The sequence below is a fragment of the Pseudarthrobacter sp. SORGH_AS 212 genome (genome assembly GCF_030818145.1).
In the GTDB taxonomy this organism is placed as follows: domain Bacteria; phylum Actinomycetota; class Actinomycetes; order Actinomycetales; family Micrococcaceae; genus Arthrobacter.
Genome location: NZ_JAUTAA010000001.1, coordinates 2747275 through 2803420, shown reverse-complemented (window position 1 = coordinate 2803420; position 56146 = coordinate 2747275). Strand labels below are relative to the sequence as shown.

The window sequence follows — 56146 nt, the reverse complement described above, 5'->3', positions numbered from 1 at the left end:
GGTAGTTCTCTCCCGGCCGCTGAACCGGTGGCGGGCCATCATCATCGTTGCCATGTACGCTGCCCTGGTTCTCCTGTTGACACTGCCCCCACTGCGGGACTTCTTCGATTTCGAGGTGCTGTCACTGGAACACCTCACGGCATCTGTGCTGGCCGGCCTCTCCGGGGCCCTCGCCGTCGAAGTCCTGTTCCGGCTCCACCGCAGGTCCCTCAATGCCGGGCCCCGCGCTCTAGTCTGAGTCATGGACCATCACACACAGACCTGGCACGACAAACACCTTGCGTCACTGACGCCGGGCCAGCGCGCCGCCGACGTCATGCGCAACGGGATGGGAAGCTGGCCATTCGTGGGCAGCTTCATCGGTTTCATGATGATCTGGGCTGCCATCAACACGTGGGCACTGGCGTCCAACGCATGGGACCCGTACCCCTACATACTCCTGAATCTGCTGCTCTCCATGCTGGCAGGGCTCCAGGGTGCAATTCTCCTCATCGCTGCCAAGAGGCAGGACGCCATCACGGCGGCCATGGCCCAACACGACTACGACACAAACCTCAGGGCCAAGGAGGAGATCGAACTGTTGATATCAGTCAACCGTGAGCAACTCGAAATCCTCCGCGAACTCAGGAAGGAACCCACCTAGCGGCCGGGCTGCGGGACCGGAACTCAAAACCGGGCACGCCTGGACTGTCACCCGGCCGGGCGGAGCGAGGTAATCATCCGGCGGATGTTCTGGTATTCCGTGGTGTCCATGTACTTTCGGGCCTGTTCCAGGTACGGAAGCGACTCGCTGCCGGGTGTGGTGTTGTTCTCCGGGTTATAGAACGCACCGAACATGGCGGCAGTGGGCGGCCAGGTGAAGAACTGGAAGATCGGGCAGGCCAGGTCGCCGTCGGGTGCGGCGGAGACGGTTATGCCGTAGGCCGCAGCCGGGGTGTTGTCCGGCCCGGGGGTGCCGGAATTGCCGCGTGTTTCGTATACGAAGCGCGGCACTGTTCCGGCCTGGGCCAGCGCAGGGAGCTGCTGGGATTCTAGTTCAGTGAACGGGTACTTCTCCGTGCAGGTGGAGCCGGTGGCCATGTTCGTCCGCAGCGTCGCCAGCGGCTTGCCGGCCTCGTTGGTGACCTCGGCAAAGGCCCAGCCGCCTTCCGGCAGCTCCCCTGCCGGATCCCGGACGCTCCAGCCCGCGGGGTGGTCGAACGCCAGCTGCCCGTCCGCCGTCGTAAACGTTGCCCAGGTCCCCTTGGTGCTGGTGGGAGTGGGCGCCGGGGTCGTCGTTGTACCTGTCCCAGCGGACGGGACGGACGGCTGCATCGACGGCGGGGAGGGAGCTGAGGTGGTGGACTGCGGCGGGCCGGCCTGCTGTCCGCAGCCCGCTACGGCCACCGCGGCCAGGACCAAAACGGGAAGCAACCCGCGGAACGCTTTCATGACACCCTCCCGGGCCTCGCAAGATAAGTCCTTCAATTGTGGGACTGCCGCCCGGTTTTGAACTGGCCGGCATCCGATTGGCGCCCAACCGTTGCGCCCGGTAACGGCGGGATCTACGTGGCGGTCCTGCACGGACTTAACGCACGAACGGCGGCCGCGCTCCTTCCGGAGCGGGCCGCCGTCGCACGTTTACTGGCTTAGATCGTGGCGGTGTCGATCACGAAGCGGTAGCGGACGTCCGAGGCCAGGACGCGCTCGTAGGCCTCATTGATCTTCTCGGCCGGGATGACCTCGATCTCTGCGCCGATGCCGTGCTCGGCGCAGAAGTTGAGCATCTCCTGGGTTTCGCGGATGCCGCCGATCATGGAGCCGGCGAAGGACCGGCGTCCGCCGATCAGGGCGAAGGCGTTGACCGGGAGCGGCTCGGCGGGAGCACCCACGTTGACCAGTGCGCCGTCGAGGGTCAGCAGCTGCAGGTAGGAGCTGATGTCGATCGAGGCGCTGACCGTGTTGATGATCAGGTCAAAGTGGCCGGCGAGTTCGGAGAACGTGTTCTCGTCGCTGGTGGCGTAGTACTTGTCGGCGCCCAGGCGGAGGCCGTCTTCCTGCTTCTTCAGGGACTGCGACAGGACCGTCACCTCAGCGCCCATGGCGTGGGCGATCTTGACGGCCATGTGGCCGAGGCCGCCGAGGCCGACGACGGCGACCTTCTTGCCGGGACCTGCGCCCCAGTGGTGCAGCGGTGAGTAGGTGGTGATTCCGGCGCAGAGCAGCGGGGCGGCGACGTCGAGGTCCAGGCCTTCGGGGATGGTCACCACGAAGTCCTCGGTGACGACGACGTGGGTGGAGTAACCGCCCTGGGTGATGGTGCCGTCGCGGTCAACAGCGCCGTAGGTGCCGACGTTGCCCTTGAGGCAGTACTGCTCCTCGCCCTTCTGGCAGTTCACGCACTCGCGGCAGGAGTTCACCATGCAGCCGACGCCGACGCGGTCGCCGACCTTGTGCTTGGTGACCTCGGAGCCAACCTCGGTGACGATGCCGGCGATTTCGTGGCCGGGGGCCAGCGGGTACTGCTGGGGGCCCCAGTCACCGCGCACGGTGTGGATGTCGGAGTGGCAGATGCCGGCGAACTTGATGTCGATCAGGACATCGTGGGGTCCCACTTCGCGGCGTTCGATGGTGGTTGCAACCAGGTCCTCGGTGGCGGACGGGGATGCGTATGCCTTGACGGTGGTCATGGTTCTCCTGTGCTTCTTGGGGGATCTCTAAAATGCTACCGGCGCTGTGGGCCTGGAATCTGCAAAACGGGCCTGCCTCGGTGGCCCTGTTGTACCTAGTACTGGCAGTCCTACCTTTGGCTGCGGATGGGATGTTCTCCATCACACCTGTTATTGGGGCCGGTAGCGAGGGCCCTGCTGTAACGGGTTATGGCAGACCCTCCTTAGGGCCCGGGCATTCGTCGTAACGTGTCGTGTATGGATAACCGAGCCGAGGTACGGCAGTTCCTTTCCACCCGCCGCGGGCGCATCACGCCCGAACAGGCAGGCATTGAACCTTACGGTGGGCGGCGGCGGGTGCCAGGGCTCCGCCGGGAGGAAGTGGCCAGGCTGGCCGGCGTCAGCGTGGACTACTACACGCGCCTGGAACGGGGGAACCTGACGGGGGTCTCGGACAGCGTGCTGGATGCCATCGCCGGTGCGCTGGAACTGGACCGTGCCGAGCACGACCACCTCTATGACCTTGCCCGCACCGCCAACACGTCGGGGCGCAAACGTGCCGCCACTGCTCCGGCGGCGGGGGTGCGCCCGGAGCTGCAGTACCTGCTGGACACGATCACCGGGGCTCCAGCGTTCATCGGCAACAACCGGCTGGACATCGTTGCTGCGAACACCCTCGGTTACGCCTTGTATTCGGACATGTACCGTGGACCGGCACGTCCCGCCAACCATTCACGGTTCATCTTCCTGGACCCCCGGGCTCACACCTTCTACACGGACTGGGAGCGTGCCGCGAACACCAATGTGGCCATCCTGCGGCGCGAGGCGGGGCGGAACCCGCACGACAAGGGCATTGCCGAACTCATCGGCGAGCTGTCCATGCGCAGCGACGAGTTCCGCACCCGGTGGGCTGCCCACAACGTCCGGCGCCACTACGCGGGGACCAAGTTTTTCCAGCACCCCGTGGTGGGCCTGCTGGAACTGAACTACCAGGTCCTGGGGCTGGAGGAAGACCCCGGGCATTCCCTGACGGTTTATCCGGCCACCCCCGGCAGCGCCTCGGACCAGGCCCTGAAGCTGCTCGCGTCCTGGGCGGTGACGGAGAACATCGTGGAACTGGCCCACGCGGGCGCCCGGAACTGACCCGGCATCAGGACCGGCGGTGCCCGCCGCAACGGGCCCCAACCTTGTAGGTGCTATCCCAATGGAACGGCGAGGATCCGGTCGTCGCCCTGCCGTGGGCTGCCCCGCCCGTCGGTGTTGTTGGTGACCAGCCACAGCTTGCCGTCCGGTGCCACCGTGACGTCGCGGAGCCGGCCGAACTCCCGTCCGAAGTGCTCGCCAGAGGTGGACGGATCCGAAACCGGAACGGACCGCAGCACCTGCCCGCGCAGGTTCGCGATGAACAGGGTCCCGCCGGTGTGGACCATCCCGCTGGGGCTGGCCGAACCTGGCTGCCACTGCTGCACCGGGTCCACGAAGCCGTCCCGGTCCGCGATGCCCTCCACCGTTGGCCAGCCGTAGTTCGCTCCGGCGGTGATGATGTTGAGCTCGTCCCACGTGTTCTGCCCGAACTCCGTGGCGAACATGGTTCCGTCATCAGCCCAGGCGATTCCCTGCGGGTTCCGGTGTCCGTAGCTGTAGACGAGGGATCCGGGGAAGGGGTTGCCGGCTGGAACGGTGCCCTCGGGCGTCATCCGCAGGATCTTTCCGGCCAGCGCGTCCCGGTCCTGGGCGTCATTCCGCCGCCCGGCATCCCCGGTGGTCACGTACAGCATGCCGTCGGGCCCGAAGGCGATCCGGCCGCCGTCGTGGTTGCCAGCCGCCGGGATCCCGTCCAGGAGGGTCCGCGGCTGCCCCAGGGACAACGAGCCACGCGTACCGGTGACCGGGAAGCGTTGAACACGGTTGCCGTCCTCCGCCGTCGAGTAGACGAAGAGGTCACCGCCGTTGCCCACGGCGAGGCCGAGCAGACCGGCTTCCCCGCGGGCGGCCACGCCGTCCACGGTGCCGATGGACCGCGCCGAGCCGTCCGCGGCAAGCTCCAGGATCCGGCCGCTGTTGCGTTCGCTGACCAGCGGAACGCCGTCGCGGAACACCACCGACCACGGAGCCTCCATGCCGGTGGCCACCGGCTGCGGGGTGCCCGCGATGGTGGCTGCCACGGTGGGCGATGGACTGTCCGCAGTGGAGGAGGCCGGAGAGGACGGTGCCGGTGCAGACGAAGTAGGGGAAGCCGGCGTTCCTGTTGCAGGCGGGGGCGACTGGTCCACCGTGCACCCTGCCACGGCCACCAGGGTGGCGGCGAGAGCTGCGGCAACCATGAACCGCACCGACAGGGCAGCGGACGGTGCACGCCGGACAGGTTGATGCGCTTTCACCACAGGCCGGCGTGTAGTCATAGGTAGATCATCGCCTGCCTTCAATCGATGCGCATCCCCGACGCCGCCCTACTAGGCTTGCCGTCATGGGGGATACACACGATAACGGTGGGACGCGGCTGGCTGTAACGGACGCGGGTGATGAACGCCAGCCCCGGGCGCTTTCGCCGGTGGCGAGGGCCTTCAAGGCTGCCTCACCCTGGATTTGGCGGCTGTGCGGCGGCGCCTTCCTGCTCTTTGCCCTTGTCATGGTGGTAACCATTTTCGGGGATTCCTGGGATGTCCGGACCGTCCGCTGCGACGTGGTGTCTGCCGCACCGAGCACCAGTTCCGGCGGAACCCGCGGCTCCGCTTCCACCGCAGGGGTTCAGCTGGAAACATCGGACTGCGGTCCGGTGCACTACTCCGACGGCGTGTCCTTCGAGAACCGTGACCAAATTGCCTCCTCAATCACGCCAGGCGAATACGACTTCGAAATGGGATGGTCTTCCCGCGTTTTGGGTGTGGAAATGAGGCAAATCATGCCCACGGCCCGCGGGTACCGGGTCTACAGCGACTGGATTGTTGACGGCGCGGCGTTCGGCTCGGAAGAGGATGCCAAGAATGCAGCCCTGGCCGCCCTCCGCGCCCTGGACGGGACGAATCCCGGAGCGCTCGTTGTGGAGTACGGCACCTCCCGGTTCGAAGCCGTTGGCTCTGCCACTGTGGGTTTCGTGTGCCACCGGAACAGCGACACCGGAAACGCGGACCGGTGGTCGGAGCTGCAGGACTTCGGGCCCGGTGCCGGGTCCGCCACGGGCACCGTCGAGGTGCCGGTGGCGAACGGAACAGCCTCCGTGGCGGCTCGCAACGTGCACACCCTGGACCGCACCGTGGCAGCGATGGAAGAGTTCTTCGCCGACCCCACGGCAACGCCGGCGGCGCCGGCATGGGTCACCGGAAACTTGGTCGAGAGGACGCGCTTGGCCCGCTAGCCTCACTAGCCCGCAGTTCCAGTCACATGACACCCCGTTGCGGTTCGTGGCGCAGGGTTGCCTGTTTTGACCGTGCAGCACCCGAATATGTAGCGCCGTTGCGTCCCGTTGAGCGTCCGCCGCAAAGTGCTGGCCAAGCCCCTGAGATGCGTGCTTAGGTAGTTTTCACGGTCCCGGCCAGGCCGATTTGCAGCACCCACCAGCTTCAACCCGCGCCAGCCCAACCCGGCCCCATCAAAGACAGGAGGACCTGATGTCTGATTCATCCAGCCGAATGCACGGCAGCACCACATGGGGTCCGCATTGTTGCTCCCGAATATCTCCGCCCCGCCGAATGGCAGCAACACGGCGCTAGCTTCGGCCGCAGCCCCACAGATTTCCTTGCAGCGGGGGCCGGCGCGTCGGGCCTGATTCGCCCGACGCCGGCACTCCCCTTTCACCCCTTTCCCGCCTTCCGGGCCACGAGCCTTAGCCTGCCCTGCCCGGATTCGCCCGCATTCCTTCCGAAAGGCACCCATGTCCTTCGCAGCATCCTCCCCACCCCCTTTCACCCGGCGCCGTGCGCTCGGGGCACTCCTGGCGATTCCCGCCGTCGGGCTCCTTACGGCCTGCGGCGGTTCCGCCACCGCCGGCGGCGAGCGGATCAGCCAGGAAGCCCTCGCCCCGCTGGCGTCATCGGTACCGCCCGGCACCACCATCACGGTGGGCGACCCCAGCATCCGCGTGGCATTGGAACTCTCCGGCCTGAACAAGGAACTGGCCGGCATCAACGTGGAGTTCGCCAACCTCTCCGGCGGGCCACAAACCACCGAAGCGTTCCGGGCCAATGCCCTGGACGTCGGCTCGGTGGCCGATATCCCGCCCATCCACGCCACCTGGACCGGCCTTGACGTGCGCATCATCGCCGCCGTCTACCGCCAGGACGCCGTGAACCACCCCATCTACGAACTCGGCGTCGCGCCCGGAGCCGGGATCACGAAGCTGGAGGACCTGCGCGGCAAGAAGGTGGCGTACAGCCCCGGCCAGGCACAGGGCGCCCTGGTTTTGCGCATCCTGGACAAGGCCGGCCTCACGCAGGAGGACGTGAAGCTCGTGGAACTGCCCAGCACCGGCGACGCCTACGCCTCCGCACTGTCCAGCAAGCAGGTGGACGCCGCACCACTGGGCGGGGTCCAGATCAAGCGCTACCTCGCCAAATACAAGGACGACGGCGCCAGCACCCTCCGCCACGGCCTGCGGGATGACCCCGGCCACCTCTACTCCCCCGCCGGCGTCCTGGCCGACCCCGCCAAGGCAGCCGCACTGGCCAAGTATGTGGAGGTGTGGGGCAAGGCCCAGCGCTGGGTGGAAGACCACCCGGAGGAATGGCTGGCCGGCTACTACGTCAAGGACCAGGGCCTGTCCCGCGAGGACGGCCAGTACCTGATCGAAGCCACCGGAAAACGGGACATCCCCACCTCGTGGACCGAGGCAATCGAACGCCACCAGCAGACCATCGACCTGCTGTCCCGCGAACAGAAGAAGCCGCAACTGAAGGCCACGGACCTCTACGACACCCGGTTCGAGGCCATCGGCGGCACGTCCTTCGCCGCGGCCGCCACGGCAGGTGCCGCGTGAGCGCCGTACTGGACCGTCCCGCCGTCGAACCCCATCTGGACCCGGACCTCGATAAGCGTGACGACGTCCGGCCCACCGGCAAGCGGCTGGGCCCGGGCAGGCGCCGCCGGCTCGCCTGGCTGCTCGGCCCCGGAGCGCTGCTGGCACTCTGGACCGTCACGTCCGCCACCGGCATCCTCGATCCGCGCATCCTCTCCGAACCCTGGACCGTGGTGGCCACCGCAGGGGAGCTGATCGCCGACGGCCGGTTCCAGGAGAACCTCGCCATCTCCGCCCAGCGCGCGGGCCTGGGACTGTTCTTCGGAATCGTTGTCGGCGCAACCCTGGCACTCCTGGCCGGGCTGAGCCGGATCGGCGAAGCACTGATCGATGGCCCCGTGCAGATCAAGCGCGCCATCCCCGGCCTGGCCCTGATCCCGCTGCTGATCCTGTGGTTCGGCATCGACGAGACCATGAAGGTCCTCACCATCACTTTGGGCGTGTTCGTCCCGATCTACCTGCAGACCCACGCCGGGCTGCGCGGCATCGACCTGCGCTACGTGGAACTGGCACAGACCGTTGGCCTGAGCCGGGCCGGCTTCATCCGCAAGGTGGTACTCCCCGGCGCCCTGCCCGGGTTCTTCCTGGGCCTGCGCTTCGCGGTCACCGGCGCGTGGGTGTCGCTGGTGGTGGTGGAACAGATCAACGCCACCAGCGGTATCGGCTACATGATGGAGCTCGCCCGCACCTACGGCCAAACCAACATCATCGTCCTCGGCCTGGCTGTCTACGGCATCCTTGGCCTGCTCTCCGACGGCATTGTCCGCTTCATCGAACGAAAGGCCCTCTCATGGCAGCGCACCCTGGCGGGCTGACCGCCGTCGCATCCCGTCCACTCACCAACCCCTCCGCGGACGCCGCCAAGGCCGCGGTGTCCGTGCGGGACGTGGTCCGCAGTTTCGGGCCCAAAGGCGTCCTGAACGGCGTGGACCTGGACATCGCACCCGGCGAATTCGTGGCACTCCTTGGACCCAGCGGCTGCGGCAAGAGCACCCTGCTCCGCGCCCTGGCAGGGCTGGACCACGACGTCCGCGGCAGCGGCGTCATCAGCGTCCCGGACCGCGTGTCAGTGGTGTTCCAGGACTCCCGGCTCCTGCCGTGGGACACCGTCCTGGGCAACGTCACCCTTGGTTTGCGGGAGCACGACGCCGAGAGCCGGGCGCGCAGGGCCCTCGCCGAGGTGGGGCTCGCGGGCCGCGAAAAAGCCTGGCCGCACGAGCTGTCCGGCGGTGAACAGCAGCGCGTCGCCCTGGCCCGATCCCTGGTCCGTGAGCCGCAGCTCCTGCTGGCAGACGAACCGTTCGGCGCCCTCGACGCGCTGACCCGGATCAGGATGCACGGCCTGCTCCAGGACCTCGTGGCCGCGCACCGGCCGGCGGTCCTGCTGGTCACCCACGACGTGGACGAGGCCATCGCCCTGGCGGACCGGATCGTGGTGCTGGACCACGGGCGCATCGCCACCGTGCGCACTGTTGCACCGGGGATCGCTTCGTCAGCCGATGCCGCCGGCCACGAAGCCCTCCGCCGCGACCTGCTCACCGCCCTGGGCGTCGAAGCCCCGCACGCCCCGGAACCCGTCCACCCCGCCCAGCCCGCCGCCGTCGGCCGCTAACCCAAAACTTTCCAAGGAGCCTTCCATGAGCAGCACGCCCACTGAACCGCAGCGCCACCTCCACCTCAACGCCTTCCTCATGAGCACCGGCCACCACGAGGCCTCTTGGCGGCTGCCGGAAAGCGACCCGCAGGCCAGCACCGACGTGGAGCACTACAAGAACCTCGCCCGCACCGCCGAACGCGGCCGGCTGGACTCGATCTTCTTCGCCGACTCCCCCGTCCTGTTCGGCGAGGTGGGCCGCCGCCCCGCGGGCAAGCTCGAGCCCACAGTGCTCCTCACCGCCATCGCCGGCGCCACGGAGCGGATCGGGCTGATCGCTACCGCCTCCACCACCTACAACGAGCCGTTCAACCTGGCCCGCCGCTTCGCTTCGGTGGACTGGGCCAGCGGCGGACGGGCCGGCTGGAACGTGGTGACCACGGCCGGGCCGGACGCTGCCCGCAACTTCGGCGTGGACGATCAGCCCGCCCACGCCGTCCGGTACGAGCGTGCCGGCGAGTTCATCGAGGTGGCGCAGAAGCTGTGGGACAGCTGGCAGGACGATGCCGTCCTGGCCGACAAGGATGAGGGCGTGTGGGGCGACGCGGACAGGATCCGCACCGTGGACCACGAGGGAAAACACTTCAAGGTCCGCGGACCGCTCAACGTGCCCCGCTCCCCGCAGGGCCATCCGCTGATCGTGCAGGCAGGCTCGTCTGAAGACGGCAAGGACCTCGCCGCGAAATACGCGGACGCTGTGTTCACCGCGCACCAGACCCTTGCCGACGCGCAGGAGTTCTACCGCGACCTCAAGGCCCGCACCGCCGCTGCCGGCCGCGACCCGGAAACCATCAAGATCCTCCCCGGGATCGTGCCCGTCATCGGCGCCACCGTGGAGGAAGCCCTGGAGCTGGAACGCGAACTGGACCGGCTGATCAAGCCCGAGTACGCCCGGATCCAGCTCGCCAAGACCCTGCGGGTGGAGCCGGAAGACCTGCCGCTGGACCGTCAACTGCCGGACAACCTGCCCAGCGAGGACGAAATCGAGGGCGCCAAGAGCCGCTACACGCTGATCGTGCAGCTGGCCCGCCGCGAGCAGCTCACCGTCCGGCAGCTGATTGGCCGGCTGGGCGGCGGCCGCGGGCACCGCACGTTCACGGGCACCCCGGCGCAGGTGGCGGACGCCATCCAGGAATGGTTCGACGGCGGCGCGGCGGACGGGTTCAACATCATGCCGCCGGTGCTCCCCTCCGGGCTGGAAACGTTCGTGGACCAGGTGGTGCCCATCCTGCAGGAGCGCGGGCTGTTCCGCACCGAATACACCGGACGGACACTCCGGGAGCACTACGGCCTTCGCCGCCCGGAGAACCAGTACGCCCATGCGGCCGCTCCGGAGCTCGCATCGATCGGCTCCGCGTTCTGATGGGCCGGCAGCTGAAACTCAACCTGTTCATCTATCCGGGCGGCCACCACGAGGCCGCGTGGCGGCACCCGAAGTCCCACACCGACCGGCTGCTGGACATCCGGTTCTACCAGGAGCTGGCGCAGCGGGCCGAGGCCGCCAAGCTGGATGCGGTGTTCTACGCGGACGGCCCGGCGCTGGAAAGCAATGTCCAGTTCGCCACCCGGTTCCGGATCGAACCGTTCACCTGGCTGTCCGCGATTGCGGTGGCCACGGAGCGGATCGGCCTGATCGGCACGGCCAGCACCACCTACCTGGAGCCGTACAACGCGGCCCGGCTGTTCGCCTCGCTGGACCACCTCAGCAACGGCCGCGCCGGCTGGAACATCGTGACCACCGGCGCGGAACGGGCGGCGCAGAACTTCGGACTGGATGAGCACCCGCCGCACGCTGAACGCTATGACCGGGCTGACGACTTTGTCCGCGTGGTGGGCAAGCTCTGGGACAGCTGGGAGGACGACGCAGTAGTGGCCGACGCCGGCACGGGAATTTTCGCCGACACGTCACGGATCCATCCGGTGGAGCATGAGGGCAGGTACTTCCGCGTGGCAGGACCCCTGAACACGCCGCGCTCCCCGCAGGGCCGCCCGGTCTACGTGCAGGCTGGTTCGTCCGAGGACGGCAAGGCCTTTGCCGCCGAACACGCGGAGGCGGTGTTCACGGCCCACCAGTCGCTGGACAGCGCGCAGGAGTTCTACGCGGACATCAAGGCCCGGGCGGCGGCGTTCGGCCGGGACCCCGGACAGCTCCTGGTGCTGCCCGGCATCAGCCCGTACCTGGGCTCCACCGAAGCCGAAGCGAAAGCGCTGAAGCAGGAGTTCGACGAGCTCACCCAGCCCGAATACGGGCTGGGGATCCTGCGGAAGCTGCTGGGCATCGACCTGGACGGGGTGCCGCTGGACGGGCCGTTCCCGCCGGAACTGCTGGCCACCGCGGGTAAGGCGGGCAGCCGCAGCCAGCTGGTGCTGGACATCATCTGCCGCGAAAACCTCACCGTCCGCCAGGTGCTGCACCGCTTCGCCGGCGCCCGCGGACACTACGTTTTTGCCGGGACTCCTGTTCAGGTGGCGGACGAGATCCAGCGCTGGTTCGAGGGAGGCGCCGCGGACGGGTTCAACATCATGCCGCCGTGGCTGCCCGGGGGCTTCGATGCGTTCGCTGACGAGGTGGTCCCCATCCTGCAGTCCCGCGGCCTGTTCCGCACCGAATACTCCGGACGGACGCTGCGTGAGCACTTCGGCCTGGCCCGCCCCGCAAGCCAGTACAGCCGGGGCCGGCACACCCCGGGCCAGCCCGGCGCCGTCCAGCGGAGCCAGCACGTTCCCGGCGAGCCGCTGCTGGGAGCAAACACCTGACCGGACACCGCAGCCCCGGTTCCCTGTGCCGCCGCCGCATCCGCTGGCCCCTCCTTTAGACTGGCCCCTTGACGGTATTGCCCCCGAGTGAAGGAGCCCCCATGAGTGGAGTAGTCGTTGTAGGCGTGGATGCCAGCGCATCTGCGCGGAAAGCTGCGGAAGTGGCACTGGACCTGGCCGAGTCGCTCGGAGCGTCGCTGCACGTGGTGACCGGGTTCGAGTCGGAGAGCGCCGAGACCTTCGGTTCGGGCTCCGACCAGGTGACTGTTTTCCGGGGTGACAGCGCCCAGCATGTTGCCGAATCCCTGGGCGCGTCCAGGCCTGGAGTGGAGGTCACCCACTTCGCTTCCCGCGGAAAGCCGGCGCGACTCGCTCATCAAGGAAGCCATCCGCCTGAATGCCCGGCTGATCGTGGTGGGCAACCGCAGGATGCGCGGCATCGGCCGGCTCCTGGGCAGCGTGGCCAACAGCGTGGCGCACAACGCCCCGTGCGATGTATACATCGCAAACACCTACGAGGACTGAGGCACTTCCCGCACAACGTGAAGCGGACGACGGCGGAAATTCCCGCCGTCGTCCGCTTTCGTTTTCCGGCCGGTCAGGCCAGGTACTCGTCGTCGGTGACGTGGTCGAGCCAGGTGACCACCTGCCCGTTCCCGTCGGCTTCCTGCATGGCCACATGCGCCATGAACCGGTCCGGGGTGGCTCCGTGCCAGTGCTCCTCGCCGGGCTCGATGTAGACGACGTCGCCGGGTCGGATTTCCTGGACCTCCCCACCGCGCCGGGCCACGAGGCCGATGCCATCCGTCACGTAGAGGGTCTGGCCCTTGGGATGGTGGTGCCAGGCGGTGCGTGCCCCGGGGGCGAACCGGACGTGGGCACAGCCGATGGCTGACTGGTGGTCGGGGTTACGGATGCCGTCGATCTGCACCGTTCCGGTGAACCATTCTGTCGGCCCGGCCCCGGTCTGGCCGCCGCTCTTGGTGAACTTCACTTTTTCCTCCTTGTATTCCGGATTAATCGAAAGTCTTGGACGGGTCAGCGGGCCCGTCCTCCTGCCCGCGAGGCCTGGAACGCCAATGCCGCCGCAACTGCAAGAACCGCTGCACTCACCAGGAACGTCCCGCGGTGGCCAGTGGCATCGAACAGCACCCCGCCCAGCATGGATCCGATGGCGATGGATGTCTGGACAACTGCGACCATCAGGCCACCGCCTGCCTCGGCGTCGTGCGGCATGGCCTTGGCAACCCAGCTCCACCAGCCCACGGGTGCGGCGGTGGCCAGGAGTCCCCACAGCCCCAGGAGGACCACGACGGCGGCGATCCAGCCGCCGGACGGAACAAGGGCTGCGGCAATGACTGCCATCAGCACCGGAATGGCAACCAGCGTCCTGTACAGGCCCGTACCCAGGAAGCGCCCAATCAGCATCGTGCCGGCGAAACCGGCCACACCGATCACCAGCAGCACCAGGGACACGGTGGCGACGCCGGCCAGGGTCACCGTTTCGAGGAACGGCCGCACGTAGGTAAACAGGATGAACTGACCCATGAAGAAGGCCCCGCAGGCTGCCATCCCCCAGGCGACAGGTCCGTTCCTGAGCGCCTGGAAGATTCCGAAAACGCGCACAGTTTTGAGGGGCCGCTCTTCAATCTTCATGGCGGGAAGGCTGATCCACTGCCAGGCCAGGGCGATCAGAGCCACCGGCACAAGGCAGAAGAACGCGCCGCGCCAGCCCATAAGGGTCCCAAGGTAGCTTCCCAGTGGGGCGGCCAGCACCGTGGCCAGGGCGTTGCCGCCGTTGAAAATGGCCAGGGCACGCGCCACCTGGTGGGCCGGCACCAGGCGCATCGCGGTAGCCGCCGACATGGACCAGAATCCACCGATCACAACGCCAATCAGCGCGCGGCCAACCATGAACAGCAGGTACCCGGGCGCAAGGGCCACCAAGGCTCCGGACACCGCCATCAACGCTGTCAGCCCAAGGAGCAGGGTTTTCCGGTTCATGGTGCCCGCCAGCGCAGACACGGACAGGCTGGTCAGTACGGCGAACAGGCCCGAGATGGCGATGCCCTGCCCCACCATGCCTTCCGAAACCTGGAGGTCGGCCGCCATCGGGGTGAGCAGGCTGACGGGCATGAATTCGGAGGCGATCAGCGCGAAGACGCACAGCGACATCGCATAGACGCCTCCCCAGCGCGCGCGGTGGTCTTCGCGGCGGTCTGCAGTGCCGGGCTTACTGGTATCGACAGGTGTTTCTAGGGCCATGGTTTCCATCAAACAGCCCCTGCGGAATCCTAGCGAGGGCCCTGCCTAAACGGGTTACGGCAGTGCCCCTCTGCACGGGAGGGTTCTGCCGCGGCAACGTCGCCTCGGTCTTCTCCCAGGCGTCCCCTCAACCGGGCAGGTTTGACCGTACCCGGAACGCCCGGCGTCGTCCGCCTTCTTCTTCCGGGGGTGCCGGCTTGTAGACCCAGGCCACCAGCACTACGGAGATGATCATCAGCAGGAACCAGGCCACGAGTTTCTCCAGTCCCACCGGGTGCCAGCCCGCCATTTGGCTGGGATAGAGCCACGCACCGGACCAGGTGGCGATGTTCTCGGCGATCCAGATGAACAGCGCCACCAGCAGGAACGAGACCACCAGCGGCATCTGGAACTGCCGCCGGAACACCCGGAAGTGCATCACGCAGCGGCCGAAGACCACCACGACGGCGGCGAGCAGCACCCAGCGCAGGTCCCAGATGTAGTGGTGGCTGAAGAAGTTGACGTAGATGGCCGCGGCCACGATTGCGGTGATCCACCTGCGTGGGTAGTTGGCGAACCGGAGGTCGAAGAGCCGGTAGACGCGGACCATGTAGGAACCCACGGCCGCGTACATGAAGCCGCTGAAGAGGGGCACGGCGCCGATCCGCAGCACGCCCTCGGCCTCGTAGGACCAGGAACCCACGTCCGTTTTGAACAGTTCCATGCAGGTCCCCACCAGGTGGAACAGCACGATGACCCGGAGTTCCTTCAGGGTTTCGAGTTTGAAGGCAACCATCAGGACCTGGATCACGACGGCGGCGAGGGTCAGGAAGTCGTTGCGGGCCAGCGCCGCGCTGTCCGGGTACCAGAGGCGGGCCGCCATGAGCACCGACAGGAGGGCCGCCCCGAAGATGCAGGCCCAGCCCTGTTTGAGGCCGAAAACCACGAACTCCGTGAGCCTGGCTTTGGCGCCGTTGGCCGGAGCGGTGGCGAGGAAGCGGCGGGCACTTTCATCGATCCGCTGCTCAACCGGGGTGGAACTACGCACTGACTCCCTGACGCTTGGCTGACCGGCTGTTCCTGCGGATGTCCTTGTCCAGCTCGCCCAGGAGGTAGTCCTTGAGCCCGTGCCGGATGCCCCGCGGGAGCCTTGGGTAGGTGAGTGACAGCATCCGCATGGTGCTGTTGAAGCGGCGCTCATGGCGGTCGTTCCACGGCAGGCCGAAGTCCTGGCGGATCCGGTCCGGCAGGAACCCTGCGGTGAGGAACCGGGCCGGCGGAATGATGGCCCGGTACCAGAGGGCGGTGTGCTTGGGGTAGAGCAGGCCGTGCGCCACCCGGATGCCGGCGGGTCCGGCCTGGAGGGTTGCCACCTGTTCGTCCCAGTAGCGGCCAAACGCGGCCCGGTCCTGCGGCCACATGCCCTCGGGAACCTGCAGGGCGGTGCCGAGCCGCGCATAGTCGCGGTACATCGCATCGGCCGTGCCGGCGTCGAGCGGGCCGTAGATCTTCTCGATGACGGTGCGGGCGGTGTCGTAGAGCGTGGCCACCACCCAGAGCTGGAGTTCGGGATCGTAGGCGCTGTAGCCGGGCGACTCCGCGGTGTCCGGGCGCCCGACCGGCACGTGGGCCCGGTTTACCCGGCGGCGGACTTCCTTTACCTGTTCGTCGGTGCCGTAGACGATGGCGTACACATAGGTGAGCGTGCCCTTGAGCCGGTTAACCGGGCGGCCCTCAAAGGTGCTGTGTTCCGCCACTCCGCGTCCCACGGCCGGGTTGGCGAGCTGCAGCAGCAGGGCACGGCCTGCCCCGGCGAGCATGATGCCCTCGCCGCCGAACTCAGCCATTTCCCGAACCATCCCAACAGGCTACCGGAGGTAAACAGCACTGTAAGCAGGGGTCGGTACCCGGAAATGCGAGTACCCACCACTCATGCGCTCCGGCCCCGCAGGCACGTACCGTCCGTTGAAAGTCCTGCCGCAGCATCGCGCAGGTATGCCGACAGCGGGAGGCGCATCATGGGCCGGCAGCGGGACGTGCGGGGTGGAGGACCGTGACGCAGGACGACGGCTACGCCCTGCCGCTGCTGGACAAGGCGGTGCTGGAACGGCTGCGCTCCGACCTGGACGACGACGAAGGCGTGTGGCAGGTCTTCATCCAGGATTTCATCGCCAACCTGCCGCACCGGATCCAGAAGGTACGCCTGACGTTCACCACCGGCGACGCCCCGGGTGCCCTGGATGCCATCCTGAGTTTGAAGACGTCCAGCCAGATGATCGGTGCGGAGCGGCTGGCCGGCCTGGCCCTGGAACTCGAGCGGGCGCTGCGCACCGCTGCCCGCGGCAACGGCTCGGCCACCGCACTCCCCCGGCTGGCGGCAGAGCACCTGCGGGGCATCAAGCAGTGCGCGGACCAGACCACCAACCTCCTGCGGGCACTGCTGGAGGACCGGCCCGGCGGTTACTGACGCCCGTCAGGGTGGCTGGCCAGAATCCCGTCGATCCGGTTCAGCAGGCCGGGCCAGCCGCTGCCCATTCCTTCGTAGGCGGTCCGGCCTTCCATGGGATGTTTCAAGCGGTGTTCAAGCCGGATGGCGTTGGTCATGGCGGGTCTCCTCGTCCGGGTTCTTACGAACGTGTTTAGCACGCCGGTACGACACCCGGCCCGCCCAAGCCGGCTGTTTAGCGGCCAGAACGCCGACTCAGCAGAAGGTTCCCGACGGCGGGATACGCCTTCTTCGCAGGCGCCTCGGCAGCGGGGACGGACATCAACGGAAAATGTGTCATAGTCCGCCCGGCATTCAATCGCAAAGCTACAGCAGTCCCAATGGTCCCGACCTCGTAGTGTGCTCAGGAACTAGGTTTACAAGATGTCACGTCTGCCCGTAAGCGTCGAGGACGAGGACCATCATGGACGTAACCACCATCGCGAGAAGCGGTATCCAGAACGCGATCCGTCGCTTGGCGAGCATCACGATCGTGGCTATTGCCGCTGCGAGTGGGATGAGGAAGATCAGAACGTAGGCAGTCGTTGCCGCCCATTGCGGTATCGAACGGCTTCCGTCCATCCACTCGGACGCGCCGAGGGCGACAATCAAGAACTGCGCGACGGCCACGAACGGCTGCCCAACCAAGATGATGATTGAAAAGACGCGATCGATGATCGAGGGCTGTCTGGCACTCCGTTCATCGACCTGTGCTTTTTCCACTATTCGTCCTAACGCATTCTCGAAGTAGCTTTGAGCGGGCCTAAAGTGCTGCTGATGCGGGTACCCTGCTCAGTCGTGGCACCCATTACAAGCACACCAAACTCGAACCCTGAATACCGCGTCCGCCTAAACAGACCGGCCTTCGGTTCAGCGTGCGCACCGGGCCCGACTGCCGATACGAAGACATCGCTGTTCTCGTCACCACTGGCGATGAAGGTCACCCGGCGGTCGAATATCTCCGACTCGAAGCGGGCTCGTAGCTCAATGACGAACTCGCCACCGGCTTCCACATCTAGATGCAGAACACCTAAGTCGCCAAAGGCAACTTCGCCAGCGGACTTCAGAGTCCCGTCAGCCTGACGGACCGATATCGTCGCGCGACCTTCCCGAACCTTGCCATCTTTCACCCATGAGACGTCATCACGCGGATAACATCCCAAGGTCACCTCGTCTGCCTTCACAACACCCACCCCTTTCCAAAGCTATAGGGCACAACTTACGACGATATTGGAGGGGACTGCCCCCGGTTGGGTTGACTCGTTCACCTAAGTCGCACGGTGACCGAAGCGTCCGGTAAAGGATCCCTAAGCGGGCAGGACATTGTTATGTCCGAAACCTCTTACGGTATTGCAACGAAGAACCAGTTTGGATATGTCGGATCTGATGGAGCACTTTTCCGCCCATAGGGCCCGGACGGTCGCCAAAACTTTCCCACGCAAGATTAGAGCAACTCAGCGTCTTGAAACCCTTTATCGGTGCTGACGCAACTCGTATCCCGTTGCACCCCGAAGCATCCTGATCGTCCAAGGTGGCTCACCGGCAGGCTTGATTGGAACTGCAAGGTATTCCATCTCGTAGGCAGACGAAAGCGATTTACGGAATACGCGAGTGAACACCTCATTACTCAGCGACTCATAGAGAGCGTGTTCGAATGCATCACTTTGACCAAGTTCGGTGGTGAGGAACTTCGCCATCTCATGGTTAGCACCAGACATGAACTTCTTGGTCATGGCCTTGCCCCAAACCGCCAGCCCCACAGTCACTAACACCAGCACAAGGGCAAAAGGGATGAAACTCTGTGTGGCAAGCAAGACTGCTTCGATGACCACGAACAACAGAAGGATCAACACTGTTGGTATGTGCGCGGCGTTGCGTTTCTTGAGGATCTCGTCAGGGAGAAGCAACGTGACGTAGGGGCGGTCCGTTTTATCCTTTGAAGCCGCATCATCCATACCTGGCTACCTTACCGGCCGACCTGGGCGCACAAGGTCACAGCACCCAATGCTTAGCTGCCTACTCCTGCCGCTGTTCGGGCGTACGAGGTGCTGCGGTTCGACTACGCCACCGACCGTCCGGGGGTTGATGCGGCTTTACATCTGCCGCGCCGGGTCGGCCGCGCGAGCCCCTACGCTCTTAAGCAGAAATAAGCCATCCCGAGTACGCCCCGGTAGCCCTCTTCATATGCAGCGCGCTGTGCCTCATATCGCTGGCGGACGTGCTCCGCGGCGGGATGGTGGTCATCATGTGCTTCCAGCCAACGGGTGAACCTGCCGCGATACCCGGCCTCGAAGACGTCCCACTCCTGAACGGTTGCCTGGTCGTCGTCCACCACCTCGAAGCCGGCGGCGCGGATCTGCTCGCGTAACGCATCTTGCGTGAGGTACTCGTCGTCACGTCCAGCCAGAGGGGCGGTGGCAGCCGGATGAGGTGTTGCTGACCAGATCGCCTCGCCGTAGATGAGTCGGCCGCCGGGAAGCACCAGTTCTCGAAGGGCACGCAGTGCTGCGGCGTAGTCGAGCGGCTGCGCGTCTTCTACCGGCGGCCCCCAAATCTGGCTCGCGCCGATGCAGATGACAGCATCTGCGGAGCGATCCTCGGCTTCCAGCCCAGGCACCGACTCAAACGTCACTCTGTCGAGCAGCCCACGGGTCAAGGCCTGTTGCCTGGCTCGGTCGATGGACGCGGAAGCAATGTCCACTCCGCGTCCCCGTGCCTGCGGTGCCGACCCCAAAACCCGAAGCAGCAGTTCACCCCATCCGCACCCCATGTCCAGAACCTCAGCCGGCGCCGGGTCGGACAGGAACGCCACAAGGTGTGCAGCCCGTTCCTCGGAGAGCGGCGTAAGCCAGGTCAGAGACTCGTAGAGGGGCGGCAATTCCAGCGAAGTACTGTCGGTCATCCCCAGATGTTCTCACGACACACAAAAGCGACGGCCTGTCCGTAAGCCGGCACAGCCAACGCTTTGAAACCGGCACCCCGGCTGCCACCGGCTGTCACCGGCTGGTCCGCAAACGCAGGCGGACGACGGCGGGAACCTCCCGCCGTCGTCCGCTGCTGTTTGATTTGGCCTACTTCAGCGCCCCCTCCCGCACTGCCGCCGGCGTGAACGCTGCACCCGCACCGGGGAATACTGGCACGTCGATCCGGGCGTGGGTGTGGATTTCGGTGACCGAGGCCTTGGTGTGCCGCGCGATCTCCTCCATGGTGGCCACCCACATGCCGTCCAAGCCCTTCACCCGCTCGATGAGCTGTTCCAGGGCCACGGCCTTGGAGGGCCGGCCGGAGATGAACGGGTGGTTGGTGAGGACGAAGCAGCTGCCCTGCGAGTGGTGGGCTTCAGCCTCGAGCGTCCACATTTCGAGGACCTTGGCGGGGCTTTCGATGACGCCGCTGCCGGTGACGCCCGGGTAGAAGGCGTACTGCTCCCAGTCGTCCAGCGTCCAGTCCACCGGGATCTCCACGATGTCCCGGGGATCATCGGCGGCGACGGCGAAGCGGTAGGGGGCGTCGCCGTCGAGCAGGCTCGAATCGTAAAGGAACCCGCGGTCCGCCAGCAGGCCCGGCGAATGCCAGTTCAGCTCCCACCACGGCGCCCGGTATCCCACCGGCCGGACCCCTGCCACCTTGGCCAGGGCTTCGAGGCCGCGGTCCATGTAGCTGGCCTCGGTAGCGGCGTCGATGCCCTGCATCGGCTCGTGCAGGTAGCCGTGGTGGCCCACCTCGTGCCCGCCGTCCACGATCTGCCGCACGATGTCCGGGTAGGACTCCGCCGTGAAACCGGGGATGAAGAACGTGGCCCGGACGTCCTGGCGCTCCAGGATCTTCAGCAGCCGCGGCACCGCCACCTTGGGCCCGTAGGACTGGTGGCTCATCAGCGACATCCGCCGCGTGCTGGTGGGATCGTGGGCGATGGTGCAGGACTCGGCGTCAACGTCGAACGTGAAGGACGCTGCGGCCTTGAAGCCTTCAGGCCAGGTGATGGGGTGCAGGAGGTCCGCGATGGCGGGCTGGTTCACGATGGATTCCTTTCGGCGGGCGCCGTGCGCCCGCCTGTACAGCTGGGGTGTTGAGTGGAAGTGCGGGTCAGATGACCGGGAGGACTGCGGCGCTGTCCGGGTTTCCAGCGACTGCGGTCTTGGCGTCGGAGCCGGAGCCCGTGACGTAGCGGAGGTGGACCCGCGGGCCGAGGACCGCGTAGACGCCGGCGCTGGTGAGTCCGCCGGCCAGCCAGGAGAGGTCCCAGCCGCCCAGGGCCACGGCGATGGGGCCCTGCATGGCGGGTACCAGTCCGTACATGAACATCCAGGTGGCGAAGATGCCGGCCAGGAGCGAGGTGACGCCGGCCCAGTTCACGCCGGGGAGGCGGCGGGTGCCGATGCCGTCGAAGAGCCGCTCGGTTCCGCCCGGCCAGCGCTTCTCCAGCCAGAAGTAGTGCACCAGCATGACGCCGCCCCAGGCAGCCACCCAGGCCACGAGGCCGATCAGCCAGGCGTCCAGCACCTCGGCGAAGTTCTCCTGGAAGATGAAGAAGACGACGGCGGCGAGGGAGAAGACGCCCACGAACAGGTTGAGCTTGCGGCGGCTGATGGAAATGTCCAGGGCCTGAGTAGCGACGGAGAAGGTGTAGATGTTCAGGATGTTGGTGGCGATGGGGCCGTGCAGCACCATCAGCAGGACCGGCAGCGCCATTACGCCGAAGTTTTGGACGATCAGCTTTCCGGGGTCAACTTCGCCGCTGTTCGTGGCAAGGCTGGCGCCGAGGATGCCCAGCCAGACCACCGGGATGAACTGGCCCAGGACCGAGGCCAGGTAGACCTTCTTCTTGGGGACCGAGGTGCTCACGAAGCGGGAGTAGTCAGCGGCGTAGGTGAACCAGGTGATGCCCCAGCCGATGCCGATGGCGGTCATCACGGCGCTCATGGCGGCGATGCGTTCGGAGCCCTCGAGGATGTTGCCTGCGGGGCCGGCGTAGCCCCAGTCGATCTTCATGCCGAACCAGGCGACGGCGGACATGACCGCGAGGATGATGATGGTGGGCGGTACCGTCCACTTTTCGAAGGCGGCGATGGCTTTGTAGCCGAACCAGGCGATGGCAACCTGGGCAGCCATGATGGTGGTTGCCACGCCGATCTTCCAGGCGTAGTTGTGGGCTTCCGGGTCCACCCAGCCGAGCGTTCCGAAGAGGGCCATCACCAGGTCCAGGATGATCCAGGTGTTGACGGCGCACCACCCGATCACCAGCAGCGCCTGGATGGCGGCGGGGAGGTAGTTTCCGCGCCGGCCGAAGGCTGCGCGGGCCAGGACCATGCCGGTGGCTCCGGTTTTCTGGCCCAGCAGGACGAAGCAGCCGAAAAGCAGCATGCCGATCAGGTTGCCAAGGACAAGGACGGTGACGGTGTCCGCGAAGCCGAGTCCCAGGTGGATTCCGAGTGCTCCGAGTACCCAGTTGATGGGTGCCAGGTTGGCGCCGGCCCAGATCCAGAACTGGCCGGACACCTTGCGGGTGCGGGCGGATTCGGGGATGGGCTGGAGCCAGGCTTCGTGGTCGACGGTGGAGTGGTCTGTGGTGTGGTCTGTGTGGCCGTTTGCGTCAGAACCAGCGCGCCTTTGCGCTGAAGTTGAAAGCTTTTCTTGCATGGGGGCCTCCGTGAGGTGGATTTCGTACTTCCAAGGCTATGTGGCCCCAATCACAGTAAACAAGATACGATGTGTCGAACAGATTCCACTTCTACGTTACGGACCGTCGTGTCAGTGTCTCTTGGTGAAATACTCGCCCATCCAGCCCTCGCCGCAGCCAATCCCGTGGTCCATCCGCTGGGCACGGACACGTCCGCGCAGCCGGTCCGCTGGGTGCACTCGAGTGAAGTTCTGGACATCGCGCCGCTGCTGCGCGGCGGTGAGCTGCTGCTGTGCGGCGGCATCACCTTGGCCACGGCCACTCCCGCCAGGCGCGGCGATTACGTCCGTGAACTGGCCCAGCGCGGCATTGCTGCCCTGGCCATCGAGACCGGCGGCGTGCTTCCCGAGGTACCCTCCGACATGCTGGAAACGGCGGCCGAGTACGGTCTTCCGGTGGTGGAGCTGCGCAAGGTGGTGCCGTTCGTGGGCATCATGCAGGCCATCAATTCCATCCTGGTCAGCGAGTCTGCGGGGCACCTGCACCAGGCGGACGCCGCCACCCGGGCCATGGCCGCCGAGCTGGCCCACGGCGCGTCCCTGGACAAGATCCTTGGCGTCCTGGCCGGCATCACCGGGTCCTCGGTGCGCCTGGTCTCTCCATGGGGCGTTGCCCTGGGCAGCGCACTGCCGGAGGGTTTGGACGCAGCGGAACACCAAGCCGCGAACGACGCCGGCACGGACAGCGGCGGGCCGGCCGACGGCGGCGCGGGCAAGGGCGGCAGCGCGACGCTCGACGAGGCTGCCGGCGGCAGCGCTGCTGGCGGCAGCGGGACATTCGACGCCGCCGGGACTCACGCAGGAACGGACGGCGCCGGGGGCGACGCGGTCACCGAGACGCCGGACCTCACGGACGCGCCCGCACCTCCCGACGCGCCCACCGGAACTGCAATGAGCGTGGACATTCCCGTGCGCGGCGTTCTGATGGGCAGGCTGGAGGTGTTGGTTCCGCACGGCTGGGGACACGGCGCTGGCGCAGGTGGCCGGGGAACGCGCCGTCGACATCCTGGGCTTGGCGCTGCTGCAGCACACCCCGCCCGGCCTGCATGCCCAGGCCGGGGCCGAGCTCATGCGCGCCGTCCTAACCTCAGCACCCGAGTGGCGCCTGGAACAGCTGGCCCCGGGGGCAGGGTTTCCGCTTGATTCGCCGCTGGTGGTGGCCGCCGTGCATGCGGCGTCCCCGCAGGAAATGCGCGGGGCGATCGAGGCGTTCCTGGGTGCCGGCCGGATTCCCAGCGCCGCGTACCTGGACGACGCGGAACTGGTGGTGATGGCGGGACTCCCCTGCGCCGATACGGCCCGGGTGCGGCGCGAGCTGCTTGCTTCGCTGCAAGGACTGGAAGGCAACCACGACGCGGTCATTTCGGTGGGCCCGCTGGTTGACGGGGTGGCAGACGCCGCGTGGTCCCTGGCCGAGGCACGCCGTGCCCTGGATGTGCGCCAGGTGCGGCGCCGGAACGCGTCAGCGCGCAGGCGGCCGCCGGCCCACGGCCTGGTGGTGCTCGACGCCGACGACGCAGCCGTGGAGAGCCTGGCGCTGACGGGGCTTGCGGCGTCGGCCCGGGAGGCGTTCGTCAACCACCAACTGCGTGCAGTCCTGCAGCATGATGCGCAGCGGCAGTCCCAGCTGATGGAAACGCTGCAGGTCTGGCTGGATTCGGGCTGCAACACGGCCCAGTCGGCCCGCGAACTGCACCTGGAGCGGCAGTCGATGCACCACCGGCTGCAACGCATCTTCGATCTGTGCGGCGGCGATCCCCGCGGCACCGGCAGGCTGGCGGCGTTGCACCTGGCCGTGCGGATGGCCGGCCTGCCCTGACCTTCGGCGGGCGCCGGGGGTGACGGAACACGGGGATCAGAGAAGCTCGCCGAAGATGAGCTGGCCTACGCGTGCCACCGCAGCATTGTTGTTTACAGCATCCGGGCGGTCGGTCCTGGTCATCACGGCGAGTGTCAGCGGAGGACCATCATCCGGCCACACCACCCCGGCATCGCTCACTACCCCATAGTCGCCGGCGCCCGTCTTGTCGGCGAATTCAGCTCCAGGTGGCACCGCCGCCCCCAGCCGCCCACCGGAGGTGGCATTGCGGAGCATCCACCCACGGAGCCGGGCCTGCCCCAAGGTGTCCAGTGCGTTGCCGAGCAGCAACGACTCGTAGAGTCTGTGGATGTCACTGGGCGTGCTGGTATCGCGAACGTCGCCGGGAAGCGCCTCATTGAGCTCAGGTTCCCACCGGTCGAGGCGGGTGGACAGGGCACCGAGGGTCTGCGCATATGCGCCAATCCCCTGCGGTCCTCCCATGAGTCCGAGCAGGAGGTTTCCGGCAGTGTTGTCACTGAAACGCAGGGCGGCGTCGGCCAGTTCCTCCACGCTCATGTTCCGGTCCTGATCGGCCGCGCAGATGATGGAGTTCTCCACGATTTGATCCTTGCGGAACGCGATGCGACGCTGCCAGAACCCGTCGTCGTACGCATGGTCGCGAAGCAACCTGGCAACGGCCAGGGTCTTGAACAGGGAACACATCGGAAAAGTGTCGCCGCCCCTGTACGCATATGCAGGAGGTTTCCCCAGCCGTCCCGCCGCGACCCCTACGGTGAGGCCGTATGCTGACTCGATCCCGCTCATCGCGCTGTCGAGGCGCCGGCGGACGTTCCCGGGCGCCGGCTGCTGCGCAGAGGCCGGGCCTGCTGTTCCGGCAACGGCGGCCGCCAGCACTCCTCCTGCACTGAACATCAGGACCTTGCGGCGGGTTGGTTGGGCTGACGGTTCCGGGAGCTGGGATTTGCGAAAGTGATCCATGCGGCCAGTCTGGGCGGAAAATTTGCTTCGCTCAAAGACAGAAATAGCAGGATTTATGCGTCAACGGCATGATGGGTGGATGGACCTCCTCAGCGGTGCGCGCGCGTTCGTGGCCGTCGCCCGCCGGCAAAGCTTCTCGGCAGCGGCCAGGGATGAACGGACGACGCAGCCCGTTATAAGCCGCCGCGTTGCCGGTTTGGAGGCCCACCTCGGCGGGGCGCTGCTCGAGCGGAGCACGCGCCAAGTGCGGCTGACAGCCCTGGGCACGGCGCTCCTCGAGCATGTACAGGCCCTGCTGGGCGCCGAACGCTCGCTGGTCGACGCTGCGGCATCACACCGCCGCGGCACGGTCCGGCTGCTCGTGCCCTGCGATCTCGATCCTGCCCGGTGGGCGGCCCTGAGATTGCGTGCACTCGGGGCGGGCGCCGATCTCGAAATCGAGGAAGTCGGCCGGGAGCGGCGTACCTTACGGTTTCGGCTCGGCGAAGCGGATGCCGCCCTGCTTTGGGTCGAAACTGCACGGGCCGACTGGGTGGTGCCGCTGGGCCTCGCGCAGGTGACCGACCGGCGCAGGCCGCTCACACTCGCAGCTTTGCGGCCCACCCGCGCCCTGGGGCCAAAGGCGGCTTCCAACCTTGTGGTGATGGCCGAGGATGCCTCCGGCCAACTGCTCTCCGCGCTCCGGGAGTCCGCTGCGGAATGCGGTTTGGCAGCACATCAGGTCGCCGAGTCTCCCGGCCTCGTCAGCGCACTCGCAGGAGCCCTGGCCGGCGACGACTGGGTCCTTTGCGCCCGGGGGCAGGCTGCCGCGTGGGGCCTGGAATGGTTTGAAGTCCGTGAGCTGCCGGTGGCACGTACCTACCGGCTTGAGGTGCGCACGCCGGACGGGCGGCGGCTGTTTGATGCAGCACTTCGGCGGGACATCGCCGCGGCACTCGGCGCCGATCCACGGGAGCAACCTTGACCTTGACGGCGTACGACGCCGGCGCTGGCGCCAGTGCCCTGCGCCAGGCAGCCCACGTACTTGAGGCCGCGGGCCTTGCCGGATCCCTTCTGGTGCGCCACTTGGGCACCGGACACGAGTTGGCACTGGACGCCGACCGTCCCTATCCCCTGGCGTCCGTGGCGAAGCTGCCGCTCGCGGCGGCTGCGCTGGACACTGCCCACAGGGGCGGCTTGGACCTCGGCATGCCGGTGCATATCGACGGCCCAAGCCGGTCCCAGGGCGGCCCCGGCATTGCCCGCTTCACCCACCCGGCCACGATCGCAGTGGGGGACCTCATCCGGCTTGCCATAGAGATCAGCGACAACACAGCCGCTGACGCAGTCTTCCGCATCGTTTCCCCGGGCGACGTCACGGAGTGGCTCCGGGACCTGGGCACCAGCGGCATCATTCTCCGTCATCCCATTGGGGAGCTCTACGCCTCGCTCGCCACGCAGGCAGCAGCTGGCGATGCTGCCACCGTGCACTCGCTCGTCGTTGAAGCTGACAAGCAGGGGCATCCGTCTCCGTTGCCCCAACTGGACGTCGAACGGGCCAACGCCGGCACCGCGCGGGGCCTTGCCGATCTCCTGCAAAAGATCTGGGACGGAACCGTCTCCCCGGCGGTCGCGGCGCCCCTCCGTGAGATGCTTGCCGCAAACGTCTTCCGGCACCGCCTCGCGCCGGATTTTTCGGCAGATACGTCCACCTGGTATTCGAAAACGGGTTCCTTCGTCCATCTTCGGCACGAGGCTGGGGTCGTCGAACACATCGGCGGGCCGGCCCTGGCCGTTGTTGCCCTGACGCGCAGCCGGGTGCCCGCGGCCATCCAGCCTTCAGCAGAGCAGGCAATGGGTCACGCTGCCCGCATCCTGCACGACGAACTCGTATAGCAGCACACCCGGACGGCAGTACACCCGGACGCGCCGGAGCGCCTACTGCGGGCTGCGGCCGCCGAGGCGGGTGGTCACCTGGGCGGCGGCGGCCATGCAGGCTTCGCCGAGGTCTTCCAGCCGTTCGCGTGAGACCCGGAACCTTGGGGCGGGGATCAGTACGACGGCGGTGACGTCGCCGCGGTGGTCGTAGGCGGGCGCGGCGACCCCCACTTCGTCCATGGAGGATTCGCCATAGTTTCCGGCCCAGCCGCGCCCCGCAACCTCCTTGAGCCGGGCTTCGTAAGCCGCCAGCCCGGCGTCGTCCATTCCCGGGAAGGTGACGGCGCCGCTGCGGAGCAGCTCGCGGACCCGCTCGGCGGGCTGATGGGCGAGGAAGACCTGAACCGAGGCGCTCATGGCGTCGCGGTAGCGTGCGCCGAGGGGTGTGGTGTGCTTGATCTGGTGGGGGCTGGCGATCTGTTCCACGCAGATTGCCTCGTCGCCGTTCCACAGCATGAGTGCGCTGGTCTCCCCCGTTTGCTCGGTGAGCCGGCGCAGCACGGGGTACGCCACGCGGCGTTCGTCCATTTCCGCCAGCAGCGGCCCGGCCACGGCGATCAGCCCCAGGCCCAAACGGAACCGGCGGGTTTCGGGGTCCCGTTCCACCAGGCCTTCCTGCTCCAGGGTGGCCAGGATCCGGGAGACGGAACTCTTGTGCATGCCCACGCGGCCGGCTATTTCGGTGACTCCCAGCAGGGGTTCCTCGGCGCTGAAGGTGCGCAGCACGGCGATGGCGTTGACGACGACGGAGGCACCCTTGGCGTCCGCCCCGCCATTGGCGCCGGTGCCGGCAGTGCCGTTCTCACCTGCGGCGTCGTTATCTGCTGCGTCTTTTTGGCTGGTCTTTGCAGGAGTCATGGTGGACACCATCTTTCCCTAAACGGCGGAAGCGGCGCCACGTGTCCGTGACGCCGCTTCCAGTGCTGGACGGTTAGGCCTCGATGATGTTCTTCTCCGGGCCGAACGGGAACTTGGTGATGTTCTCCACCGAGTTGTCCTCGCCGATGACCAGGATGTCGTGCTCGCGGTAGCCGCCGGCACCCGGCTGGCCGTCGGCGACGGTGATCATGGGCTCCATGGAGACCACCATGCCGGGCTCCAGGACGGTGTCGATGTCCTCGCGCAGTTCCAGCCCGGCTTCGCGGCCGTAGTAGTGGCTGAGGACGCCGAAGGAGTGGCCGTAGCCGAAGGTGCGGTTGGCCAGCAGCCCGTGGCTGATGTAGATCTCGTTCAGTTCCGCAGCGATGTCCTTGCAGACGGCGCCGGGCTTGATGAGTTCCAGGCCGCGCTTGTGCACCTCCACGTTGATGTTCCACAGTTCGAGGGAACGCTCATCCGGCTGGCCCAGGAAGAGGGTGCGCTCCAGGGCGGTGTAGTAGCCGGAGGTCATGGGGAAGCAGTTGAGCGAGAGGATGTCGCCCTGCTGCAGCTTGCGGGTGGTGGCCCAGTTGTGGGCGCCGTCGGTGTTGATGCCGGACTGGAACCACACCCAGGTGTCGCGGACTTCGCGGTCCGGGAAGGTCTTGGCGATCTCGTGCACCATGGCCTCGGTACCGATCAGGGCGACCTCGTACTCGGAGATCCCTTCGCGGATGGCGTTGCGGATGGCCTCGCCGCCCAGGTCGCCGATGCGGGCACCGTGCTTGATGACCTCGATCTCCTCGGCGGACTTGAACATGCGCTGGCGCATGGCATCCTGCGAGACGTCCAGGAGCTGCGCGCCCGGGAACGCGGCGGCGATCTTCTCGCGGGTCAGGCCGGGGAGGAAGTCATCCTCGACGCCAAGGCGGGTTGCCTTGACGCCGCGCTGGCGCAGCGCTTCCTGCAGGCCGAAGTAGAAGTTGTCGCGGCGCCAGTCGGTGTAGACGATGTTCTCGCCGTAGGAAGTGCGCCACGGCATGCCGGCGTCGATGTTCGCGGTGATGGTGACCGAGTCGTCCGCGGTGACCACCAGGGCGTAGTTGCGGCCGAACGTGGTGAAGAGGAAGTCGGAGTAGTACTTGATGCCGTGGTAGCTGGTCAGGATGACCGCATCCAGGCTCTTTGCGGCCATGATTTGGCGGAGGCCGCCCAGGCGGCGCTCAAACTCGGCGTCGGAGAACGTGAGCTTGCCCTTGGTGCCGTTGTGGAGGACCTTGAGGCGCTCGAGGTCGGCGATGGACGAGGCGTTATCGGCGGTGATAGTCACTGTTGTGCCTTTCGTTGGTGCTTCTGGATTGTCCAGTGCAGTTGATGTGGTGTGGATCGGAAGGGTGGTCAGGGGCCTTGCGGCGGCCGGAGGTGCCGGCGGGTCTGGGAATGCCGGCGGCTTAGAGGTGCTTCAGGGGCTTTCGCGACGTCTCGGTGGCGAACAGGACTGCCGCCAGGGACACCGCTGAAGCCGCCACCAGGTACCAGCCCGGGGCGATCTTGCTCTGGGTCATGGCGATCAGCAGCGTGGCCATGAAAGGCGCAGTGCCGCCGAAGAGCGCGTTGGAGAGATTGAAGCTCACGGCAAACCCGCTGTAGCGGACCTTGGTGGGGAACAGCTCTGCCAGGAAACTGGGCAGTGTTCCGTCGTTCAGTGTGAGCATGCCGCCCAGGAGAATCTGGACCAGCACGATGATCAGGAAATTACCGGTTTCCAGCAGCATGAACGCCGGAACAGTAAGGACCATGAACAGGATGGATGCTGTGATCAGCATCCGCTTGCGGCCGAAGACGTCCGAGGCCATGCCGGTGAGGAAGATGAACCCGATGTAGCTGGCCAGGGCGATGGTGGTGGCCAGGAAGGATTCGGTGGGACCGAAGCCCAGTTCCTCGGACAGGTAGGTGGGCATGTAGCTGAGGATGACGTAGAAGCCGACGGCGTTGAGCAGCACTGCGCCGCAGGCGATGACCAGCTGCTTCCGGTAGGTCTTGAACATGGCCAGCGCGGGAGCCTTGGCTTCGGTGCCCTCCTTCGCGGCCAGTTCCCGGAAAGCGGGGGTGTCCTCGAGCTTGGTGCGGATGTAGCGCCCGATGAGCCCCATAGGGGCGGCAAGCAGGAAGGGCAGCCGCCAGCCCCACTCATGCAGCTGGTCTGTGGTGAGCACCGCGCTCAGGAGTGCGGCAATGAGAGAGCCAAGGAGCAGGCCGGCCGCGGTACTGGCCGGAACCACGGCGGCGTAGAGGCCGCGCCGGTTCGCGGGGGCGTACTCCACCAGGAAGGCCGACGCGCCCGCGTACTCGCCGGCGGCCGAGAAGCCCTGGACGATGCGGATGAGGAGGAGCAGAACCGGTGCCATCAGCCCGATGGACCCGTATCCCGGAATCAGGGCGATGCAGAACGTGGACACGGACATGATGACGATGGACAGGGACAGGGCCTTCCGCCTGCCGAGCCTGTCACCGATGTGGCCCCAGAAGAAGCCGCCCAGGGGCCTGACGAAGAAGGAGACCGCGAAGACACCAAAGGTGGCCAGCAGCGCTGTTTGCCTGTCCGCTTCCGGGAAGAAGACCGATGAGATGACGGCGGCGAGGTAGCCGTAGACGGCGTAGTCGAACCATTCGACGAAGTTCCCGATGAAGCTGGCGGTGACCACCCGGCGTCGTACGTCCTTGCTGGGCGTCAGGGTGCTAACGCCGTCGCCTGCCACTGGGGATCCATCGGCATCCTTGGCGATGACTCCCGCCTGGGGCGGTGTTGTTTCGTGACTCATAGAACCACCAATAAAAGTTGGAGTTGCACTGGTTGCAACGTCGTTGTTTCAACATAGGTGGTGACCACGAACACAGTCAAGGGATTTACGGACTATTTCCATGGCAGTGGCACTCGTAATAACGGTCCTTGCCGCGCGCTGACGTCAATTCCGCAAAAAACGAGCAAGTTGCACTCAAAGCAACATTGTTGAAACTTGATGGAAACCTGTTGCGGCTACGTGAACAGGTAAGCAGCCTGACTGCAGGCGGACCCTGCAACGCGAAAAACAGGCGACGCCGGGATAATCCCGCCGTCGCCTGCTGTGATTCCTCTGTCCTAGGAGGAACTGCCGCCCCGCTGGTCCCCATCAGTGAGGGGCTGATCCGGCGGAGGCTCCTCCCCGTGCGGGTGATCCTTGTGGCGGGCTTCCTGGAGGTGGTGCTCCAGCTTCTCCTCGGCGTCGCGGCGGCGTTGGCCCACCGTGCGCATCTGCTGCGTGGTGGGCGTGGTGTGGGCACGCAGATGCGGTCCTTCATCATTCGGGGTGTCAACCCTGTTTTCCTGCATACGAACATAGTCCCACCGCCGCTGTGGTGCGGATAGGGCCGGGCAGGTAGCTGGCAGGTAGACAACGATTGGAGCCTTGCGCCTAACCCCGCACTGAGTCCCGCACCGGGCCAAAAGACATCTGTAAAACTCCCTGACCAGGGCGCATACTGTCGCCATGAGCGACGCCGCGCGGAAACCGGACCGAATCCTGTTCGTGCTGATCGGCGTCGTCGGACTGCTGGTGGTAGTTGCGCTGGCGGTGGTCTTCACGCGCGGCGAGCCCGCTGCACTGGACGAGGCCAGCCCGGCCGGGGTGGTTCAGCGGTACAGCAAGGCCGTGATCGACGGCGACAACGCCACCGCGGATTCCTACCTCACCGATGCCGCCCGGAGCAGATGCCGGGGAGGCTATCCGGGTGAGCCCCGCCCGGCGCGCGTCGTTTTGGTCTCGACGTCGGAGCGCACCGATTCAGCCACGGTGCGGGTTTCGATCGTCCAGCAGTCCCAGGGCGGACCGTTTGGCCCGTCCGAGTACGAGATGGAGGACGCCTTCTCGCTCCTGAAAGCCAATGGCACCTGGAAAATCGACCAGCCGCCCTACATCCTGACGGCGTGCTCCGGGGTTCCGGCCAAACAATGACCACTCGGGCAGCCACCACCACCCGCGCACCGGCCGGCGGCCTGGCCACCCTCCGCCGCCTGATCCTCTACGTGCTGCTCTTCGCCTTGGTGGTGATTGCGGCGTCGGGTGTGAGCGGGCTGCTCGAACGGCTCTTCCGTGCGTCTTCCGTGCTGGTCACCGGCGATCCTGCCAGCCTGGCACTGCCCCTGGCATTCACCCTGATCGGCGGCCCGCTGGCCCTGCTGCTGTGGTGGTTTGCCTGGCGGCGCCTCGACGACCCGGCGGAGCGCACCGCCGCCGGCTGGGGACTGTACCTGTCCGGCATGTACGCCGTTTCCCTCATCATCGCCACCACCTCGCTGTTGAATCTGGCAACGTCTTTCATCAATACGCAGGCAAGCCAGTGGCATTCTCCGCTCGCCAACGGCCTGGTGTGGGCAGCCATTTGGCTCTGGCACCGGTGGATGTGGAAGCACCCCGCGAAGCCGTCGACGCACCTGGAGGACGTCAGGACACTCCTCGGATCGGTCTTCGGCCTGCTACTGGGCGCCGGCGCGGCGATTGCCGCCCTCAGTGGCCTGTTGGATGTGGCCATCCGAGGGTTCCCGCTCAGCGCGGCGGTTGAGCCATGGTGGTTTGCCCCGGTCCGTTCGCTGGTGTGGGCGGCGGGCGGCGCCCTGGTGTGGTGGTGGCACTGGTTCAGTGAAGGCGGCCGGCACTTCCGGACCGGCCTGGCGGATGTGGCAATGATCGCCGTCGGCATCTTCGTTGCGGGCATCGCAGCGCTGGGCGGGGTGGGCGTGGTGGTGTTCGTCCTGCTGCGGCTCGCGTTCGACCGCAGCGATCCGATGAACCTTCTGCTGGAGCCCCTCGCGCGGGCAATCTCGGCCGCCGCAATCGGCGCGGTGATATGGCGCTACCACCGGGACGTGGCGGCAACCCGTTCCACCGAAACCAGGCGCGCCAGCCTCCTGGTCACCTCGGCCGTTGCGCTTGCCGCGGCGGCTTCCGGGGTGGGCGTGGTGGTGAACGCCCTGCTGGCCGCCGCCGTCTCACCTTTGGCCGGCGGCGCCGCGCGCACCCTGCTGCTGGGCGGTATCAGCTCCCTCGTGGTGGGCGGCCCGGTGTGGTGGCTGGCCTGGCAGCCGCGGCAGCAGCCCCGGACGGCGGGCGAAATCCCACCCGGCCGGCGCATTTACCTGGTGGCATTCTTCGGCGTCAGCGCCGTGGTGGCCCTGATTACGCTGCTGGTGACGGGCTACCGGGTGTTCCAGTACCTGCTCGGCGACGTCTCCGGCGGAAGCCTCCTGGACAGGACCCGGGCGCCGCTGGGCCTGCTGGTGGCGGCTGGCCTGGTGGCGGGCTACCACTTCGCGTTGTGGCGCCATGACCGCACTCTGCTGGCGGCCGCGGCCCCGTCCCTACGGCGGATGACCGGCCACGTCGCCCTGGTCAGCGGCTATCCCGCGGACATCATTGACGTCCGCTCTTTGGCACGGGGCATCGCCGACGCCACGGGAGGCGCCAGGGTGACCGCCTGGCTGAGGGCGGACGACGGCGGCACTGGCCTGCCGCCGTCGTCCGCCCTTGCGCCTGCGTCACCGGCTGCCCAGCCCGACGAAATCATCCAGCAGGTGATGGCGGCATTGAACGGTGTGGCCGCGCCGCACGTCCTGGTGATCGTGGGCCCGGGGGGCCGCCTCGACGTGGTTCCGCTGGCCGTGCCACCTTCCGGCCATCAGGGCTGAAGTTTTCGGCGGCTACTCAGCTCTTGCTGCGAATGGGCAGGCCCAATGACTGTGGCTGCGAGGGAGTGCACCCGGGGCAGCACGCGTCTAAGTCCTGCCCGCTGCCGGCCTGGCTGGCGGCGGCATTTTTGGCCGCGTTCCCATTGACGCGGGAGACCGCAGGCGACCCGGCAGATGACTCAGCAGCGTGGGGCACCGCGCAGCACGCGTCCCCGCGCCAGGCGTTGAAGCCCTCGCGGACGGCGATGCCGGCGATCACAATGGCGGCTGCCGCGTCCGCCCACCACCAGCCCAGGGTGCTGTTCAGGACCAGGCCCACCAGAAGAACCGCCGAAAGATAGGTGCAGAGCAGTGTCTGCTTTGAGTCGGCGACGGCGGTCCGGGACCCGAGCTCGCGTCCTGCCCGGCGCTGGGCCCATGAGAGCACTGGCATGATGGCCAGGCTCAGGGCTGCAATCACGATGCCGGGGGTGGAGTGCTGGGCCTCTCCCCCGCCTGCCAGGGACCGAACGGCGTCGATCGTGACGAAGGCGGCGAGCGCGAAGAAGGAGATGGCGATGATCCGCAGCGTGAGGTGCTCGCGCCGTTCCGGGTCCTTCGCGGAGAACTGCCACGACAGTGCCACGGCCGACGCGACCTCGATGACCGAATCCAGTCCGAACCCGATCAGTGCCGACGAATCGGCCACGCCGCCGGCCCAGAGCGCAACCACGGCTTCGATGACGTTGTAGGTGATGGTGGCGGCTGCGAAGAGGCGGATCCGGCGGGTCAGGATGGCCCGCCGCTCGGACGGGAGGCGCTGGGCCAGGGTTCCGCTCACGCGAGGCACTCGCCGTCAGGGGCGCAGCAGGCAGGGTCCACGGCGAGGACGACGCCGAGGAGGTCCTTGATGGCGTGGCCCAGCCGGGCATCAGCAAGTTCGTAGCGCGTCCGGCGGCCGTCCGGGACCGACACCACCAGCCCGCAGCCCCGCAGGCAGGTGAGGTGGTTGGACATGCTCTGCCGGGACACTCCGATGGAGTCGGCCAGATCCGACGGGTAGGACGGTGCCTGGGCGAGGGCCAGCAGGACCTGCGCCCTGGTGGGATCCGAGACGGCGTATCCGAAGCGCGCCAGGACCGGGGCGTGGGTAAGGGTCTCCATGCCTCCGACAATACATCTTGGGCTGTATCCATTCAAGGCTGTACTGCAACCAGGCCTCCTGGACCCGTGGCCTGGCCGGACGCCTGACCCAGCAGGACTAGGTGGCTAGCTGGACGCGTCCCGTTCGATCTCTTCCGCGAGGTCGTCCACTTCTTCGGGCCGGGCATCTATGCCGGCTTCCTCGAACCGTTCCTCGAGGACAGTGCTGACATCGTCCTGCACATGGCCTAACTGGATCTCATGCCGCACGTCGTCGGCAATGGACTCTGGTGTCTCTTCCGGGGGCGTTCCTCCTACGATTTCGTCGCTGCCATCGAAGGGGTCGTCGGCGCCGCCGGTTCCGGAATCAGTCATATTCCATGGTTACCCGCCTGCCCGCCGGAGTAAACGGCCCCGGGCGCCGAGGCCGGGAACCTTGCCAAGGAAGCGTACGACGGCGGCCGCCTCCCGCCGTCGTACGCTCGACTTGGTCATCTGCCCGCTCAGGCGTCCGTTCGCTGCGGCGGCCACGCCCCGCCGTCGTGCTTGGGCCTTTCCGTTGTTGCCGCACGTTCCCTTTGGCGGCGTTCCTGGGAGAATGACCCCATGGAAATCGCCCTGGGCCTTCTGGTCCTCGTTGCCGTGGTGTGCGCCGGCAGCGCCCTTGGCCGGAAGCTCAACGTTTCGGTGCCGCTGCTGCTGGTGCTGATCGGGGTGGCGGGTTCGTTCCTCCCGTTCATACCGGATATCGAACTGAACCCGGAACTGGTGTTGGTGGGGCTGCTGCCGCCGCTGCTGTATGCGGCGGCGCTGCGCACATCGCTGTTCGATTTCGGCTCCAACCGCCGCGCCATCGGCCTGCTTTCGGTGGGTTATGTCATCTTCGGCACCCTCACCGTGGGCTTGGTGGTCTGGTGGCTGTTTCCGGAGATTCCGCTGGCCGCCGCGTTTGCGCTGGGGGCCGTGCTGGCACCGCCCGATGCGGTTGCTGCGACGGCGATCGCGCGGAAGGTGGGGATGCCGCGCCGGATCGTCACCATCCTCGAGGGCGAATCCCTGGTCAATGACGCCACGGCCCTGATCTGCCTGCGGGCCGCGATCGCCGCCATCTCGGGTGTGGTGTCCGTGGCCGGGATTGCCGGGGACTTCGTGCTGGCCGTGGGCGGCGGACTGGTGGTGGGCATCGCCGCGGCGTACGTGCTCACCATGCTCCGCAAGCGGATCCGGAACGTTGCCATCAATACTTCGACGTCGCTGGCGGCGCCCCTCGTGGCGTACCTGCCGGCCGAGGCAATCCACGCCTCGGGTGTGCTCGCCGTCGTGGTCACCGGCCTCATCATGGGCACCAAGGCGCCGTCCATGCCCAACGGCGCGGCCCGGCTCAGCCAGCGGAGCAACTGGAACACCGTGCAGTTCCTGCTGGAAAATTCGGTGTTCCTGCTGATCGGGCTGCAGGTGCGCACCATCGTGGACGGCGTCCAGGACGATTCCCTGGGCGCGGGCAGGATCTGGGCCGGCTGTGCGGTCATCCTGCTGGCCGTGCTGTTCCTGCGGCCGGTGTGGGTATTCCCGGCCACCTACCTGCCGCGGCTGATCCCGTCGGTGCAGCGGAAGGATCCGGCGCCGCCGTGGCAGTTTGCGGCCATTGTGTCGTGGGCCGGGATGCGGGGCGTGGTCACCCTGGCCGCCGTGCTGGTGCTGCCGGAGGACCTGGAACACCGGTCAGTGCTGATCCTCGCTGCCCTGGTGGTGGTGGGCGGCACCCTGACGCTGCAGGGTTTCACACTGCCGGCGCTGGTGCGCATCCTTCGGGTGCAGGGGCCGGACCAGCGCGAGGACGCCTTGAACCAGGCATCGCTCATGCAACTGGCCACCGCCGCGGGCGTCGCGAAGCTGCATGAACTCCGGACGGATGACGACCCGCCGGAGGTGGTGTCCATGCTGAAGCGGCGGACGCAGGAACGCGGGCTTGCGGCGTGGGAGCGGCTGGGGCGGCCGTCGGCGGAAACGTCCACGCCCAGCGAGCGCTATGCCCGGCTGCGGCTGGCGATGCTGGAGGCGGAGCGTGAGAAGGTGCTGGAGCTTCGCCGGGGTGGCGAGTATGCGCACGAGGTCCTGAGCGCTGTCCTTGAGCGGCTGGATGTTGAGGAATCGATGCTGGACGTGTCCCTGGACGAGATTGACCCGTCGGGCGGTGGCGGGGGCGAAGGCGTGGCAAAACCCGGTGGTGAATGCGACCATCTGGAGTCCGCGGAACCAAGGGAAGTGCCCGGTGGCGCCTTCTGCGAGGACTGCGTCCGGGAAGGGACGACGACGGTCCACCTCCGCATGTGCCTGGAGTGCGGCAACGTGGGGTGCTGCGATTCCTCCCCCGCCACCCACGCGTCCAGGCACTTCGAAGCGACCGGGCACCCCGTCATGCGCAGCATCGAGCCCGGAGAGGACTGGCGCTGGTGCTACCAGGACGATCTTCTGGGGTGAATGGGCCCTATTCCGGTGAGCTGGCGGGTGCGTGGCCGGTGACGGTTGCCGTCAGTGCCGGAGGCGGGCGCTGATCGCTGCGTGCGGCCGGACACCTGCTTCGGTGCGCCTCGTTACGGAAACGACGTCAAACCCCGCGCCCTGCAGGAGTTCTTCCAGGTCGGCGGCGGGCCAGAAGTAGGCAGGGGCCACGGCGTGCGGGAACTGTTCCACCCGGGCGCCTTCGAAGAACCCGAGGAGGAGCGCTCCGCCGGGCGCCAGCCTTCTTCCCAATTCTTCGAGGATCAGGGGCATATCTTCCGGTTCGGTGTGGATCAGCGAATACCAGGTCAGGATGCCGGCCACGGAGCCTGGGGCGACAGGGAGATCCCGGAAGCCTGCAACCCGAAAGGCGACATTCGGGAACCGTGTGCTGGCGTGCTCCACAAACTCGGGGACCGGGTCGAAGCCTTCCACGTCCGCGCCCCGGTCCGCCAGGAAGCTGCTCCACTGGCCGGGTCCACAGCCCACGTCCAGCACGTGCCCCGATAGCGGTTCAGCCCATTCAGCGATGAGTGTCCTGTCCTCGGGATGAGTGGACTCCAGCGATCCGAACCTGGAAATATACTCGGCTGCGCGCGCCGCATACGCGGCCCGAACTCCGCCGTCAGTCCCGGGGCGTCCGTGCACGGCTTCTGGTTGCGAAAAAGCCCGGCAGGCTGACCATGAAGGCCGCGACGCCGAGGCCCAGCAGGATGGTGAACGGGAGCCCGCCCTCCCTGACGCCGTATTCATCGGCAATCAGGGCGAAGTTCCAGGCTGCCACGGCGCCGCACACCAGCAACGTGGCGCTGGCCACCAGGGCAAGCGCCCAAAAATCAGTGCGCCGTGTCATCGATTCGTTGTCCGCCCGCTCCGACTGCCGCTCCGATAACCGGCCCAGAAGGCGAGGACCAGCAGGCCCAGCACTGCGATGCTCAACCCGATCTGCGTCCCCTGCGTTACGAAGGTCATGCCGGATCCGTTGAAGGTGTCGTTGCTCAGCGGTGCGTAGGCGAACCAGCCAAAGCTGGCGTTCGCCTGCCCGTTCCACGCGACGATGCACCCCACCAGCAGCGCGGCGACGCCGAGGAAAGGCACCACGACGGCACTGATTTTGCTGCGTTTGGACGGTTTTCGCTGTTCAGGTATTTCGTTGTCCCCCATGCCTGCGAGTCTAGCCGTGGGAGCCGGGGCGCCCTTCCCGGTTCAGCCCGCCCCGTCTAGGCTGGGCGGGTGCCCGGCGTAAGCTTCACGGCCTCACCCGCAGCCGGCACCCGGATGAGACGTCCGGAACAGCCCGACTTCCCGGAACCCGAGGATGGATGATGACCAGTACCCCTTCGCAGGACGCCGTTCGCACGCCAGGGCCCCAGGTCTATGTCAGCTTTCCCGGAACAGCGCGGGAAGCCCTGACCTTCTACCGGGACGTCTTCGGCGGTGAACTTGCCCTGCACACCTACCAGGACTTCAGCCGGAGCGACGGCTCCCCGGACGCCATCGCCCACGGCACGCTCAGCGGCGTCGTGGCGCTTGGAGGCTCGGACGCGGCGGCCGGCGAGGCGAGCGTCCGCACCGAAGGCGTCATGCTCTCGCTGCTGGGGACCGCGGAACCGGCAGTGCTGCACGAATGGTTCCACAGGCTTTCCGACGGCGGCACCGTGGTTGATGCCCTCGCGCCAAAACCGTGGGGCGCATCGGATGGCCAGGTCATCGACCGGCACGGGCTCCACTGGCTGATCGGTTATGAGGACTAACGGCGGAATGGGCTAGCGGCGGAATCAGCTGCGGGCGGGCCGCCGGCCCATCCTGAAACCGGCCCAGAACGCCAGCACCAGCAGGCCCACGACGGCGATGGCCAGGCCCGCCTGTGTTCCCTCGGTGATGAGGTCCGCGCCGATGCCGGTGAACGGCCGGTTACTGTTCGGCGCGTAGGCGAAAGTGAATGAAGCGTTCCGGTTCAGCCACGCGATCAGGATTCCCGCCAGCACCGCAGCAACGGCCAGCGAAGGTACGACGGCGGCACGCCACTTGGTGCGTTTGGACGGCAGGCGGTCTTCAGGTGTGTTGTGCTCCCCCATGGAGGCGAGTCTAGCGGTGCCGTGTTTGTCCCATCGGCGAGAAAAGCTGGCCCCGAGACCCTGACAGCCTGCACGGGACGGGTCTAGGCTGGGCGGATGTTGACCATCGGCACCATCGTCCTCGGCGTCAACAACGTCGCCGCCGCTACCGAATTCTGGCACTCAGCCCTGGGCTATGTCCCGCGGGAACCCGGTGACGACACGTGGGTAACCCTCGCGCCGCCGTCGGGCCCTGGCGCGTTGCTCTCGCTCATGCTGAGCGAAACCCCCGTGCAGGACCGCCCGCGGATCCATCTTGACCTGTATGCGGAGGACCAGGGGGCCGAGGTGGAGCGCCTCGTCTCGATTGGCGCCCGGCGCGTGGACTGGGATCTCTACCCGGAGGACCCGGACTTCATCGTCCTGGAGGATCCCGACGGAAACCGGTTCTGCGTTATCGACAAGAGCGGCGGCTAAACTACCGCCGCCTTCTTGCAGCAGGCTGCAATGCCAGCCGCCCCACATCTGAGAGCTCAGCCGGTGGTCGTACGCGCGCCGTTGCTCGACTTTTGCTCCGCGGTGCCATCCTCCGGCTCCTAGAGCATGGCGGTTTCCTCCTCCGCCAGCCGGATCAGCCGCAGCTCGTCCTCGACGGCCCGCGCCGGCCAGTACTCCTTGGCGAGACCGCTCGCCCAGTTCCTGTCGGCGTCCGGGAACAGCTTGTGCAGCAACCCTGCCGCCTCAAGCAGTGCGATGAGGGCCAAAATCCTCGTCTTCTGCGCGGCGGTTGCTGAATTGTTGGATTGGGCCGCTGGCTCCTCCGCTGCGCCGTCAGCCGGTGAGTCCGGCACCACGGTTGTGGGCGTCGCTCCGCTGAGCGTTGACCCGATCCTTTCGAGGAGTGCGAACTCCGGCTCATGGTCTTTTTCCGGATAACGTACCGGCCGGAAGCGTGCCAGGTGCCGCTCCCCCACGTGTTCCACTATGCCGAGGGCCGCCATGCCCTCGTAGATCCGATGAACCTGGGCGCGGCCTTCCATGATGGAAACCCAGCGTGCGGGAGTGTGGGGGCGGGACTTGCCGCGGATCAGTTCCAGGTCAGTTGCAAGGTCGTTCCTGGCGGCTGATCCTGTGGCCCGGACGTGCTTGCCCTGCAGCTCGATTGCGCCGGCCAGGTCCAGCTCGGCCAGGATTGCACCGGCCACTGTGGTCCTGAGCGCGAACAGCGGCACTTCAGGCTTTCCGTCTTTGTCGTTGGTAGCCAGCAGCAGGAATTGCTGGGGCAGGTTAAGGTTCACCGCAGCCGGTGCTTCAGTGTTCATACGGCCATGGTGGACCTGCTGGGCCGCCGCGACTACGGCCTTTCGTACCTACCTGCCCGATATAAGCATCCAGACAGGGCTTGGGTCCGGCTGGTGACTGCCCGGACCGGACGCGCAGCAAGTGCCGGTAAATTTGAGTGAATGATCCATGTTGACCGGGACAATCCCGTACGCGGTGATGTCCACCGGCTCCTGAGCGAGCATCTGGCGGACATGTTCGCCACCTCGCCTGCCGAGAGCGTGCACGCGCTGGACCACTCGGCACTGTCCGTGCCCTCGATCGCCTTCTGGACTGCGCGCGAGGACGGCCAGTTGTTGGGCTGCGGCGCCCTCAAGCTTCTTGATCCCGAACCCGGGCCCACACTCGATAGCTCAGAACCCCGCAGCGCCGCAGTTCACGGAACCGAACTTCACGTTGCTGGCCGGCTCGGCGAAATCAAGTCCATGCGCACGGCCGCGGCGGCTCGTGGGCGTGGTGTGGCTACCCTCATGCTCAAGCACATCATCGACCACGCCCGATCCCAGGATCTCGAGCGCGTCTGCCTGGAGACCGGAACCGAGGATTACTTCGCTCCGGCCCGGCGCCTTTACGCGCGCCACGGTTTCACGGAGTGTCCGCCTTTTGCCAACTACGTCCTGGACCCGAACAGCGCCTTCATGGAGCTGCGCCTCTAACCTTTGCTGCAGCGGGCACGCGCTCTAGTTGTACGAAATGCAGGCGTTAGGCATGGGTGAGCCGAACGCACCGCGCTCAGGCCGCTGTCTCGTCCGCCCTCCTGACTGCCTTATCACCGAGCATTCTGTTACTTTCCAGACATGGGGATGCCGAACAAGGTCTTTAGGTCGCTGAGCATTTTTCTCGCTGGCTTTGTGCCGTGGGCGTTGCTCTGGCAAGTTATTGGGGTGATCCAAGCGTTGATCGTCGGGGCTGTGGTCGCTGTTGTGGTTGCCCTCCTATTCCGCAGGGCTGCGGCAAGGCGTTGAAGATTGGTGCAGACCGTGACACTGATTGCTGGCGTATGACCAAAGTGTGGACGAGCGGAGGGCCAGGCGGCCCATACTCACATGGTTTGATAATCTTATGAAGGTCTGGGTTTGGGGAGCCGCCGGAGCATTGTTGTTTTGCACTGCGATATCTTTGGTCGTTTTCGGTTTTTTGCAACCCGGCGTTTCCTGTGAGGGCGAAGACAGTTCGGCGGGGTGTCCGTCGACGGCCACCCATGCCAGTCTGTTGGTTGCAGGAATAATCACCCTCCCCGTCAGCGCCCTCTTCATAATTCGTGCAAGAACGATGCTCCGACTCGCGGACAGGATGTCGAGTTGAGCCCTAGCCAGATAGGCGTGAAGACACACCTGTCTGATCGACGGCACAAATCAGGCGTGACCGTATGGCCGCATACGGGAGCCGATTCTGCCAGAGGAACCCAACTCTCCGATTCGCTCCGCCAGTAAGCTCCCAAGAAATCCGTTGGCCGACAATTCGGCTGGCGTCAACAGTCAGACCTCAGCGCAAGAACGCCCAGATACTGAGGGGTGCCCGAACAGAACGAAGTTCGTGCCGTCATCTTCCAAGACGGAGACGTGCCTTGGGCCGAAAAGAGCAACAACCGATTGGCAGATATCAATCGCGCTCTTAACCTCTTCGCTACCTTCTGTATCGCGAGGGCGCATAAGACTGGTTTCCACGCTAATCCTGCCTGGCTCAATCTCGGTTACGGACTTTATATAGCCCCACCAAGGCGCATTCTTTTTGGCCATCTTGAAGTCTGCAGTCTTGTCCGGGCTGTGGGCTGCGTTCGGAATGGAGTCAGGGGGTGCAGCAGCCTGACTGACTCTGGTCTGGACCGGCGTAGTAGCGTTTGACGAAGTCTCGGGAGCGTATGCCAGGCAACCGTGTCGGTGACGGTTGAAAAGTGAGCCATTGTGACGGTTGAAAACTGAGCCACCTGTTCCAAACGATTGGGTGGGTGATCACAGTGGAGGATTGGGCGCTTATTCGGCGGTTGCATCTGGCCGAGGGTGAGTCGATGAGGTCGATAGCTGCGCGGTTAGGGATCTCCAGGAACACGGTTGCGAAGGCAGTCAGCGCTGAGGGTCCGCCAACATATGTTCGTGCGCCGCAGGACTCCGGGATTAAGGCTGTGGAACCCGCAATCCGTGCGCTGCTGCTGGAGAACCCGCGGATGCCGGCGACGGTGTTGGCTGAACGGGTGGGCTGGTCGGGGTCTGCGGCCTGGTTCCGGGAGAACGTTGCCAGGATCCGGCCCGAGTATGCCCCTGCTGATCCTGCTGACCGGATCTCTTACGATCCCGGGGATCAGGCGCAGTGTGATCTGTGGTTCCCGGAGGTGCGGATACCTGTCGGTGCAGGCAAGGCCAGGGTGTTGCCGGTCCTGGTGATGGTGTCCTCGCATTCACGGTTCATCATGGCCCGGATGATCCCGTCCCGCATGACCGGGGACCTGCTGGCCGGAATGTGGGAGCTGCTCGGGGCCCTGGGTGCGGTTCCGCGGCGGCTGATCTGGGACAACGAAACCGGCATCGGCCGGCGGAACAGCTACGCCGCCGGAGTCGCGGCATTCGCCGGGGTCTTGGCCACCCGGATCGTGCAGGTCAAACCCTACGACCCGGAAAGCAAGGGCGTGGTGGAGCGGGCCAACCAGTTCCTGGAGACTTCCTTCCTGCCGGGCCGGGTCTTCGCCTCTCCGGAGGACTTCAACAATCAGCTCGGCCAGTGGCTGCCGAAGGCCAACGCCCGGCTGGTCAGGAGGACAGGCGCCCGCCCGACGGACCTGCTCCCTGCGGACAAAGCGGCCATGCTGGCGCTGCCACCGGTTCCGCCGGTCACCGGCTTCACCTCAAGGGTTCGGCTCCCGAGGGACTACTACGTCCGGATGGGATCCAACGACTACTCCGTCCACCCGCAGGCCATCGGCCGGTTCGTCGACGTCACCGCCGACCTCGAAACTGTCACGATCAGCCTGGACGGCAGGCCGGTCGGCACCCACTCCCGGTCTTGGAGCGCCGGTCTGACCATCACCGATCCGGACCACGTCGAGGCGGCAAGGGCACTGCGGAAGGCCTTCCAAACCCCGCACCCGGTGGGCGAAACAACCGGGCTGAGGGACCTGGCGGACTACGACCGGGCGTTCGGGGTTGTCCTCGATGACGGGCAGGTTGCCTGATGCCGGCCGCCAAGGAAACCATCGGCCAGATCGAATACTACGCCCGGGCGATGAAAGCACCCCGGATCCGTGAAGCAGCACCCCGGCTCGCGGACCAGGCCCGTGAAGGAGGCTGGACGCACGAGGAATACCTCGCCGCTGTGCTGTCCCGGGAAGTCGCAGCACGGGAAGCATCCGGCGCCGAGATCAGGGCCCGGGCAGCTGGTTTCCCGGCCCGGAAATCACTCGAGGACTTCAACTTCGATCACCAGCCCGGCCTCAAACGCGACACCATCGCGCACCTGGCCACGGGCGCGTTCCTCACCGAAGCGTCCAACATCGTCCTGCTCGGACCGCCCGGCACCGGCAAAACCCACCTCGCCACCGGCCTGGGCTTGCAGGCCACCCAGCTCGGTCACCGGGTCCTGTTCGCCACCGCCATCGACTGGGTCGCCCGGCTCCAGGCAGCCCACCAGAACGGCCGGCTGCCCCAGGAACTGGTGAAGCTGCGCCGCTACGGCCTGATCATCGTGGACGAAGTCGGCTACATCCCGTTCGAACAGGACGCCGCGAACCTGTTCTTCCAACTGGTCTCATCACGATACGAGCACGCCTCGCTGATCCTGACCTCGAACCTGCCCTTCGCCCGCTGGGGAGACGTCTTCGGCGATCAGGTTGTCGCCTCGGCCATGATCGACCGCATCGTCCACCACGCCGAAGTCATCACCCTCAAAGGCTCCAGCTACCGCCTCAAACACACCCAGGTCGATTCGCTGCCCTCGACAAGACCGGAAAATACGGCAGAATAACCAGCGTCAAAGTGGCTCAGTTTTCAGCCCGCGAAATGGCTCACTTTTCGACCATCGCTGACAAACCGCACAGCAGCAGCGCAAAAGGAATAGCAACCAACGCGGCCAGTGGGAACGAATTCCTGTAGGCGTTCCGTTGCCTGGAGTACGTCGACTTTTCCAACTGCATTTTTATCCCCCAAGTTGCAACGCCTACAGGTAATCGTGGCGCCCTCAGCATGGGCGCCTGGGTATCCCGCTGTAAAGGACTTCACGGGCGACACAGGTGCTAACCAGAGCACAAGCGGGTCGAGCGCCCGGTGAAAGACCTCTCTTGACGGACGGTCAGGAATGCGCGGTGATCCTAAGAAACGGATGCTGCTTATGCGTAGCACGGTTCGCCGCGCCATCTCCGACCAGGCTTTGCCGCCAGCTACGAGGGGAGTGTTGGGAAGCTGTCCAACCAGGCAAGAATCCGAGCTGCTGCCTCCTGCGGTGCGAGGCTGCCGTTGTCCAGCCGCATATGCCGGTGTTCAGCCAGGAGGACGGTTGCTGGCAGAGACTGGTCCAAACTGGCATCGAGGTCGGTATTCATGAGAAATCGCTCCATTTCGCGAACATTCATGTCAGACCACTCCACGTTTCTCTTCGATCGCTTCTCAGCCAGTCGCAGCTCAGTTCGATTCCGTTGTAGCCGCGTATCCAGATCTGCCGCCAGTTCCACGAACGCTACCTCTGCACCCTTTTCGACATAAGGGCGGATGTATTTCCTAAGCTCGTCGGCGTCTGTCTGCAGCTCAAGGCCCCAGACAAATGTGAACAGCAAGTCGGTGTCTGAAAGGGCAGCTTCCTCGACGACCCCCTCCCGCCAATCGGCAAGTAGCCGATTGAACGGCGGTGTCCCGTAGTTGAACACCTCAAGTAGGGGCTCGATAAGCGCGTGGTTATGGAACAAGCGAAAATCGCTTTGCCGAGCGACCTCGCGTCCGACGGTCATCTTACCGACGGCGGGTGGACCGAATATCACGAGCAAGCGCATGCAGTAACTCTCCCACAGGGAGTTGCCGTCATCCCCGCGCTAAAGCGGGATGTCCAGAAGATCGCAGAGCAGGCGTTTGGTCCCATAAACCCGTGGCCCACCGGACGCTTCAAGCGCCCGTTTGGGGATCCTTTATCTTTCGACGTTTAGGGAGTGCTACTGCATCAGCTGGTCACTTGTCGGAGCTTGAACACGATCGAGTCGAAGACGGCTCGTGCCTCTCGTGTCAGCTCCGGATTGATCGATTCGTGGAATTGGACCATCCAGAACATAGCGCGCTGGCCGTGCAGGTTGACCACCCGGTAGGTTTCGCGCTCAGCGACGCTTGAGTACCAGCGGGTGCATAGGTTCGAATGTTCTGAGTGAACGCAAAACTGGCCGTTGTCGCAGGCTTTGATGTCCACGTCGCCCTCGACGGAGAGGTCGAATTCGACGCCGGAGTAATCGCCCACCACGACCTCGGCGGGAGGGGTGCTCGCCGTTGACGTCTGCGCCGTCAACGCGTCGACGAACGCCTTAGCCGACGGATCGACCTCGACGAGCGCGCCCTGCCACGCGCATGCGTCCCTCGGCACATGGTCGGAGTGCCACCAGCCCACGAAGACCGCCCTATCACCCGGGTGATCCGGGTCGTCCTTACGCAGTCCGTCGCCGTCTTCACTCACCCAGCCATCTGGGACGGTGATCTCGAAATTCTCGGCGAAGCTGGTGACGACGTATTTACCGGCATCGATGTCGCCGCTGGCCGGTAGCGGTGGGATCGTGGGCAACGCTGGCGCCGTGCGGGCCTCCGTAGACGGTGCGGGGGATGGCGCCTCGGCGGGGGTGCACGCCGACAGGCCGAAGCAGACGGCCAAGACTGATGTCATGGAGATGAAATGGCGTAGCAGCACACGCATGGCGGCCTCCAACAACAAACCTTATGCTGCGGACGTTACGCGCAGCCAACACTGACTGCAAGAGACGCCAGTAGCCAACGCACCCCTACTTTATATAAAGGGAAACGGATGGTGAGTTCCGCCGCCGGCTATTGTGGTCATCCCTTCTGGTTCTCCAAAGCCTCAGCCCCCATGCGCTTGAAAGGGCGCTCTCCGAACTCTGGACTAACAGAGTATTCGGTGCCCGATTGGGGATGGGCTTATGCCTTGAGGCTGTTTTCGGGTGCGCCCGTAGCTCAGCGAAGCGATAGTGGCATTCCGAGCAACGACTGCGTAGAGCGGCCCCCGAAATTCGCGGGAGCGCGTTCCGGCGACTTCCGAATGACGTTTAGCTGGAAGAGCTAGGCAGCGAGGTACGCAATGAGGGCATCCTCCAGCGGGCTGACATCCCCGGCGGCACCGCCAACTTCATCGGGAGTTCCGCCGTCAATGTTTGGAGGCATGTTCGAAACCCCGGCAAGCAGCGCGAGCGGCAGCCGTGGTGGCACCCAGTCCGGCTGTTCCGCCGGATAGTGGCGCCCGCTAGGTGAGGTCCAGCCCGGCGGTTCAATCCTGCTGGCCGGAGTAGGTGTCCAAGGGCTTTGATGCTTGAGCCTGTGGTGTTTGGGGCACAACTGTGCCAAATTACTGATTCCCGTTGCCCCGCCGTGCTGCCAAGCGATGAGATGGTCGTTCTCGTTGTCCTGCGTGTGGTTGCAGCAGCCCGGGAAGGTGCATTTGCCATCCCGCATCCTCAACCAACGCTTCAAACTTTCGGGGAGCCGGTAGTTCGTCCTGCCGATCTCCAGCGGCGCCCCGTCCTGGGGGTCCACCAGAACCCGGTAAAACGACCCGGCCCCCTCGGCAACGATCCTCCGCGCCACCGATGCCGGGACAGGCCCGTAACCGTCCACCTCGCCCGGCTCGTCCGTGGCGCCAAACAGTGAGAACACCGGGACTGTGACCAGCACGTCAGCCTTGGGCGCCGGGAGCTTTTCCAGATCCTGTCCGGTACAGCCAAGGAGAAGGTTGGCGCTGGCGTCTACCCGACGCTGGCTCAATGTGCGCGGGTCATCGGGGTTCTGCAAACCGCGCGCGATAGCTGTGGCTTTGTTCCAGATTGCGCAGGCGGTCTCACCGGGAAGTATGAGGCAGATCTGGGCCATCCCGTCAGCCAAGGGTCGGTACTCCATGCGCCGGTCCGCCATGCTCATGGCCCGCCGCAACTCCAGCGAATCGGGATACTGGCGCTCGCGCCAGGCCCGGACCTTCCTGCGGAAGCGAGACGGCACCAGCTCCCCTGGAGCGGCACCACGGGCAGCATGGGGCGCGTCGGGATCAAAGAAGTGCGTTTCCAATGCTTTGACGCCGTCAGGTTCCAGGCCCGCTGTTTCATCCGCGAGAATCCGCGCGTGCTGCCAGGAGATGGCGCCCGCCTGCAGCTCGTCCAACGCCGCAGGCAAAGAGTTCGTCAGCGCGTGCGCTTCACCCAACAGGGCGGAAGCCGCCCGCTCGCCGACGGTCAGCACACATGCGACCTCAGCCACCAGGGATTTCTCACGCGCGGAGGCCTCATAAGAATCGGCGGCCGGGCCCTCGATCTGGGCTGACGCCTCAGCGTACGCGGCTACCAGCCGGACCTTGGCGGCCGCCGCGGCAGCTTCGACCCGTGCCAGCACTTCCAGCCCTGCCAAGCACGACTCGGCCAACTCCCCCAACGGATCAGCAGAGATGGGGGCGTCACTTCGACCGGCTCCATGGCTGTGCGCATCACCACCGGCGTTGACGTCCCATAGATGCTGGCCGGCGCCATTGCCGCGTACAACACAGCCGGTGCTATTGCTGTGGTCGGTGTCGTCGCAGCTGTGATTGCCTGGTGCCGCCATGGGACCACGCACAACACGCGCCAGTTCATCAACCAACCCGGCCACCGATGCAACGGCAGCGGCCACCGTGGCCTTGCCTCCCACATCTGTGACCGCTCCGGTTTCCATAACTGAAGCATGGCAGGAGGGTCTGACATTTTGAGTGGGCTGCCCACCTAGGCGGCGAGCGGCATATCGAACAGCTGCTCGGCCAGCCTGATCAGGTGCCGGGGAGCATCTGCTTCCTCCCACGGTTCTGCGTGGCCGAGGAACGTGACCGACCCGTGGATAGTGCTCGCCACGTCCAATCCGGCTTCCCGGAGAAGGACTTCGGCCCGAACATTGTGGAAGATCCGGCCCGACTCATTGGTCAGGTAAGCGTGCCAGTCATGTCCGGCAAGCACTGTAACTTCCCCTGCCGCTACGCGCTGCTGTGAAGCGGCGTCCAACTGCAAGGGCCGGATGTGGACGGGGTGGGTGAGCCTGGCAGGAATCACCAGGGCATTGAGGAGGCTGTTCATGACTCGTGTGTCTTTCGTCCGTCCGCTGACCGCTGATTGCTGGCGATGTGTGCGGAGTGCCTTTTGCCGATCGCTGCGCAACGTAGGCCGTAAGCCACTGCGCAGCAATGTGCGCCGGAAAGCCGTAGGGAGGGGTAGGCATCGGGTCCGGGCGCCGGAGGGCAGTTGCTGCACAGTGACGCGGGCGGCCGGACGGGGCTAGGAGTTCCCCATCCAGCCGCCCGCGGGCTTTTAGCGCTGGTTCTTGCGCGGCTTGGCGAAATTCAGTTCACTGTGTTCGTGCCTGGCCTTTTTATCGGCCCGTTTTTCAAGAATCGACTTGCCCGCTTTTTTCGCGGCGCCGCCTTTGGGGGATTTTCCGGACATCGGAATCACGCCTTTCTGTGCTTGCGTTAACCGATACCATACCCACTTTTTATTTTTATGCCAGTCCTGCCGGGAAGCACCCGCCGTCGGAGCGCATCCCTGCAACAACGGGCATACTGGCGTGACCAAGGCGGTCAACCCGGCTGACATCTTTCCACCGAAAGGCGACTGCCAGGTCTTTTCCTGTAAGCGTCGGGTTACAGAAAAAGACCGACGTCGCCTTGGCTTTCCGGATTCTCCAGAAATAGCACAAATTGGGTCATGGAAAACCAGGACCACCCACTGTTTTTGCACCGCGAAAAACTCAACCTGAACCTTTTCCAGAGATTCAGCGCCAGAATTCGACAAGTTCCTCGGCGAGGCCCAGTCCCTGCTGATATCCAGCGCGGGCAGCGGCCGGCCGCAGCGACACATCCATCGCATTGGCGCCGAACAGCTGCTCAGAAGCGCTGTCCGGGAAGACCGTTTCCACCCTGCTGCCGCCGGCGCGCAACCCTCTGACCTGCGACGCGAGATGCATCCCCCAGTCAGCGGGCGTCCGCGACCGGCCGCCAAACGGGGACAGGACGAGCACGCGGGCATATCCCGATGCCAGGTCGGCATTCTCGGCGTTGGCCCGGTAGCCGCCGTCGATATAGGCACCCCCGCCGGAGCTGTACGCGAACCCGCTGGCGCAGCTGGCTGCCACGGCGTCCACGAGGTCCACCCCGCTCTCGCGGTCGAACACGACGGGGTGGCCGGTGCGGGCATCCACCGCCGTGATGAGCGTGTACCGGTCCGGCCACAGCTGATGCGGCAGCCGCGCTGCCACGGTGGCCCGCCAGCGGTCTGAAGGGTCGTAGTCTGCAGCCAGGTCCAGCGCCGCGGCGCCAATTTTGCGGCGCATGTCGGCCGCGTCCACGGACGCCGCGATGATCCTGCCCGTTCGTTCCAGGTGGTTCACCGCTCCACCGGCGGGCGACGGCCGCTGGGAGCCTGAACCCGAGCCGGCAGCACCGGACTGAAGCCGGGAACCGGCATACACCGTTCCGGAAGTTGCACCGCCTGCCGACGGTCCGGGTGCCGCCGGATCCGCAGGTACCGCGTCCGACGCCGGCCTGCGGCTTTGGGGCGGAGCGTCCAGGATTGCGGCCAGCAGCTCAGCCGGGGTCGCGCCTGAGATTTGGGCCGCCGCCGTCGAGCCGGCCGATGTCCCGATGACGAGGTCGGCGTCGGTGACATCCAGCCCAGCCTCGGACAAACCGGCCATGACGCCGATCAGCCACGCGTTGCCGGTAGATCCGCCGCCGCCCAGGACCAAAGCCCGTTCACCGGACCCGGGCATCCGGGGTGTGGCATCAGTGCCCGCCACAGCAGACGCAGTTAAAGGAGGTGCGGAAGTGGGCGCCGAAGCGTCCGAGAAATGGCTCGAAGGAACAGCATCAAAAGGGAAGGAAGAAGGTGAAGACATGGGAGTCGCCTTTCGCGAATTGCCTGGTGGGGCGCTCCCGGCGGCGGCTAGCTCAGCCGCGTGATCGTGGACTGCCGGGGAGCACCCATTACGGATACAGCGTTCATGGGTCTCACCTCCTGCGGTCGTGTCACGATCACCGGAATCGTCGCACAACGTCGCGCCGTTGCGCAATGGCCAAGGTTTTACATTCCCGAAACGAAAACACCTAGCCGCAAACAAAATTGCAGAGTAGATTTGGTGCAATCAGGTTTGCAGAGTGATCTACAGCACAACCCTGCGTTACAGGCCAGCAGAACAAACCACCGTTACAGGACGGGTACACCTTGAACACCAACGCCATCAGCGAGAAGGCCGCAGCGGGAGAAGCCGGCGAGGCTGGCACCTCGTCTGGCGCCTGGCTGGGCGATGCGCTGCCGGATGTCCCGCTCACCAAGGCCCAGAGCCGCGTGGTGGAGATCATCACCCGCAACCCGCAGCTCTCCTCCTACGCGGACATCGCCGAAATCGCCCAGCGCGCGGACGTGAACAATTCCTCCGTGGTTCGCACGGCGCAGCACCTCGGCTACCGCGGCTGGCCGGACCTGCAGCGCGAACTCCGCTCCCGCTACCTCGTGATGATCTCCACCGAGGACACCCTCACCGAACACGGCGAACACCGCAGCCCGCTCCGCGAGGCCATCACGCACGACATCGAAAACCTGCGCCTGACGCTGGATTCCAACACCTCCGAGGAAGCCGAGGCGGCTATAGCGGCGATGGCCGCTGCCAAGTCCATCACCGTCGTCGGGATCGGCTCGTTCGCCGGACCGGCGGGCGTTATGGCCCACCTCGGCTCCACCATGGGTTACCCCATCTCGCTGGAAAACCGCGCCGGCGTCCACCTCGCCTCCAGCACCAACAGCCTGGGCCCCGGCGATGTGCTGGTGGTCATCAACATGTGGCGCTCGGTGAAACACATCATCATCGCCGCCGAGGCCGCCAAGCAGGCCGGTGCCACCGTCATCGCCATCAGCGACCTGCGCCGCGGCCGCCTGGCCACCGCCGCCGACCACCTGCTGGTGGTCGCCTCCGAAGGCATCTCCTTCTTCCAATCCGTCACCGCCGCCAACTCCCTGGTCTACGGCCTCCTCGCCGGCATGGAAGCCGCCCACCCGGAACGCAGCCGGGCCACCATCCGCCGCACCCAGCAGCTCTGGAAAGACCTGGACATCTACCTGGACTAAACACCCCGAACTAAACAACCGCAGGTTCGCGGCAACGCCCGGCAAGCACCGGGAAGATCCGCACCAGCAACCACCAACCGCCACAGGCACTCAGGAGTACCGCATGAACGAGCCACAAAACCGCCGCATCGCCGTCATCGGCCTCGGCGCCATGGGCGGAGCCATGGCCGCCACCCTGCACAAAGCCGGCTGGGAGGTCACCGGCTTCGACCCCTCGGACGCGGCCCGCGAGGCAGCAGCAAGCATCGGCATCAACACCACTGACAACCTCGCCGCCGTGGCCGGAACACCCTACGCAGTGCTCTCCCTCCCCGCGGCCAGCATTGTGGAAACCACGGTGCCTCAGCTCCTCGCGGCCCCGGGCACCGTGGCAATCGTGGACACCACCACCTCCGAGCCGGCCACCAGCAAGCACATGGCCGGGCTCGCCGAAGCGCAGGGTGCCGCCTTCATCGATGCTCCCGTATCCGGAGGCCGCGACGGCGCCGCAACAGGCATGCTGAGCGCGTTTGTCGGTGCCACGGGCGCCGCCCTGGCGGCCGCAGAGCCGGTCCTGCTCGCCCTTACCGGCGGGAACTACAGCCACATCGGCGGGCCGGGCAGCGGCAACGTGGTCAAACTCCTCAACAACGTCCTGGCAGCCGCAAACCTCGCCTCCGTGGGTGAGGCGCTGGGCGTGGCCAAGGCCTACGGCATCGATCCCGCGACGGCGGCCGCCAGCATCAGCGGCGCGTCCGGCGGCAGCAAGGTCTCGGCCAACATGTACCCCAACTGGGTGCTCACCGGCACCCACGATTCCGGCTTCTCCATGGGCCTGATGGCCCGGGACGCGTCCCTCGCCGTGGACATCGCAAAGCAGATCGGGGAGAAACCGGCCCTGCTGGCAACGGTGGCCAACCAGTGGCAGGACGCCCTGGCAGTGCTCGGCCCCAAAGCCGACTTCACCGAGATTGCCCGCACCGTGGCACCCGCCATCACCCCCGCCGGTGCACCAGCCACAGGCACAAGCGCTGGAACAGGCACAAAAGCAAGCGCAGCAACCCCGGACGCCACGTCCCCAGCGGCCTGAATCGCCGCCTGAAAGACCATCCCTCCGGCCCCAAAGCCCAAGCCCCAAAGCCAACCGCCCCAAAAGCCCGTAAGGACACAGCATCTTGAGCAGCACCACAGCACCAACATCCTCCTCGGCGGCCACCGCCAAGGCAGTCCTGGACGCCACCTTCCCCAACGGCCTCGGCGCCTTCGTCGCGGGACGCGTCGCCACCGGCAGCGGCGACGCCATCACCCTCACCGCCGCCGCCACGGGCGAACCCTTCGCCACCTACGCGGACCCCGGCGCCGAAGGTGCCAACGCCATCCTGGAAAGTTCGACGGCGGGCGCCAAAGTGTGGGGCGCACTGAACGGTTTCGAGCGGGCCGCCATACTCCGCAACGTCAGCCGCGCGGTGGAGCAGCACGCCGAGGAACTGGCCATCCTGGAATCCGCCACCACGGGAAAGCCCATCCGGGACGCCCGCGTGGAGGCCGCCAAGGTGGCGGAAATGTTCGGCTATTACGCCGGCTGGGCGGACAAGCTCACCGGCCAGACCATCCCCGTCCCGGGCAACTGGCACACGTACACCGAGCGCGTGCCGTGGGGCGTCGTGGTGGCCATCACGCCGTGGAACGCACCCATGTTCACGGCCGGCTGGAACTCCGCCGCACCCCTGGCCGCGGGCAACGCCGTGATCATCAAGCCCAGCGAGTTCACCCCGGCGTCGTCCGTCCGGCTGGCCCAGATCGCCCACGAGGCAGGCCTTCCGGAGGGCGTCTTCAACGTGGCCGCCGGCCTCGGGCAGACCGTGGGCGCAGCCCTCACCACGGACCGTCGCGTGGGCAAGGTCAGCTTCATCGGTTCCGTCCCCACAGGCCGCAGGGTTGCAGTGGCCGCAGCCCAGGCGGGCATCCCGGCGCTGCTGGAACTCGGCGGCAAGAGCGCCAACATCGTGTTCGCCGACGCCGACCTGGAGCGGGCCGCGGACGGCGCCATTTCCGCCATCTTCTCCGGCGCCGGCCAGTCCTGCGTGGCCGGGTCCCGGCTCCTGGTGGAACGCAGCGTGCACGCCCGGTTCGTGGAAATGGTGGCGGCGAAGGCCGCGTTGCTCCGCGTGGGCGATCCCCTCAGCGAAGACACGGAGGTGGGCCCCATCATCACGGCGCAGCAGTTCGCCACGGTCAGCCGCCTGATCGAGGCGGGAATGGACGACGGCGGCCGTCGCCTCACGCAGGCAACGTTGCCGGAGTCGTTGAGCGGCTCGGCGCTCAAGGGCGGCCACTGGGTGATGCCCACGCTCCTGGACGGCGTCACCCCGGGTAACCGGCTGGAAACCACTGAGGTCTTCGGCCCGGTGGTGGGCGCCGATGCGTTCGATACCGAAGCCGAGGCCATCGCCCGCGCCAACAACACCAACTTCGGCCTGGCCGGCGCGGTGTGGACCTCGGACGTGTCCCGCGCCCACCACGTGGCCCGTGAGGTCAAGGCCGGCACGTTCTGGATCAACGCCTACAAGACCATCCACGTGGCGGTGCCGTTCGGCGGCTTCGGCGACTCCGGCCACGGCCGTTCCTCGGGCCCGGGCGTGCTGGACGAGTACACGCAGGCCAAGGCCATCTGGGTACCCACCCGTGCGGCAGGCTCCCCGTTCCCGTCCCTGTCCTACTAGGAGGCCCCATGGAAACCACCGACACAGCCGGCACCGAGCCCACGAGCACAAAAACTACCGGCACTGACTCAACTGGTACTGCCACGACCCCGGCGGCGGACGCCCTGCGCGCGGCCCTGGCGGACGGCGTCGAACGCTGGAAGCCCAAGGTGGAGGAACTGGCCCGGAATATCCACGGCTACAAGGAAATCTCCTTCGAGGAAGTCCAGTCAGCGGAGGCCATCAGCGCGCTGCTGGAGGAGGGCGGCTTCACCGTGGAGCGCGGCACCTCCGGGCTGCCCACGGCCTTCACCGCGAGCGCCGGCAGCGGCGAGCTCACCGTCGCACTGTGCGTGGAGTACGACGCATTGCCGGGCATCGGCCACGCGTGCGGGCACAACCTGATCGCCGGAGCTTCGGTGGCGGCGGCACTGGCTCTCCAGCCGTACGTGGACGAACTGGGCATCACGCTCAAGGCCATCGGCACGCCGGCGGAGGAGCACGGCGGGGGCAAGGCGCTGATGCTGGAGCGGGGAGCGTTCGACGGCGTGGGGCTGGCTTTGATGGTCCACCCCGTCCAGGACGGGCTGACCTACAACCCGGCCGGGACCAGTGCCCAGGCCGTGGGCCGGTACAAGGCCACGTTCACCGGCAAGGCGGCCCACGCAGCAGCTGCACCGCACCAGGGCGTGAACGCTGCCGACGCTGCGGTCCTCAGCCAGGTGGCCATCGGCCTGCTCCGCCAGCAGATCCCGTCAGACCACCGGATCGCCTGCTTCGTGGCCGAGGCCGGGCACGTCACCAACATCATCCCGGAGAAGGCAGTGGTGGAGTTCGAGTGCCGTGCGTTCACCCTGCCGGAGTTCCGCGCCCTGCTGGAACGCGTCCGCCGCTGCTTCGAGGGCGCCGCGATCGCCACCGGAACCACGCTGGAGTATGAGGACACCGAGCCTCTGTACGAACCGCTGCTCCAGGATGACGACCTCGCAGCGCATTGGACCTCGGCGATGGACGCGTTCGGCAAGGACACGTCCCGGTCTTCGGGCCTCAGCGGCGGGTCCACGGACATGGGGAACATTTCCCAGGTCATCCCGTCCCTGCACCCGTGGCTGAGCATTCCCGGTGCGGACGTCCCCATCCATTCGCATGCGTTCGCCGCCCTGGCGGACACTCCCCCTGCATACGGGGTGATGTTCGAGGCAGGCACCGCCCTGGCCTGGACCGTCGCCGCCGCTGCCTCAACCCCCAACCAACGCGAACGCTTCACCCAGGCGGCGTACCGCCGTCGTACTTCCCCCCAGGAAGCTGTCACCCAGGAAGGCGCATCATGAGCACTGCCAAAACAGCCCGG

At 66.3% G+C, this 56146-nt stretch carries 57 protein-coding genes and 3 pseudogenes (2 of these 60 running past the window's edge); 27 read left to right on the top strand and 33 right to left on the bottom strand.

Translation table 11 applies throughout. The features are described from left to right. On the top strand, positions 1-238 hold the 3' end of the coding sequence (locus tag QE394_RS12760) for an HAD-IC family P-type ATPase (RefSeq protein WP_349034697.1). It extends 2213 nt beyond the left edge of the window; only the last 238 of its 2451 coding nucleotides appear in the window; the start codon falls outside the window, past its left edge; it ends in the stop codon at positions 236-238. A 3-nt stretch (positions 239-241) separates the two neighbouring features. After that, positions 242-643, top strand: a complete 402-nt coding sequence (locus QE394_RS12755; RefSeq protein ID WP_261620244.1) for a DUF1003 domain-containing protein — start codon at positions 242-244, stop codon at positions 641-643. Positions 644-690: 47 nt separating this feature from the next. Here QE394_RS12755 and QE394_RS12750 read toward each other — a convergent pair whose 3' ends face one another. Together QE394_RS12750 and QE394_RS12745 are read right to left on the bottom strand one after the other, a co-directional pair. After that, positions 691-1431, bottom strand: coding sequence for a hypothetical protein (locus QE394_RS12750; protein WP_349034696.1), 741 nt, complete (start codon positions 1429-1431; stop codon positions 691-693). 197 nt (positions 1432-1628) lie between these two features. Next, a complete protein-coding gene (locus QE394_RS12745; protein ID WP_015938430.1) occupies positions 1629-2669 on the bottom strand; it encodes an NAD(P)-dependent alcohol dehydrogenase in 1041 nt (346 codons plus the stop codon). A gap of 237 nt (positions 2670-2906) precedes the next feature. Between QE394_RS12745 and QE394_RS12740 the strand changes: the two genes are divergently transcribed. After that, positions 2907-3791 carry a helix-turn-helix transcriptional regulator gene (locus tag QE394_RS12740; protein WP_349034695.1) on the top strand — a complete coding sequence of 295 codons (885 nt, stop codon included), beginning with the start codon at positions 2907-2909 and terminating at the stop codon, positions 3789-3791. A 53-nt stretch (positions 3792-3844) separates the two neighbouring features. Here the strand turns inward: QE394_RS12740 and QE394_RS12735 are convergent, their stop codons facing one another. Next, positions 3845-4972: a PQQ-dependent sugar dehydrogenase gene (locus tag QE394_RS12735; protein ID WP_349034694.1), complete on the bottom strand. Its 1128-nt coding sequence runs from the start codon at positions 4970-4972 to the stop codon at positions 3845-3847. Between the two features lie 143 nt (positions 4973-5115). Between QE394_RS12735 and QE394_RS12730 the strand changes: the two genes are divergently transcribed. From QE394_RS12730 to QE394_RS12700, 7 genes and pseudogenes are all read left to right on the top strand, one after another. Continuing rightward, positions 5116-6003: a hypothetical protein gene (locus QE394_RS12730; RefSeq protein ID WP_156368351.1), complete on the top strand. Its 888-nt coding sequence runs from the start codon at positions 5116-5118 to the stop codon at positions 6001-6003. A gap of 516 nt (positions 6004-6519) precedes the next feature. Then, positions 6520-7620, top strand: coding sequence for an ABC transporter substrate-binding protein (locus tag QE394_RS12725; RefSeq protein WP_349034693.1), 1101 nt, complete (start codon positions 6520-6522; stop codon positions 7618-7620). After that, positions 7617-8474 (top strand): ABC transporter permease, encoded by an 858-nt coding sequence (locus tag QE394_RS12720; RefSeq protein WP_261620239.1) that lies wholly within the window; start codon positions 7617-7619, stop codon positions 8472-8474. Before QE394_RS12725 ends, QE394_RS12720 begins: the two co-directional genes overlap by 4 nt. Then, positions 8450-9271 (top strand): ABC transporter ATP-binding protein, encoded by an 822-nt coding sequence (locus QE394_RS12715; protein WP_349034692.1) that lies wholly within the window; start codon positions 8450-8452, stop codon positions 9269-9271. The genes QE394_RS12720 and QE394_RS12715 overlap by 25 nt, the downstream gene beginning before the upstream one ends. Positions 9272-9296: 25 nt before the next feature. After that, positions 9297-10676, top strand: a complete 1380-nt coding sequence (locus tag QE394_RS12710) for an LLM class flavin-dependent oxidoreductase (RefSeq protein ID WP_349034691.1) — start codon at positions 9297-9299, stop codon at positions 10674-10676. Next, positions 10676-12070 (top strand): LLM class flavin-dependent oxidoreductase, encoded by a 1395-nt coding sequence (locus tag QE394_RS12705; protein WP_349034690.1) that lies wholly within the window; start codon positions 10676-10678, stop codon positions 12068-12070. Before QE394_RS12710 ends, QE394_RS12705 begins: the two co-directional genes overlap by 1 nt. A gap of 101 nt (positions 12071-12171) precedes the next feature. Next, positions 12172-12595 (top strand): annotated as a pseudogene (locus QE394_RS12700) (universal stress protein). 73 nt (positions 12596-12668) lie between these two features. Here the strand turns inward: QE394_RS12700 and QE394_RS12695 are convergent. The 4 genes from QE394_RS12695 to QE394_RS12680 all read right to left on the bottom strand — a co-directional run bounded on the left by QE394_RS12695 (position 12669) and on the right by QE394_RS12680 (position 16161). Further along, positions 12669-13064, bottom strand: coding sequence for a cupin domain-containing protein (locus QE394_RS12695; protein ID WP_056077789.1), 396 nt, complete (start codon positions 13062-13064; stop codon positions 12669-12671). Positions 13065-13108: 44 nt separating this feature from the next. Next, positions 13109-14335, bottom strand: coding sequence for an MFS transporter (locus tag QE394_RS12690; RefSeq protein ID WP_349034689.1), 1227 nt, complete (start codon positions 14333-14335; stop codon positions 13109-13111). 127 nt (positions 14336-14462) lie between these two features. After that, positions 14463-15362, bottom strand: a complete 900-nt coding sequence (locus tag QE394_RS12685) for a DUF817 domain-containing protein (RefSeq protein ID WP_349034688.1) — start codon at positions 15360-15362, stop codon at positions 14463-14465. Further along, positions 15355-16161 (bottom strand): oxygenase MpaB family protein, encoded by an 807-nt coding sequence (locus tag QE394_RS12680; RefSeq protein WP_349034687.1) that lies wholly within the window; start codon positions 16159-16161, stop codon positions 15355-15357. The genes QE394_RS12685 and QE394_RS12680 overlap by 8 nt, the downstream gene beginning before the upstream one ends. A 206-nt stretch (positions 16162-16367) precedes the next feature. On the opposite strand from QE394_RS12680, the gene QE394_RS12675 reads away from it, so the two are divergent. Continuing rightward, a complete protein-coding gene (locus tag QE394_RS12675; protein WP_349034686.1) occupies positions 16368-16781 on the top strand; it encodes an Hpt domain-containing protein in 414 nt (137 codons plus the stop codon). Here QE394_RS12675 and QE394_RS12670 read toward each other — a convergent pair. The 7 genes from QE394_RS12670 to QE394_RS12640 all read right to left on the bottom strand — a co-directional run bounded on the left by QE394_RS12670 (position 16775) and on the right by QE394_RS12640 (position 22439). Continuing rightward, positions 16775-16918: a hypothetical protein gene (locus QE394_RS12670; protein ID WP_156368355.1), complete on the bottom strand. Its 144-nt coding sequence runs from the start codon at positions 16916-16918 to the stop codon at positions 16775-16777. The genes QE394_RS12675 and QE394_RS12670 overlap by 7 nt on opposite strands. A gap of 268 nt (positions 16919-17186) precedes the next feature. Further along, on the bottom strand, positions 17187-17522 hold the full coding sequence (locus QE394_RS12665) for a hypothetical protein (RefSeq protein WP_056077801.1): 336 nt from the start codon (positions 17520-17522) through the stop codon (positions 17187-17189). An 8-nt stretch (positions 17523-17530) separates the two neighbouring features. Then, entirely contained in the window at positions 17531-17983 is a 453-nt protein-coding gene (locus QE394_RS12660; RefSeq protein WP_156368356.1) for a hypothetical protein, read from the bottom strand. Positions 17984-18271: 288 nt separating this feature from the next. After that, complete coding sequence (locus tag QE394_RS12655) at positions 18272-18754, bottom strand: hypothetical protein (RefSeq protein WP_056077808.1); 483 nt, start codon at positions 18752-18754, stop codon at positions 18272-18274. Positions 18755-18927: 173 nt separating this feature from the next. Then, entirely contained in the window at positions 18928-19701 is a 774-nt protein-coding gene (locus tag QE394_RS12650) for a class I SAM-dependent methyltransferase (protein WP_056077810.1), read from the bottom strand. Between the two features lie 169 nt (positions 19702-19870). Continuing rightward, positions 19871-20818: a polysaccharide deacetylase gene (locus tag QE394_RS12645; protein ID WP_349034685.1), complete on the bottom strand. Its 948-nt coding sequence runs from the start codon at positions 20816-20818 to the stop codon at positions 19871-19873. 67 nt (positions 20819-20885) lie between these two features. Beyond that, positions 20886-22439, bottom strand: coding sequence for a cytosine permease (locus tag QE394_RS12640; protein WP_349034684.1), 1554 nt, complete (start codon positions 22437-22439; stop codon positions 20886-20888). Between the two features lie 108 nt (positions 22440-22547). Between QE394_RS12640 and QE394_RS12635 the strand changes: the two are divergent. Beyond that, positions 22548-24297, top strand: a pseudogene (locus QE394_RS12635) (PucR family transcriptional regulator ligand-binding domain-containing protein). Between the two features lie 36 nt (positions 24298-24333). Here QE394_RS12635 and bla read toward each other — a convergent pair. Next, positions 24334-25278 carry a class A beta-lactamase gene (bla, locus tag QE394_RS12630; protein WP_349034683.1) on the bottom strand — a complete coding sequence of 315 codons (945 nt, stop codon included), beginning with the start codon at positions 25276-25278 and terminating at the stop codon, positions 24334-24336. A gap of 55 nt (positions 25279-25333) precedes the next feature. On the opposite strand from bla, the gene QE394_RS12625 reads away from it, so the two are divergent. Then, on the top strand, positions 25334-26242 hold the full coding sequence (locus tag QE394_RS12625; RefSeq protein ID WP_349034682.1) for a LysR family transcriptional regulator: 909 nt from the start codon (positions 25334-25336) through the stop codon (positions 26240-26242). Then, complete coding sequence (locus QE394_RS12620) at positions 26239-27153, top strand: serine hydrolase (RefSeq protein WP_349034681.1); 915 nt, start codon at positions 26239-26241, stop codon at positions 27151-27153. Before QE394_RS12625 ends, QE394_RS12620 begins: the two co-directional genes overlap by 4 nt. Before the next feature lie 42 nt (positions 27154-27195). Here QE394_RS12620 and QE394_RS12615 read toward each other — a convergent pair whose 3' ends face one another. The 4 genes from QE394_RS12615 to QE394_RS12600 form a co-directional block, all read right to left on the bottom strand. Next, on the bottom strand, positions 27196-28065 hold the full coding sequence (locus QE394_RS12615) for an IclR family transcriptional regulator (RefSeq protein ID WP_261620902.1): 870 nt from the start codon (positions 28063-28065) through the stop codon (positions 27196-27198). 61 nt (positions 28066-28126) lie between these two features. Then, complete coding sequence (locus QE394_RS12610) at positions 28127-29383, bottom strand: aminopeptidase P family protein (RefSeq protein ID WP_261620903.1); 1257 nt, start codon at positions 29381-29383, stop codon at positions 28127-28129. Positions 29384-29504: 121 nt separating this feature from the next. After that, positions 29505-30875, bottom strand: coding sequence for an MFS transporter (locus tag QE394_RS12605; RefSeq protein ID WP_349034680.1), 1371 nt, complete (start codon positions 30873-30875; stop codon positions 29505-29507). 317 nt (positions 30876-31192) lie between these two features. Continuing rightward, positions 31193-31423, bottom strand: coding sequence for a hypothetical protein (locus tag QE394_RS12600; RefSeq protein WP_349034679.1), 231 nt, complete (start codon positions 31421-31423; stop codon positions 31193-31195). A gap of 157 nt (positions 31424-31580) precedes the next feature. Here QE394_RS12600 and QE394_RS12595 point away from each other — a divergent pair, with 157 nt between their 5' ends. Together QE394_RS12595 and QE394_RS12590 are read left to right on the top strand one after the other, a co-directional pair. After that, on the top strand, positions 31581-32045 hold the full coding sequence (locus QE394_RS12595; protein ID WP_349034678.1) for a hypothetical protein: 465 nt from the start codon (positions 31581-31583) through the stop codon (positions 32043-32045). Continuing rightward, the gene (locus QE394_RS12590; protein ID WP_349034677.1) at positions 32042-33775 is read left to right on the top strand and encodes a DUF5671 domain-containing protein; all 1734 of its coding nucleotides are present in this window, start codon (positions 32042-32044) and stop codon (positions 33773-33775) included. The genes QE394_RS12595 and QE394_RS12590 overlap by 4 nt, the downstream gene beginning before the upstream one ends. 16 nt (positions 33776-33791) lie before the next feature. Here QE394_RS12590 and QE394_RS12585 read toward each other — a convergent pair whose 3' ends face one another. The 3 genes from QE394_RS12585 to QE394_RS12575 all read right to left on the bottom strand — a co-directional run bounded on the left by QE394_RS12585 (position 33792) and on the right by QE394_RS12575 (position 35272). Further along, positions 33792-34595 carry a cation transporter gene (locus QE394_RS12585; RefSeq protein WP_349034676.1) on the bottom strand — a complete coding sequence of 268 codons (804 nt, stop codon included), beginning with the start codon at positions 34593-34595 and terminating at the stop codon, positions 33792-33794. Further along, the gene (locus tag QE394_RS12580) at positions 34592-34918 is read right to left on the bottom strand and encodes a winged helix-turn-helix domain-containing protein (RefSeq protein ID WP_045731074.1); all 327 of its coding nucleotides are present in this window, start codon (positions 34916-34918) and stop codon (positions 34592-34594) included. Before QE394_RS12580 ends, QE394_RS12585 begins: the two co-directional genes overlap by 4 nt. Before the next feature lie 105 nt (positions 34919-35023). Beyond that, on the bottom strand, positions 35024-35272 hold the full coding sequence (locus QE394_RS12575) for a hypothetical protein (RefSeq protein WP_056077855.1): 249 nt from the start codon (positions 35270-35272) through the stop codon (positions 35024-35026). 231 nt (positions 35273-35503) lie between these two features. Between QE394_RS12575 and QE394_RS12570 the strand changes: the two genes are divergently transcribed. Further along, positions 35504-37378, top strand: coding sequence for a Na+/H+ antiporter (locus QE394_RS12570; RefSeq protein WP_056077858.1), 1875 nt, complete (start codon positions 35504-35506; stop codon positions 37376-37378). A 51-nt stretch (positions 37379-37429) separates the two neighbouring features. Here QE394_RS12570 and QE394_RS12565 read toward each other — a convergent pair whose 3' ends face one another. From QE394_RS12565 to QE394_RS12555, 3 genes are read right to left on the bottom strand one after another with little or no spacing between them, the layout of a single operon-like run. After that, complete coding sequence (locus tag QE394_RS12565; protein WP_056077861.1) at positions 37430-38047, bottom strand: class I SAM-dependent methyltransferase; 618 nt, start codon at positions 38045-38047, stop codon at positions 37430-37432. Further along, complete coding sequence (locus QE394_RS12560; protein ID WP_056077864.1) at positions 38025-38252, bottom strand: hypothetical protein; 228 nt, start codon at positions 38250-38252, stop codon at positions 38025-38027. The genes QE394_RS12565 and QE394_RS12560 overlap by 23 nt, the downstream gene beginning before the upstream one ends. Beyond that, complete coding sequence (locus QE394_RS12555; protein WP_056077866.1) at positions 38249-38563, bottom strand: hypothetical protein; 315 nt, start codon at positions 38561-38563, stop codon at positions 38249-38251. The genes QE394_RS12560 and QE394_RS12555 overlap by 4 nt, the downstream gene beginning before the upstream one ends. A 161-nt stretch (positions 38564-38724) precedes the next feature. Here QE394_RS12555 and QE394_RS12550 point away from each other — a divergent pair, with 161 nt between their 5' ends. Beyond that, positions 38725-39153 carry a VOC family protein gene (locus QE394_RS12550; protein ID WP_056077869.1) on the top strand — a complete coding sequence of 143 codons (429 nt, stop codon included), beginning with the start codon at positions 38725-38727 and terminating at the stop codon, positions 39151-39153. 24 nt (positions 39154-39177) lie between these two features. Here the strand turns inward: QE394_RS12550 and QE394_RS12545 are convergent, their stop codons facing one another. After that, on the bottom strand, positions 39178-39477 hold the full coding sequence (locus QE394_RS12545; RefSeq protein WP_349034675.1) for a hypothetical protein: 300 nt from the start codon (positions 39475-39477) through the stop codon (positions 39178-39180). A 96-nt stretch (positions 39478-39573) separates the two neighbouring features. Here QE394_RS12545 and QE394_RS12540 point away from each other — a divergent pair, with 96 nt between their 5' ends. After that, entirely contained in the window at positions 39574-39933 is a 360-nt protein-coding gene (locus QE394_RS12540; RefSeq protein WP_261620907.1) for a VOC family protein, read from the top strand. A gap of 119 nt (positions 39934-40052) precedes the next feature. Here QE394_RS12540 and QE394_RS12535 read toward each other — a convergent pair whose 3' ends face one another. Continuing rightward, positions 40053-40778 carry a GPP34 family phosphoprotein gene (locus QE394_RS12535; protein WP_349034674.1) on the bottom strand — a complete coding sequence of 242 codons (726 nt, stop codon included), beginning with the start codon at positions 40776-40778 and terminating at the stop codon, positions 40053-40055. A gap of 141 nt (positions 40779-40919) precedes the next feature. On the opposite strand from QE394_RS12535, the gene QE394_RS12530 reads away from it, so the two are divergent. The 3 genes from QE394_RS12530 (at position 40920) to istB (ending at position 44751) form a co-directional block, all read left to right on the top strand. Further along, the gene (locus QE394_RS12530) at positions 40920-41453 is read left to right on the top strand and encodes a GNAT family N-acetyltransferase (protein WP_349034673.1); all 534 of its coding nucleotides are present in this window, start codon (positions 40920-40922) and stop codon (positions 41451-41453) included. 1292 nt (positions 41454-42745) lie between these two features. After that, positions 42746-43963: an IS21 family transposase gene (gene istA / locus QE394_RS12525; RefSeq protein ID WP_349034322.1), complete on the top strand. Its 1218-nt coding sequence runs from the start codon at positions 42746-42748 to the stop codon at positions 43961-43963. Continuing rightward, positions 43963-44751 (top strand): IS21-like element helper ATPase IstB, encoded by a 789-nt coding sequence (gene istB, locus QE394_RS12520; RefSeq protein WP_349034321.1) that lies wholly within the window; start codon positions 43963-43965, stop codon positions 44749-44751. The genes istA and istB overlap by 1 nt, the downstream gene beginning before the upstream one ends. A 412-nt stretch (positions 44752-45163) precedes the next feature. Here the strand turns inward: istB and QE394_RS12515 are convergent, their stop codons facing one another. The 6 genes from QE394_RS12515 to QE394_RS12490 form a co-directional block, all read right to left on the bottom strand. After that, entirely contained in the window at positions 45164-45769 is a 606-nt protein-coding gene (locus tag QE394_RS12515) for a hypothetical protein (RefSeq protein WP_349034672.1), read from the bottom strand. A gap of 164 nt (positions 45770-45933) precedes the next feature. Beyond that, entirely contained in the window at positions 45934-46680 is a 747-nt protein-coding gene (locus QE394_RS12510; RefSeq protein WP_349034671.1) for a hypothetical protein, read from the bottom strand. Between the two features lie 368 nt (positions 46681-47048). Next, complete coding sequence (locus QE394_RS12505; RefSeq protein WP_349034670.1) at positions 47049-48680, bottom strand: DUF222 domain-containing protein; 1632 nt, start codon at positions 48678-48680, stop codon at positions 47049-47051. A 47-nt stretch (positions 48681-48727) separates the two neighbouring features. Continuing rightward, entirely contained in the window at positions 48728-49072 is a 345-nt protein-coding gene (locus tag QE394_RS12500) for a hypothetical protein (RefSeq protein ID WP_349034669.1), read from the bottom strand. A 231-nt stretch (positions 49073-49303) separates the two neighbouring features. Further along, positions 49304-49786 carry a hypothetical protein gene (locus QE394_RS12495; RefSeq protein WP_349035446.1) on the bottom strand — a complete coding sequence of 161 codons (483 nt, stop codon included), beginning with the start codon at positions 49784-49786 and terminating at the stop codon, positions 49304-49306. Further along, positions 49767-50762: a patatin-like phospholipase family protein gene (locus QE394_RS12490; protein WP_349035407.1), complete on the bottom strand. Its 996-nt coding sequence runs from the start codon at positions 50760-50762 to the stop codon at positions 49767-49769. Before QE394_RS12490 ends, QE394_RS12495 begins: the two co-directional genes overlap by 20 nt. A 452-nt stretch (positions 50763-51214) precedes the next feature. On the opposite strand from QE394_RS12490, the gene QE394_RS12485 reads away from it, so the two are divergent. The 5 genes and pseudogenes from QE394_RS12485 to QE394_RS12465 form a co-directional block, all read left to right on the top strand. After that, the gene (locus tag QE394_RS12485) at positions 51215-52114 is read left to right on the top strand and encodes a MurR/RpiR family transcriptional regulator (RefSeq protein ID WP_056077891.1); all 900 of its coding nucleotides are present in this window, start codon (positions 51215-51217) and stop codon (positions 52112-52114) included. Positions 52115-52211: 97 nt separating this feature from the next. Further along, positions 52212-53183: pseudogene (locus QE394_RS12480) on the top strand (NAD(P)-dependent oxidoreductase); the annotation flags it as partial. Positions 53184-53268: 85 nt separating this feature from the next. Further along, a complete protein-coding gene (locus tag QE394_RS12475) occupies positions 53269-54816 on the top strand; it encodes an aldehyde dehydrogenase family protein (RefSeq protein ID WP_349034668.1) in 1548 nt (515 codons plus the stop codon). An 8-nt stretch (positions 54817-54824) separates the two neighbouring features. Continuing rightward, positions 54825-56126: a M20 family metallopeptidase gene (locus tag QE394_RS12470; protein WP_349034667.1), complete on the top strand. Its 1302-nt coding sequence runs from the start codon at positions 54825-54827 to the stop codon at positions 56124-56126. After that, positions 56123-56146, top strand: the 5' end (the start) of a protein-coding gene (locus tag QE394_RS12465; protein ID WP_349034666.1) for a DUF3100 domain-containing protein. Its footprint extends 1353 nt past the window's final position; the window shows 24 of its 1377 coding nt (coding positions 1-24); the start codon lies at positions 56123-56125; its stop codon lies off the right edge, out of view. The genes QE394_RS12470 and QE394_RS12465 overlap by 4 nt, the downstream gene beginning before the upstream one ends.

Coding starts and splice junctions, on each gene's coding strand:
- QE394_RS12755 (WP_261620244.1), top strand. CDS start 242: ATGGACCATCACACACAGACCTGGCACGACAAACACCTTGCGTCACTG.
- QE394_RS12750 (WP_349034696.1), bottom strand. CDS start 1,431: ATGAAAGCGTTCCGCGGGTTGCTTCCCGTTTTGGTCCTGGCCGCGGTG.
- QE394_RS12745 (WP_015938430.1), bottom strand. CDS start 2,669: ATGACCACCGTCAAGGCATACGCATCCCCGTCCGCCACCGAGGACCTG.
- QE394_RS12740 (WP_349034695.1), top strand. CDS start 2,907: ATGGATAACCGAGCCGAGGTACGGCAGTTCCTTTCCACCCGCCGCGGG.
- QE394_RS12735 (WP_349034694.1), bottom strand. CDS start 4,972: ATGGTTGCCGCAGCTCTCGCCGCCACCCTGGTGGCCGTGGCAGGGTGC.
- QE394_RS12730 (WP_156368351.1), top strand. CDS start 5,116: ATGGGGGATACACACGATAACGGTGGGACGCGGCTGGCTGTAACGGAC.
- QE394_RS12725 (WP_349034693.1), top strand. CDS start 6,520: ATGTCCTTCGCAGCATCCTCCCCACCCCCTTTCACCCGGCGCCGTGCG.
- QE394_RS12715 (WP_349034692.1), top strand. CDS start 8,450: ATGGCAGCGCACCCTGGCGGGCTGACCGCCGTCGCATCCCGTCCACTC.
- QE394_RS12710 (WP_349034691.1), top strand. CDS start 9,297: ATGAGCAGCACGCCCACTGAACCGCAGCGCCACCTCCACCTCAACGCC.
- QE394_RS12705 (WP_349034690.1), top strand. CDS start 10,676: ATGGGCCGGCAGCTGAAACTCAACCTGTTCATCTATCCGGGCGGCCAC.
- QE394_RS12690 (WP_349034689.1), bottom strand. CDS start 14,335: ATGGCCCTAGAAACACCTGTCGATACCAGTAAGCCCGGCACTGCAGAC.
- QE394_RS12680 (WP_349034687.1), bottom strand. CDS start 16,161: ATGGCTGAGTTCGGCGGCGAGGGCATCATGCTCGCCGGGGCAGGCCGT.
- QE394_RS12670 (WP_156368355.1), bottom strand. CDS start 16,918: ATGACCAACGCCATCCGGCTTGAACACCGCTTGAAACATCCCATGGAA.
- QE394_RS12655 (WP_056077808.1), bottom strand. CDS start 18,754: ATGGATGATGCGGCTTCAAAGGATAAAACGGACCGCCCCTACGTCACG.
- QE394_RS12650 (WP_056077810.1), bottom strand. CDS start 19,701: ATGACCGACAGTACTTCGCTGGAATTGCCGCCCCTCTACGAGTCTCTG.
- QE394_RS12640 (WP_349034684.1), bottom strand. CDS start 22,439: ATGCAAGAAAAGCTTTCAACTTCAGCGCAAAGGCGCGCTGGTTCTGAC.
- bla (WP_349034683.1), bottom strand. CDS start 25,278: ATGGATCACTTTCGCAAATCCCAGCTCCCGGAACCGTCAGCCCAACCA.
- QE394_RS12625 (WP_349034682.1), top strand. CDS start 25,334: ATGCGTCAACGGCATGATGGGTGGATGGACCTCCTCAGCGGTGCGCGC.
- QE394_RS12615 (WP_261620902.1), bottom strand. CDS start 28,065: ATGGTGTCCACCATGACTCCTGCAAAGACCAGCCAAAAAGACGCAGCA.
- QE394_RS12605 (WP_349034680.1), bottom strand. CDS start 30,875: ATGAGTCACGAAACAACACCGCCCCAGGCGGGAGTCATCGCCAAGGAT.
- QE394_RS12600 (WP_349034679.1), bottom strand. CDS start 31,423: ATGCAGGAAAACAGGGTTGACACCCCGAATGATGAAGGACCGCATCTG.
- QE394_RS12595 (WP_349034678.1), top strand. CDS start 31,581: ATGAGCGACGCCGCGCGGAAACCGGACCGAATCCTGTTCGTGCTGATC.
- QE394_RS12590 (WP_349034677.1), top strand. CDS start 32,042: ATGACCACTCGGGCAGCCACCACCACCCGCGCACCGGCCGGCGGCCTG.
- QE394_RS12580 (WP_045731074.1), bottom strand. CDS start 34,918: ATGGAGACCCTTACCCACGCCCCGGTCCTGGCGCGCTTCGGATACGCC.
- QE394_RS12575 (WP_056077855.1), bottom strand. CDS start 35,272: ATGACTGATTCCGGAACCGGCGGCGCCGACGACCCCTTCGATGGCAGC.
- QE394_RS12570 (WP_056077858.1), top strand. CDS start 35,504: ATGGAAATCGCCCTGGGCCTTCTGGTCCTCGTTGCCGTGGTGTGCGCC.
- QE394_RS12560 (WP_056077864.1), bottom strand. CDS start 38,252: ATGACACGGCGCACTGATTTTTGGGCGCTTGCCCTGGTGGCCAGCGCC.
- QE394_RS12555 (WP_056077866.1), bottom strand. CDS start 38,563: ATGGGGGACAACGAAATACCTGAACAGCGAAAACCGTCCAAACGCAGC.
- QE394_RS12550 (WP_056077869.1), top strand. CDS start 38,725: ATGACCAGTACCCCTTCGCAGGACGCCGTTCGCACGCCAGGGCCCCAG.
- QE394_RS12545 (WP_349034675.1), bottom strand. CDS start 39,477: ATGGGGGAGCACAACACACCTGAAGACCGCCTGCCGTCCAAACGCACC.
- QE394_RS12540 (WP_261620907.1), top strand. CDS start 39,574: ATGTTGACCATCGGCACCATCGTCCTCGGCGTCAACAACGTCGCCGCC.
- QE394_RS12535 (WP_349034674.1), bottom strand. CDS start 40,778: ATGAACACTGAAGCACCGGCTGCGGTGAACCTTAACCTGCCCCAGCAA.
- QE394_RS12530 (WP_349034673.1), top strand. CDS start 40,920: ATGATCCATGTTGACCGGGACAATCCCGTACGCGGTGATGTCCACCGG.
- istB (WP_349034321.1), top strand. CDS start 43,963: ATGCCGGCCGCCAAGGAAACCATCGGCCAGATCGAATACTACGCCCGG.
- QE394_RS12515 (WP_349034672.1), bottom strand. CDS start 45,769: ATGCGCTTGCTCGTGATATTCGGTCCACCCGCCGTCGGTAAGATGACC.
- QE394_RS12505 (WP_349034670.1), bottom strand. CDS start 48,680: ATGGAAACCGGAGCGGTCACAGATGTGGGAGGCAAGGCCACGGTGGCC.
- QE394_RS12500 (WP_349034669.1), bottom strand. CDS start 49,072: ATGAACAGCCTCCTCAATGCCCTGGTGATTCCTGCCAGGCTCACCCAC.
- QE394_RS12490 (WP_349035407.1), bottom strand. CDS start 50,762: ATGCCCGGGTCCGGTGAACGGGCTTTGGTCCTGGGCGGCGGCGGATCT.
- QE394_RS12470 (WP_349034667.1), top strand. CDS start 54,825: ATGGAAACCACCGACACAGCCGGCACCGAGCCCACGAGCACAAAAACT.